The following is a 56,053-nucleotide window of genomic DNA, read 5'->3' as shown; positions in this document are numbered from 1 at the left end:
CCGGCTCGGCACGGTGCCGGCGCTGCGGGCGGTGCTGGCGGTGCAGACCGTCGCCCTGGCCGGCTTCGCGCTGGTCCGGCACCCGGTGGCGGGCGCGCTAGCACTGGCCGTCTTCGCCGCCGGCAGCACGGTGTGGAACAGCCTCTGGGCCGCGTACGGCCAGGGCCGGGTGCCGGCCGACCTGCTCGGTCGGGTGGGCGCCGCGCAGCGGGTCGTCGCCCTGCTGACCGCGCCGGTCGGCGCGGCGCTCGCCGGGCTGGCCGGCGCCGCGTACGGGGTGGCGCCGGTGGTCGGCGCGGCGGCGGCGGTCTTCGCGCTGGTCACGCTCGCGGCGTGGCGGGCGCCGAGGTCGGCGCGCGCCGCCCGCCCCACCGGGGCGGCCTAGCCGGGGCGGTGGTTCAGGCCGGAGAGCCGCAGGGCGAGCCGCTGCCGGGCCGGCGGCAGCACGGAGGCGGTGCGGAGCAGCACGTCGCGCAGGGGGCGGCCGGCCGGGGGCACGGTGGCGAGCCCGGTGATCCGGTCGGCGAAGCCGACGACCTCCTCGGCGAGCGGCCGGCGGGCGGCGGCCCAGTGGTCGAGGAGCGCGTTCGGTCCGCCGTCGCGCACGTCGGCGAGGGTGTGACCGAGGGCGACCGCCTCGCAGATGCCGAGGTTCATCCCCTGCCCGCCGGCGGGGCTGTGCACGTGCGCGGCGTCCCCGGCGAGGAGCACCGGCCCGGCCCGGAACGTCGCGGCGATCCGGTGGTGGACCCGGAACCGCGAGGCCCACAGCACCTCGGTCACCCGGTCCGGCCGGCGGGCCGGCCCCCGCTCGTCGAGCAGGGCCTGGAACCGCTCGGCGTCCGGCTCGCGCGGCGCGTCGGCCACGGCGGCGACCAGCCGGACCACACCGCCGGGCAGCGGCGCCCAGACCAGCGGCCCCGGCCGGGCCAGGAAGAGGGCGACCTGGTCGCGCGGGAGCGCGCTCTCCACCCGCACGTCGGCGAGCAGGAACGACTCGCCGGGGTCGGGGGAACCGCCGAACCCGATCCCGGCCAGCTCGCGCACCGTGCTGCGCATGCCGTCGGCGCCGACCACCCAGCGGGCCCGGACCCTGGCGCCGTCGGCGAAGCCGGCCGTCGCGCCGGCTTCGTCGCAGGTCAGGCCGGTCATCGTGGACGGCCGCAGCACCCGGCCGCCGAGCGCGGTGAGCCGCTCGGCGAGCACCGCCTCGGTCTCGGACTGGGAGACCATCAGCGCGAACGGGTAGCGGGACGGCAGCGTGCCGAAGGGGACGCTGAGCAGCACCCGGTCCCGGTCCCGCACGGTGAAGCGCGGCGCGGGCAGCCCCCGGGCCACCAGCGGCGCGGCGGCGCCGATCCGGTCCAGCTCCTCCAGGGTGTACGCGTGCACGACGGCCGCGCGGGAGGTGACCGGAGGCTGCGCCAGCCGGTCGACCACGGTCACGTCGACGCCGCGCCCGGCCAGGGTCGCGGCCACGGCCAGGCCGGTCGGTCCGGCCCCCACCACGAGGACGTCGGTGCGTTCGGGCAGCATGGCCCACCTCCATTGCCAACAAGTGTTTGCCAACGCTTGTTGGCAACGTTAGGCGCGGGGCGCCGTCGATGTCAACGCTTGTTGGCATACAGTCGTGGGCATGACCGACGCCACACCCCGCGCCCGCCGCTCCGACGCCACCCGCGCCGCGATCCTCCGCGCGGCCCGGGAACGGTTCGCCGCCGACGGCTACGACCGGGCCACCATCCGGGCCATCGCCGCCGACGCCCACATCGACCCGTCGATGGTGATGCGCTACTACGGCAGCAAGGAGGGGCTCTTCGCCGCGGCGGCCGAGTTCGACCTGCGCCTCCCCGACCTGGCCGGGGTGCCCTCCGGGCAGCTGGGCGAGGTGCTGGTCCGGCACTTCCTGGACCGGTGGGAGGGCGACGAGACGCTCGCCGCGCTGCTCCGGGCGGCCAGCACCAACCCGGGCGCGGCCGAGCGGATGCGCGGCATCTTCGCCGACCAGCTCGGCGCGGTCGTGGCCCGGTTCGGCACCGACCCGGCGACCACCGCCCGCCGGGCCGGCCTGGTGGCCAGCCAGATCCTCGGCCTGGCCTTCACCCGCTACATCGTCGGCCTGCCGCCGATGGTGGACGCGGAGCCGGCCGAGCTGGTCGGCTGGGTCGCCCCGACCCTCCAGCGCTACCTGACCGGTCCGGCCCCGGACCCGCGTACCCGCTGAGCAGCCGGCACCCGCGAACGCCGACGGCCGTGGCCACCCGGGGGTGACCACGGCCGTCGGCGGCGCTGGGAAGGTCAGCCGGCGAGACCGCCCGGCTGGTCGCCCTTCACGACGGGAGCCCGGACCAGGTTGCCCCACTCGGTCCACGAGCCGTCGTAGTTGCGCACCTGCGGGTAGCCCAGCAGGTGGTGCAGCACGAACCAGGTGTGGCTGGACCGCTCGCCGATCCGGCAGTACGCCACCACGTCGTCCGACGGGCTCAGCCCGAGCTGGTCGGCGTAGATCGCGCGCAGCTCGTCGGCGGACTTGAAGGTGCCGTCGTCGTTCGCGGCGGACTTCCACGGCTTGCTCACCGCGCCCGGGATGTGCCCGCCGCGCAGCGCGCCCTCCTGCGGGTAGTCCGGCATGTGCAGCATCTCGCCGGTGTACTCACCCGGCGAGCGCACGTCGACCAGCGGGCGACCGGCCGCGATGTGCGCCATCACCTGCTCGCGGAACGCCCGCAGCGGAGCGTCGTTCCGCTGCGGCACCGGGTACTCGGCGCGCGGGCGGGTCACCTTCTCCCGGGTCAGCTCCCGCCCCTCGGCGATCCACTTCTGCCGGCCGCCGTCGACCAGCCGCACGTCCGGGTGGCCGAAGAGGGAGAAGACCCAGAGGGCGTACGCGGCCCACCAGTTGAAGTTGTCGCCGTAGAAGACCACCGTGTCGTTCCGCCCGATGCCCTTCGCGGCGCAGAGCTCGGCGAACCTCTTCGCGTCCAGGTAGTCCCGGGTGATCTCGTCGTTCAGCTCGGTGTGCCAGTCGACCTTGACCGCACCCGGGATGTGACCGGTGTCGTAGAGCAGCACGTCCTCGTCGGACTCCACCACGACGAGGCCCTCGTCGCCCAGGTGCTCGGCCAGCCACTCGGTGGTGACCAGCCGCTGCGGGTCGGCGTACGACTGGAGGCGGGGATTCGGATCGCTCGGCACAGGCATGATGCCCAAGGTACGCCCGATCCCGGGCCGGCGGCCCGCCAACGGAAATCGGGTGCAGCGGATGTGGCGGGCCGCACGTGACGGTCCCGGAACCCGCCGACCAAAGGGGATCGCCATGACCGTACGGCAGCAGGCCGGGCCGCCCCGACCGACGGTCAGGCGCGGCGGTGCACCAGCCGGCCGGCCACCACCGTGGCGAGGCAGGTGCCGTCGTCGGCGAAGACGGCCAGGTCCGCCCGGCCGCTCGGGACCAGCGCCGCCGGTCGGAGGGCGTCCAGCACCGCGACGTCGCTGCGGACGGCCGCGGCGCGAAGCCCCGGGTCGGTCACGTGCGCGGCGAGCACCGCGGCGACCCCGAGCCGGAACAGGGCGTGCACCCGCTCGCGCAGGGTGGGGGCGGCAGGCAGCGGCCCGTCGTGCACCAGCGCCGGACCGAGGGTCCCGGGCCAGCGGCGCACCCGCGCCTGCGGGTACGCCCCGACCAGCTCGTCGAGCGGCCCGATCGCGGCGATCCGGGCCCCGTCGACCAGGACCGCCCCGTCGGCGGTCGGCTCCTCGTCGAGGGTGCGCCGCAGCAGCGGCGCCGTGTGCAGGGTGTGCACCGGTCAGTCGGTGAGCGGGCCGAGGATCGGCCGCTTCGCGGTGACGGTGTCGCCGGAGGAGCGGCCGGTCAGCCGCCGCTTGATCCAGGGCGCCAGGTGCTGGCCGGCCCAGCGCAGGTCGGCGGCGCGTGCGGCCAGCCACGGGGTCGGCGCCGGGTGCAACGGCACCATCAACCAGTCCTCGTCGCAGCCGACGCCGAGGGCGGTCAGCACCTGCCCGGCGACCCGCCGGTGCCCGGCCGCCGACAGGTGCAGCCGGTCGGTGCTCCAGAGCATCGGGTTGAGGTAGGTGTCGTCGGCGTACAGGTCGACCAGGATGGCGCCGTGCCGCTCCGCGACCTCACCCACCACCCGGTTGAGCAGGGTCACCCTGGGTGCCACGAGACGCTGGCCGGGTAGCCGGGCCATCACGTCGGCGAACCGGAAGAGGATCACGTCCGCCCCGCCGGAGCGCAGCTCGCCCACCACGTCGTCGAAGCGGGCGACGAACGAGTCCGGGTCGAACGTCCGACGCAGCACGTCGTTGCCGCCGGCGGCGAAGCTGATCAGGTCGGGCTTCATGGCCAGGGCGGCCGGCACCTGCTCGGCCACGACGCTGGGGAAGAGCCGACCCCGGATCGCCAGGTTGGCGTACCCGAAGTCCGGGCCGGCCTCGGCGGCGAGCCGGGTGGCGACCAGGTCCGCCCAACCGCGGTAGGTCCCGTCCGGATACGCGTCGTCCATGCCCTCGGTGAAGCTGTCGCCCACCGCCACGAAACTGCGCCAGCGCACCTGCTGCCCTCCGGTTCCCGGGTTCCCATCGGTGCCGGCCATTCTGGCACCGCAGGTGGTCGACGGGCACCGGCCGCGTACGGACGTGGCGTGGCCCACGCCGCCGACGGGTGTCACGGGGCAGAAAATCGGACGCTCGGGCGGAAATAATGACGCGCGATCCCAGTCGGGGATGGTCCGGAGTGGACGCAGCCCCCGATCCGCCGGACCCGAGCGAGGACGCACGCCATGACCGAGGGACCGCCCTCCGTTCCCCCACCGGGACTCCCCGGGCCGTACGGGCCGCCGCCCTATCCGCCACCGGGGCCGTACGCTCCGCCGCCAGCACCGGGCCGGCGGTCCCGGCGCGGCCTCTGGATCGGGCTCGGCGCGGCGGTGCTGGCCCTGTCCCTGTGCGCGGTGGGCTCGCTCGTCGGGCTGAGGTCGTACCTCGACGAGCGGAACGACGCCTCGGCCGCCGCGCTCGACGACACCTACAACCCGATCAGGCAGGAGAAGATCGAGGCGCTGCTGGCCGCGCACACCAGGGCGCTCACGGAACGGGACGAGAAGGCGTTCGTCGCGCCGTTCGATCCGACGGCGAAGGGCCTGGCCGCGGAGCAGACCAGCCTGTACCGGAACCTGAGCAAGCTGCCGCTGGCCGACGTCCGCTTCAAGTACCTCACCAAGGGCGACTTCCGCCCGGTGGGCGGCGGGCATGAGGTCGACGTGACGTTGGCGTTCGTGCACCGGTTCGACGGCTTCGACGTCGGCCCGGTCGAGGAGTGGTACCGGTGGACGATCGTCCAGGCCGACAAGGACGCCCCGCTGAAGGTCACCCGGGCCGGCGGCCTCCCGGAGGAGCGCAAGCGAAACGCGGTCACCCACTACCCGGCCCCCTGGGACAAGTGGCGGAACATCCACGTCGAGCGGACCCCGCACACCGTGCTGCTCGTCGATGAGTCGCTGCGAACGGAGGCGCAGCGGTACGCCCCGATCGCCGAGCAGGCCGCGGTGGACGACCTGGCCGCCTGGCAGGCCGGCGGGGTGAGCGCCCCGGCACCGTCGGGCTTCGTCATCTCCCTGGTCAAGGGTCGTGCTGAGCTGGGTTCCCTCTACCGGACCACGAAGGAGACGCCCACCGAGTCCGGGGTCGCGATCCCGGTGCCGCCAGAGGGTGTGCTCAACAGCGAGGAGAAGGGGCCGGTGGTCGGGGCCACCCGGGTGGTGATCGACGTCCGCGACGCGTACCACTTCACCAGGGGCACCCGGGAGCGGCAGCTGAACCTCTTCCGGCACGAGATCGGCCACGCGCTGGTCGGCAACCTCACCGCCCGTGCCCCCGGCTCGTATGTGCTCGGCGAGCGGGAGACATGGGTGGTCGAGGGGTTCGCGGAGTACCTGGGTCACGGCCGGAAGCCATGGCTGACCAGCGAGCGTACGGCCGACTCCCGGGCGGTGATTCGGGAGATCGGCCAGCCGCGCTCGCTACCGGGCAGCCTGACCTGGGACCAGGAGGGCCGGGTCGGCTACCACTACTGGCTGGGCCACTCGGCCATCGGCTACCTGGTCGAGCGGTACGGGGAGCAGAAGATGTTCCAGCTCGTGGCCGAGCACTACCGCAGCAGGAAGATCGGAGAGGTGACGCGGGACATCCTCGGGGTGTCGTACGAGGACTTCGAAAAGGCCTGGCTCGCCTATCTCAAGGCCAAGGTGCGCTGAGCGCGGGCAGAGCGCTGCGCTGATCCAAACAGCACCGCCTGAGCGGGGCGGACCACCGCCGGTGGTCCGCCCCCAGTCGTCAGGTCAACCGGCGACGTGCAGGATCTGCATGTCCCGGAACGCGGCCGGCTCCCGGGACTCGCTGATCTTGCGGCCGTCCGCGCTGATCAACACCAGGATGTTTCCGTCCAGGTCGCCAACCCGCGCAACCAGCGTGCCGTCCACCTGGAAGAACGCCTGCAGCAGGGTGCGCGCGCCGATCGGCAGGTCGAGCTGCTTCCCGGTGTGCGTGTCGAGCACGGCATCCACGTCCAGCCCCCGCGCCACATCCCCGGAGGTCTCGCCCGGGCCTCTGCGGAACAGCGCGATCCTGGAGCCGTCCGGGGAGAGGCTGGCCACGTCGAAGCAGTCGTACTTGGCGTTCCCGCCGAGCTTCGGAATGAACCACTGTCCCGCGCCGTCCGGAGTCGTCATGGTGACCTGACCGGTCGAGCCGTCCGGGAAGGCGAACACCTTCCCGTTGGCGGACCAGAGCGGGTGGCAGCCGAGGAGCTTGCCCACCTCGGTGAACGTGTTCGAGGCGAGGTTCAGTACGCCCCGCCGGCCCGCGCCCGGGTTGGCCGGGTCGACCAGCGCCAGCGCCAGCCGCTTCGAGTCGGGGGACCAGGTGGGGCCCCAGCAGTCGCCCTCCACCCCGGCGCGCACCTTGCGCCGGCCGGAACCGTTGACGTCCGCGACCCAGAGGTTGGCGTCCCGGTCCACCCAGGCCACCCGCTCGCCGTCCGGCGAGACGGCCGCGTTGGCCAACGCCGACGTGCGCGGGACGCTGAGCAGGTCCACCGGTACGCCGCCCGGCTTCCAGGAGCGCAGTCGCGCCGTGGTCGCAGACGAGGGGTCGGCTGCCGGGCCGTAGAAGACCCGGCCGATCGTCGCGGTCGCCGCCGGTTCCGAGGTGGTGGTCGCCGGGGGGCTCGCGGTCGGCGCCGGCGTCGGGGTCACCTCGACCGGCGGCCAGCTCGCGGTGAGGGAGGGGCCGGCGGGGGCGGGCGCGGGTGCCCCGCCGTCCGGGCGGATGGCGAACGCGGTGCCGGTGGCGGCGGCGACCAGCACCAGGGCGGTGGCCGAGGTGGCCACGGCCCGCTGGATGCCGAGCCGGCGGGAGGTACGCAGGGCCCGGTCCCGCAGGTCGACCGGGGTGACCTCCTCGGCCAGCCCGGCCAGGTCGAGCCGGAGGCGGTCGTGGTTCATCGGGCGCTTCCTTCCAGGACGTACAGCTCGGCGAGTTCCGGGGCGACGGTGCGCAGCTTCGCCAGTGCCTTCGAGGTCTGGCTCTTGACGGTGCCGATCGTGACGCCGAGCAGGTCGGCGGCCTCGGCCTCGGTGCGGTCCTCGAAGAACCGCAGGACCAGCACGGCCCGCTGCTTGGCGGAGAGCTTCGCCAGCGCGGCCCGCAGGGTCAGCCGGAGGGTGGTCTGCTGGGCGTGGTCGGGGGCCCAGTCGCCTCCGCGCGGCTCGGGCAGGTCGCCCGGCATCGACTCGGGAACCCGGCGCCGCCGCCACCAGGAGACCTGGAGGTGGTACATGATCTTGCGGGTGTACGCCTCGGCGTTGCCGCTGTCGTGCAGCCGGCTCCAGGACCGGTGGGTCCGGGCCAGCGCCGACTGGACGAGGTCCTCGGCCAGGTGCTGGTCGCCGGTGAGCAGGTAGGCCGAGCGCAGGAGCGCGGGGGTCCGGTGACGGACGAACGAGTCGAACTCACTCAGCAGAGGGTCCACACGAGCCGATCCTTGGGTTAGGGGGGACATCAGCGTGACACCTCCCCAGACGCCACCCCGGCCGGCCATGGTTGCTGTCTCTCCCGAAAGAGAATTTGGACCGGCCATTTGCGCTGTGTGCGTCGCTCGGGAAGGCCACGGTGCCGCCGGCCGCAGAGAGGGGGGCCGCTGTCGGCCGGCGCCGAGGGCGCCAGCGGCCGGACGAGCGGTTCGCGCTCGTCCGGCCGTTTGTTGGCTGCAGCTACTCGTAGCAGTCCTGCTGATCAAACTGCACGGTGATGGACCGCACCTTGCCGTTCTGGACCTCGATCCGGTACACCGCGTCCGGATTGCCGGGCACCGGAACGAGCCCGCGGCCCTCGTCGGTAGGGGGCGTCCCGTCGATCCCCCGCCAACTCGGGTACGCCTGACGAACGCTCGCGCGGGAGGAGCCGACGCCGATGCCCTCGGCCGTCTTGACGCCCGCCGGCGGCACGATCGCGGCGACGCCCAGGCGGGTTGACCACCAGACGGTGCCCCCTTCGCCCTTCATCTCGGCACGGGCGGGACAGCCCGGAAAGACCTGCTTGTCGAGGTTCGCGAAATCGCTGATCATGCCCGTGGCCTCTGCCTGCTTCTTCGACATGCCCAGCGTGAGGGCGCCGAGGCCGTCGGGGCCGAGCACCAAGGCCGGCTTGTCGGACGGTTCTGCGGTATTGGACGGCGTCGCCGTCGGGGAGCCGCTGGCGGTCGCGGTGTGGGCGGCTACGGGAACCGCGGTGTGGCTGGGCGCCGCCTTCCCGGCATTGCAGGCGGTCAGGCCGGCCATCGCCAGCACGACCAGCGGCAGGGCCAACGCCTGCCGGAGGGCGCGGCGACGGGCGGTACGAGTGACGGAGTCAGCGACGAAAGCCTTCACGGGAACGGGCCCTTCAGGTGGGGGTGTCATTGCTTTTGCACCCTCCCAGACGTCGGTTTTCCAGTGCGGGGTTGCCGCCGCCGAAACAATTTTTCGGCGGCACGAACGAAAGCGGACCACCCGGATCGGGGTGGTCCGCTCGACGGCTGTTCAATCAGCCGCATGACGTATTTCAGGTCGGTGTGGAGCAACGATGGTCCACACCGGGAAAGAATTCAGCCCCCGCTCGCCGTCAGCGTGTACCGCGCCCGGTCGTTGCTCTGGGTCCTTTTCGCCTGGCCGGTGAGGACCTCGACGACGCCAGGGGCAGGCTGCCCACTTCCGGTGAACCGCACGCTGAAGGTGATGGTCAACGACTTGCCCGAAACAGATGGGCATCGCGTTGCGGATGCGGGGAGAGGCTGGTCAGGTCGAAGCAGACGCCCCAGCGGCCGGACGAGCGGTTCGCGCTCGTCCGGCCGTTTGTTGGCTGCAGCTACTCGTAGCAGTCCTGCTGATCAAACTGCACGGTGATGGACCGCACCTTGCCGTTCTGGACCTCGATCCGGTACACCGCGTCCGGATTGCCGGGCACCGGAACGAGCCCGCGGCCCTCGTCGGTAGGGGGCGTCCCGTCGATCCCCCGCCAACTCGGGTACGCCTGACGAACGCTCGCGCGGGAGGAGCCGACGCCGATGCCCTCGGCCGTCTTGACGCCCGCCGGCGGCACGATCGCGGCGACGCCCAGGCGGGTTGACCACCAGACGGTGCCCCCTTCGCCCTTCATCTCGGCACGGGCGGGACAGCCCGGAAAGACCTGCTTGTCGAGGTTCGCGAAATCGCTGATCATGCCCGTGGCCTCTGCCTGCTTCTTCGACATGCCCAGCGTGAGGGCGCCGAGGCCGTCGGGGCCGAGCACCAAGGCCGGCTTGTCGGACGGTTCTGCGGTATTGGACGGCGTCGCCGTCGGGGAGCCGCTGGCGGTCGGGCTCGGAGAAGGCTCGCCTGACGGCGACGCGGTCACCGTCACCGACGAGGTGTCGGCGGGCATGGGGGCCTGGCCCTCGTTGCGGGGCATGAATGCGAAGGCGGTGCCGGTGGCCGCGCCAAGCATGACGACTGCGGCGGCGGAGGTGGCGATCGCGCGCTGGATGCCGAGCCGGCGGGAGGTACGCAGGGCCCGGTCCCGCAGGTCGACCGGGGTGACCTCCTCGGCCAGCCCGGCCAGGTCGAGCCGGAGGCGGTCGTGGTTCATCGGGCGCTTCCTTCCAGGACGTACAGCTCGGCGAGTTCCGGGGCGACGGTGCGCAGCTTCGCCAGTGCCTTCGAGGTCTGGCTCTTGACGGTGCCGATCGTGACGCCGAGCAGGTCGGCGGCCTCGGCCTCGGTGCGGTCCTCGAAGAACCGCAGGACCAGCACGGCCCGCTGCTTGGCGGAGAGCTTCGCCAGCGCGGCCCGCAGGGTCAGCCGGAGGGTGGTCTGCTGGGCGTGGTCGGGGGCCCAGTCGCCTCCGCGCGGCTCGGGCAGGTCGCCCGGCATCGACTCGGGAACCCGGCGCCGCCGCCACCAGGAGACCTGGAGGTGGTACATGATCTTGCGGGTGTACGCCTCGGCGTTGCCGCTGTCGTGCAGCCGGCTCCAGGACCGGTGGGTCCGGGCCAGCGCCGACTGGACGAGGTCCTCGGCCAGGTGCTGGTCGCCGGTGAGCAGGTAGGCCGAGCGCAGGAGCGCGGGGGTCCGGTGACGGACGAACGAGTCGAACTCACTCAGCAGAGGGTCCACACGAGCCGATCCTTGGGGTGAGGTGGTGCATCATCCTGACGCACCTCCAGACGTCGCCCTCAGCCGCGGTGGTTGCCGTGCCTCGATGAGAAGTTTCGGCCGATCATCGGTCGCCGGTCGGAGGGTCGACCAACCCCTTCCGGTACGGACCCCAGGCGACGAAGCGCTGGAACAGCTCGCGCGGGGTCGGGCCGTCGTGCGGGTTCAGCCGGAACAGGTCGTGGGCCGCCTCGTGGTAGAGCCCGGACAGGTAGATGGCCAGCTCGACGGGGCTGTTGTCGAACTCGACCCGGAGGAGCAGCCGGGCCTCGGCGCACGGCCACGGCAGCCCGCACGCCCGGCACACCCACAGCGGGCGGATCGGCAGGTGCGGCGGGTGGCCCGGCGGGTACGCCCGCGGCCGGTCCGGGTACGGCCCGAGGCGGGGCACCGGGAGCTGACCGGGGATCACCAGCGCCCTCCGTTGGCCCGCCATTCCTGCGCCCGGGTCAACCGGCCGGGGCACCCCGGCCGCATCATCGGGAAGACCCGGGTCGGCTCGCACATCCAGTTCGGCAGGTTGATGCCCCGGACCCGGCGGGGCAGGGGCGGTGGCGGCACGGCCGTCCGGCACCGGAACCAGCGGAGCGCGTTGCGCATCTCGACCTCCTTCAGCACGTACGGGCCGGGGCCGCCCCTGCATCGGGGGGATTCACGGGCGGCCCCGCAGCGGGCCGGGAGGCGGCCCGCTGCGTGACAGTCTGCTGAGGACGGAACTACTCTCGGAAGGCATCGACGCTGGCCGTGGCGAGGTCAGGTCGGCTGTTCCGTCGGCGCGGGCGAGCCGTGGAGACGCCGGGAGGATCGTGGAGGAAGCGTGGAAGGTGAGCCGACCGCGGAGCTGATCCGGGCACAGCTACGCCGGCTGCGGGTGAACGCCGAGCTGAGCCAGGAGGAGTTCGGGAGGCTGGTCCACTTTTCCGGCTCCCAGGTCTCCGCCGTCGAGCTGGGCCAACGGCCGCTCGACCGGTTCTTTCTCAAGCGGGCCGACGAGGTGCTGGGCACGGGCGGACTGTTGACGTCCCTGCTCAAGCTCGCCGAGCGGGACGGGCAGCCGAGCTGGTTCCGGCCCTGGCTGGAGGCGGAACGTCAGGCACACCAGCTGCGCTGCTACCAGCCCAGTCTGGTGCCCGGTCTGCTCCAGACCGAGAACTACGCCCGGGCGCTGATTCGCTGCGACGACACGATCAGCGATGACGAGGTGGAGCGACGACTGGCAGTCCGGATGGATCGGAAGTCCATCTTCCTTCAGCCCGACCCACCCAAGTTTGTAGCCGTAATAGAGGAGTCGGTTCTTCGCCGTGCCGATGAGGGATTCCGAGGACTGATGGTCCAGCAGATCGACCATCTGATCGAGTCCGCGGAACATCCGCACATCACGGTGCACGTCATCCCTACCGAGGTCAGCGTGCATGTCGGGCTGGTCGGACCCTTCGTCCTAGGCCGGAGCATCGACGGCGGATGGGTTGGTCATCTGGAGACCCAGCTCGGCGGCGTAGTGGTCGACAGAGACGAGGATCTAGCTATTCTGCTGTCGAGGTGGGAGAGCGTCCGCAGTGAGGCACTGTCTCGCCGGCAGTCGGTCGAGCTGATGAAGGAAGTGATGACGTCATGGAGCTGATCGGCGCTATCTGGCGCAAGTCCACCCGCAGCGGTACCCAGGGCGAGTGCGTCGAGGTGGCCGACAACCTGCCCGGCGTCGTCGGCGTCCGCGACAGCAAGGACCCGACCGGCCCGGTCCTCACCTTCGACCCGCAGGCCTGGCGCGCCTTCGTCGCCTTCGCCAAGCAGCACTGACCCGACCGTACGGCGATGGCCCCGGCACCGAGTGCCGGGGCCATCGTCTCAGCGCATCAGTTGACGGTCACGGGGATGGTCTTCGGCGGCTGCTGTAGCTGCCCGTAGTTGTCGACCGCTCTGATCGACACGGTGTAGGCGCCCGCCGGAATCACCGGCGACGTGTACGCGAAGTTCGACCCCGGCGAACCCGGGCTGGTGAGGAAGGCCGCGATCCAGGGGGAGCCGCCGAACACACCGGAGGAGTTCATCCCCTGACCCGCGCTGTTGACGATCTGGATCTCCACTCGAGCCATCCCGACGTCGTCCACGGCACGTCCGGTGACCACGATCCTCGAGTCGGTGTAGACCTGCCCGTCCTGCGGGGTGAGGCTCGGTTCCAGCCGTGGGTCGAGGTCGCCCGGGTACACGAGGTATCGGGCGGTCGCGCCGGAGGTCGACCCGTCCTGCTGGCCCGACGTGTCGACCGCCCACGCCTCGACGCTGTACTCACCCTTGGTCGGCAGGTCGATCGGCAGGGTGAACGTGGTGCTCGTCGCGCCGGGCGAGGCGAGCGTGGCGTTCACCGTGGCGAAGCTCGCCGCCATGGTGCCGTTCGGCTGCACGTAGCGACCGGTGTCCAGGTCGCGCAGCGCCACCCGCACGCCCTGCACGCCCTTGTCGTCGGTCGCCGTGCCGGCCAGGTTGAGATGCAGCTGCTCGACGTTCTGGTCAACCCCGGTGAAGCTCAACAGACCGTTCGGGAACGCGTCACCGGGCACCTGCGCGGTGACGCTGAGCCGGCCCTGGTTGGCGCTCGCCGTCGTCAGGCCCAGGTTGTCGGTGGCCCGTACCCGGAAGTCGTACACGCCGGGCGTGAGCGGCACGGTGGTGTAGGACCAGTTGTACGACGCGGCGCTGAGGTTCGTCGGTGAGATCCGGTGGTAGGCCGCGATCGAGTCGGCGCTCCACGTGCCGTCGGCGGCCAGCGCCTCGCGCGTGGTGTTGTTGCGCAGGTAGATCTCGACCGACTTCACGGTGTCGTCGTCGCTGGCGGTCCCCGAGAAGGTGATGGAACCGCCGGGCGCGACGGTGATCGGTGCGGCAGCGGTGGGCGGTGTCATCGGTGCGGGGCTGCTGATGGACACCGCCGGCGGGACACCGGTCGCCGAGATGGTCCAGTCCCGGGTGTCGCCGCGCAGGTCACTCTGACCGGCGGTGTCGATGGCGGTGGCGGTCATCTTCCAGTCGCCCTCGATCGGGAGGGTCACCTCGACCTGCCAGGTGGTCGACAGCGCGCCGATGACATCCGGCTCGCTGCGGAACGTGTTGTAGACCGAGGCGACGGTCCCGTCGTCCTGAAGGTACTGGTTGTTCGGGGTGCGGAACGAGTACGTCAGCGCGTTGACGCCCTTGTCGTCGCTGGCGGTGCCGGTGGCGATGAAGCTCTTGGTGGTGAGCAGGCCGCCGGTCGGCGCGGTGATCCTCGTCGAGGGCGGCAGGTCGTCGAAGCTGAAGGCCTCGATCTTCTTGACGGCCTTCGTGGCATCGCTCGAGCCGTCGCGCCCGAACGTCTTCGCCTGGACCTGGTATTCGCCGGAGGGCAGCGACACCGAGAGGGACCACGAGGTCGAGGGGGTGTTCACCGCGGCGAGTGCGGCGTTGATGCTGTTGGCGGCGCCCCACGTCGCGAGGTCGTCCTGGAGGTACTGCTTGGAGCTCCGGTTCTGGATCTCGACCTGGACTCTGCTGACGCCGGCCGGGGCGGTCGCCTTCCCGTCGATCACGAACGGTGCGTTGGCGGGCTTGACCGCTCCCTCGATGGGCGTCGCGATCGTCGTGTCGACCGCCGAGGGCGCCGGCTCCCGGGTGAGGTCGAAGAATCCGACCCGCCCGACCGTCTTGCCGCCCTTGGTGTTGCCGTCGCCACCGACGAAGAGACCGCGCGAGGTGGCCAGCATGGCCTTCTCCCCCTCGTACGAGTTGGAGCCCGGGTTCCACTCGAGCGCCGTGCCGGTCTTCGGATCGAGAGCGCCCAGGTGGTCGCGGCGGACCACCTGGTCGCCGAGGCCGTAACCGCTCAGGCCCTGGCCCGTGCCGTACCCGACGTTGTCCAGGCCCGGCCACGGGACGTTGGAGGTCGGCGATTCCTGCCAACTGAAGTGGCCGCCGACGTACACGGCCTTCTCGGTGATGGCGACCGAGTAGATGCTGTCGAAATGACGGGACACCCAGATCGGCTCGACGTTGTCGTTGCCGGTCACCGGGAACGCGATCGCGGTGTCGTTGATCGGCGGGCGGTCGCCGCCCGAGCCGCTGGTGACGACGAAGTACGAGTCGTCCGGCGCGATGTCACCGGCGAAGACCCGTTGGATGCCGCCGACGAAGGAGAGGTTGTCCTCCCACAGGCGCGTGCGCCAGGGCTGGAGAGCCTTGGTGGCGGTGTTGATCAGACCGACGCCGTAGCGGTCCTGGCCGGCGATCTGGCGACCGGTGTGGACGACCAGCAGCTTGCTGTCGTCGTGCGTCAGCTTGAGCTGCTGCACGGTGAGCAGGCCGCCGACGCCGATGCCGCCGGTCAGCGGCAGGTTGAATCCGCTGTCCACCGCGCCCGTGGTCGGGTTGAGCGCGGCCAGGCCGCGGCGACTCACGCCGTTCACCTTCGCGAACTGGCCACCCACGTACACCGCGGTGCTGCTCACGGCCAGCGCGGTCGCGCGGGCGTCCGCGGTCGCGGTGAACGCCGCGATCGGCGCACCGGTGAGTGGGTTGAGCTTGGCGATCTTGCGCTTGGTGACCCCACCGACGGTGTTGAACGACCCCGCGACGTAGAGCGACGTGCCGTCCGGCGAGGCCTCGACGGCCTCGACGGATCCGTCGAACGTCGGCCGGAAGCCTGTGTCGATCTTGCCGGTGTCGATGTTGTACGAAGCCAGCGACCGCTGCGCGATCGGCGTCGCGCCGACGTTGGCGATCGACGTGAAGGTGCCGGCGATGAAGACCCGGCTGCCGACCACCTCGATGTCCGTGATCTCACCGTTGGTGATCCTCGGTACGTCGGTGCGCGGCGTGCTCGGCACCAGCCGGGTGTGCCCCGGCACCGGTTGGGACGCGACCGCGACCGCGGCCGTGCGGGCGACAGCGCCCGTGGCGAGCGTGCCCGCCACCGTGCTCGCGGCCGCCGGTAGGCCGGTCAACACCACCGCCCCGGCAACCAGACCCGCTATGGCGCGGCTCCGAACGTGCATCGAGACAACCCCCAATAGACGCCGGAATCGCGCCACCGGGTCGGACCCCGGCAACGTCCACCCGCTGGCGTGCCGGAGTCACCGTAGGAGGGAGTGTCCGCCTGCGATAAGAAGGCCCGTCGGAAATCGACCGCTCGACATCAATTCCGGCCCCCGCGGCCGACCCCGCCACCTTCGGATCCACACCCCCTCCCCCAATCGGATCGATGCGCGACCGCCCAGCGGGGCGTCACCTGTCTGATCGACGTATCCAACTGGCCGCAGGTCGAGCGAGCGTCCGGGACGACGTCGCCGATGAGGCGCGGCGTGACCGCGACCGAATAGGATCGCGGCCTCCCGCACACCGGTCGTAAGCTGCGGCAATGCTGCTGCGCATGTCGACCCTGCTGCTCCGGACCCTGCGCGAGGACCCGGCGGACGCGGAGGTGCCGAGCCACCGCCTCCTGATCCGCGCCGGCTACGTCCGCCGCGCCGCGCCGGGCGGCTACACCTGGCTGCCGCTGGGCAAGCTGGTGCTGGACCGGGTGACCGAGATCGTCCGGTCGGAGATGACCGCCGTCGGTGACCAGGAGGTGCACTTCCCGGCGCTGCTGCCGGCGGAGCCGTACCGGACCAGCGGGCGGTGGACGGAGTACGGCGACGACATCTTCACCCTCGCGGACCGGAAGGGCGCCGAGCACCTGCTCGCCCCGACCCACGAGGAGATGGCCGCGCTGCTGGTCAAGGACCTCTTCTCCTCGTACCGGGACTTTCCGGTGACGCTCTTCCAGATCCAGACGAAGTTCCGGGACGAGGCCCGGCCCCGGGCCGGCCTGCTGCGCGGGCGCGAGTTCCTGATGAAGGACGCCTACTCGTTCGACCTGGACGAGGCCGGTCTGCAAGCGGCGTACGCCCGGCACCGCGAGGCCTACACAAGGGTCTTCGACCGGCTCGGGCTGGACTACACGGTGGTGCACGCGATGTCCGGGGCGATGGGCGGCTCGGCGTCGGAGGAGTTCCTGGCCGCCACGCCGGTCGGCGAGGACAGCTTCGTCGGCTGCACCGCCTGCGACTACGCGGCCAACACCGAGGCGGTGGTGACCCGCGCCCCGGCGGCCGGGGACCCGGACGCCCACCCGGCGCTGGAGGTGCACGACACCCCGGAGACCCCGACCATCGCCTCGCTGGTCGAGCTGGCGAACGCGCGCGGCCTCGGCGGCCGGCGCGACTGGACCGCGGCGGACACCCTGAAGAACGTGGTGCTGACCGTACGTCGGCCCGGCGCCGAGGAGTCCGAGCTGCTGGTGATCGGGGTGCCCGGGGACCGGGAGGTGGACCTCAAGCGGGTCGAGGCGGCGCTGCACCCGGCCGCGGTCGCGGTCTTCGACGACTGGCCGGCCCACCCCGAGCTGGTCCGCGGGTACATCGGGCCGCAGATCCTGGAGAAGCTCGGCGTCCGCTACCTGGTCGACCCCCGGGTGGTCACCGGCACCGCCTGGCTGACCGGGGCCAACGAGCCGGGTCGGCACGCGGTCGACGTGGTCTGCGGCCGGGACTTCACCCCGGCGGGCACGATCGAGGCGGCCGAGGTACGCGCGGGCGACCCGTGCCCGGCGTGCGAGGCCGGCGAGCTGACCATGCGGCGGGGCATCGAGGTCGGGCACATCTTCCAGCTCGGCCGGCGGTTCACCGACGCGTTCGCCGTCGACGTGCTCGGCCCGGCGGGCAAGCCGGTCCGGCCGACGATGGGCTGCTACGGCATCGGGGTGTCCCGGGCGGTGGCGGCGGTCGCCGAGCAGCACCACGACGAGCGGGGTCTGGTGTGGCCGGCGGCGGTCGCGCCGTGCGACGTACACCTGGTGGCGGCGGGGAAGGGGCCGCAGCTCGACGCGGCGCTGGACCTCGGCGGACGCCTCTCCGCCGCGGGCCTGCGGGTGCTGGTCGACGACCGCACGCACGTCTCGGCGGGGGTGAAGTTCACCGACGCGGAGCTGATCGGCATCCCGCGCGCCGTCGTGGTCGGTCGCCGGCTCGCCGACGGGTACGTCGAGCTGCGCGACCGGGCCGGCGGCGAGCGGATCGAGCTGCCGCTGGACGGTCTGGTCGAACGGCTGGCCGACGAGGTGCGCGCGGCGCGCCGCGACGGGGTGTAGCGAACGCGCCACGGGGTACCGCTGCGGCATCGACCGAGGTTTGCGGAGGCTCTCATGTACCGGGTCAGCGACGTGATGACGAAGCAGGTGGTCTACCTCCCTGCGGAGACCATGCTGGACGAGGCGGCCAGGGTGATGAAGGAGGCGGACATCGGCGACGTGGTGGTCACCGACGGCGCCACCCTCGCCGGCATGCTGACCGACCGCGACATCGTGGTGCGGGCGGTGGCCGACCGCGCGGACCCGGCCAGCACCACCATCGGCTCGATCATCACCCGCGAGGTGGTGATGATCGAACAGCACTCCACCGCGAGCGAGGCGGCCGCGCTGATGCGCGAGCGCAACATCCGGCGGGTGCTGGTCTGCGACAACGAGCGCAAGCTGGTCGGCATCGTCTCGCTGGGCGACCTGGCCATGCAGCTCGACCCGAACTCCGCGCTCGGCGACATCAGCGAGGCCGCCCCGAACATGTGACCCGGCCGACGCGGCGCCCTCCGCCCGACCCCGGTGGGCGCCGCCCGGACGGCGGTAGCCTGACGGGATGCCCGAGATGCCGACCAAGCTGGCCGAGATCGTCGACGAGTTCGCCGCCGCGCCCCGCGACCTGGTGCTGGAGATGCTCCTCGAGTACGCCGACGTCATCCCGCCGCTGCCCGCGGAGATCGACCGGGAGGGCATGGAGCAGGTGCCCGAGTGCCAGACGGCGTTCTTCCTGCGCGCCCAGGTCCAGCCGAACGGGACGGTGCTCACCTGGTTCGACTGCCCGCCGGAGGCGCCGACCACCCGCGCCTTCGCCGGCATCCTCGCCGAAGGGCTGGCCGGGGCGAACGCCGAGCAGGTGCTGGCCGTGCCGGACGACCTCTACCAGCGGATGGGGCTGGCCCAGGCGATCAGCCCGCTGCGGGTGCGCGGCGGGACCGCGATCCTGGCCCGGCTCAAGCGACAGGTGCGGGAACAAGCCGGCTGAGCTGGGCGTTCACCCCGTTCATGGAGATCGAAATCTACGCCGACGTGGTCTGCCCCTGGTGCTGGATCGGCAAGCGCCGGCTGGAGCAGGCCCTCGAGTCGTACGACGGTGAGGTGACCGTCCGGTACCGGCCGTTCCAGCTGGACCCGACGCCGGTCACCGAGCCGAAGCCGCTGGTCGAGGCGATGGGCGCGAAGTTCGGCGGCCGGCAGCGGGCCGAGGCGATGTTCGCCCAGGTGGCGCAGGTCGCGGCCGGCGTCGGCCTGGAGATGCGCTTCGACCGGGCGGTGCATTCGAACACCTTCGAGGCGCACCGGCTGATCCGGTTCGCCACCGAGCGGGGCCGGGCCACCGAGACCATCGACGCGCTCTACCGGGCGCACTTCACCGACGGGATCGACGTCGGCTCGAAGGACGCGCTGGTCAAGCTCGCCGCCGAGGTCGGGCTGGACGAGGCCGAGACCCGGGAGTACCTGGACTCGAACGTCGGTCGGCGCGAGGTCGCCGCCGACCTGGCCGCCGCCCATCAGCTCGGGGTGACCAGCGTGCCGACCTTCGTGCTGGCCGGTAAGTACGCCGTCACCGGCGCGCAGGAGCCGGAGACGCTGCTCGCCGCCCTCCGCGAGGTGGCGCAGCGGGAGTCGGCGGCCTGACAGCCGGGCGTCCCGGACACCATCGACGATCGTGATGTTTCACGTGCAACGGAATCGACGTCCGCGATGATCTAGGCCGGCCTGGCCAGCCCCTCCACCACCGTCGCGCCGGGCAGCGCGCCGAGCGCCGGCCCGGGCAGCGCGATCTTGCTGTGCCGTACGCCGGATCCGATGATCACGTGCGGCACGGCGATCACCCGCGAGTCGACCAGGACCAGCCACTGCTCCGGCAGACCGATCGGCGTGATGCCGCCGTACTCCATGCCGGTCAGCTCCACCGCGTCGGCCATCGGCGCGAAGCTGGCCTTGCGGACGTCGAGCGTCCGGCGGACCACGCCGTTCACGTCGGCCCGGGTGGTGGCGAGCACGATGCAGGCCGCGTACCGGATCTCGCCCTCCCGCTTGCCGGCGACCACCACGCAGTTGGCCGACACGTCGAGGCCCACCTCGTACGCCGCGCAGAAGGCGGCCGTGTCGGCCAGCTCGGCGTCGATCGGCGCGACCAGCACGTCGTCCACGTCGACCGGCGCCTCCGCCGGCCACTGCTCGATCGCGGCGGCCACCGGCCGCGCCAGCAGGTCCAGCCGGGCGCGGGCCGGCTCGGTCTTCAGCGTCCCCATCACGGGTGCGATCCTCGCACCCGCGCCCCGGATCCGCTCGGCGGGCCCGGCCGGCCCCACCCCGATCAGCTCCCGGTGAGGAAGGCGTTCTCGCGGGCGAAGGTGCGGTCCTGCAGGGCGGCGAGCTGCTCCGCGCGGGCCAACCGGGCCCGCTGCGCTTCCACGTCCTCCAGGCCGTGCCGGACACCCAGCCGGATCACGCCGTAGAGGAAGACGAAACCGAACATGTAGAGGATCACCGTGGTGACGAGAACCAGCATGCCGCCACGGTAGAGCGAAGGTGAATCGCAGACGCGTTCATCTCCGCCCGGTTCCCCCGTACGTGTCCGGCAGCACGACCCGGCCCGCGAGCAGCACGCCGAGCAGCCCGCAGCCGGCCGCCACCGCGAGGGTGGCCGCATACCCGGCCGGACCGGGTGCCGCACCCGCGGCGAGCACCGCGCCGGTCAGCGCGAGCACGGTGGCGGCGAACAACGAGTCGCCCAACTGCAGCGAGGAGCTGTTCAGGCCCTGCTCACCGGGGGCGGAGAGAGCCAGGGTGAGCACCGACAGGGACGGGTAGAGCAACCCCATGCCGAGCCCGGCGGTGGCCCAGCCGAGCACCGCGAAGGGCACCGGCACGGCCGGCACGACGGTCAGCGCCACCACGGCCGTACCGGCGGTGATGCAGCCCAGCCCGGCCCGGGGCAGCGTGGCGGCGGAGCGCGGGGCGCGCAGCCGCCCCTGCAGCCAGGAGCCGGCCGACCAGGAGACCGCGCCCACGGTCAGCACCAGACCCGCCGCGGTCGGGGCGAACCCCCGCTCCCGGGAGAGCATCAGCGGGATCACCACCTCCGCCCCGGCGAACGCCGCCGAGGCGAGACCACGCAGGCCGATCACCGTCGGCAGCCCCCGCCGGGCCCGCAGGAAACCCGCCGGCAGCAGCCGCGGCGCGCAGCCGAGCAGCCCCACCAGGGCCACCGCCACCAGCCCGACCGCGAGCACACCGCGCTGCTGCCCCCCGTAGTGCAGCAGTGCGGCGCTCGCCCCCGCCCCGCAGGCCCAGCCGATCCGGGCCCACGCGCCGGCCGACGGCCGGACCGACGCCGACGCGCCGAGCGCCCGCAGCCCCGGCTGGATCAGCAGCACCGCCGGCACCGCGACCGCCGGCACCGCCAGGAAGACCCACCGCCAGCCCAGGTGCTCGACGATCAGGCCGGCCACCGCAGGACCGACCAGCGACGGTACGACCCAGGCCGCCGCGAACGCGGCGAAGACCCGCCGCCGCAGCTCCTCCGGGTACGCCTGACCCACGATCACGTAGAGCGCCACCGAGAGCAGGCCCGAACCGAAGCCCTGCACCACCCGACCGACGACCAGCACCCCCATCGCCGGCGCGGCACCGGCGACGAGCACCCCCACCACGAACCAGCCGACCCCGTGCCACATCGGCCCCCGGGGTCCACGCGCGTCGCACCAGATGCCGGAGACCACCATCGCGACCACGCCGGAGGCGAACGGGCCACCGAAGGCGAGCGCATACAGGGCCAGCCCGTCCAGGCTGCGCGCGACCGTCGGCATGGCGGTGCCGACGGCCAGGGCCTCGAACGCCAGCAGGGACACCAGGGCGACGCTGCCCACCGTCATCGCCCGCAGGCGCGGGGCGTACAGATGCTCGGGCGGGGCGGCCGGAGCGGCGGTGGCGGTCACCGGCGGTCGGCGCGAGGTGTGATCGGCATGGCCTCAGCCTCGGCCCTCAACCCGGGTTGAGGTCAACCGTGAGCCCGGTCTCGTCACGCCGACTCCAGCGCCTCGCCCACCCCCTTCACCAGCCCGGACATGTGCTGGTCGGCCAGCAGGTGCCCGGCGGTGATCACCAGCGCCAACGGCCACTCGATGACCTGCAACGCGGCCAGCACCCCGAGCCCCGCGTAATAGGCGACCTTGTCCGGCGGCGGCACCGCCACCTCGCCGAGCATCGGGATCTCCACCCGCCGGCCGTACGTGCGGAGCGTCTCCTGCGCCCCACTGAGGTTTCGTGTCAGCGCGCTCATCCGGCCTCCCCCGGTTCAGCCGTCATCGGCGTCCGACCGGCATTCCACCGGCAACCCCGTCCATGCCCCTGGTCAGCCGGGAAACTTCCCCTGCTCGGGGGGCATAACGGACTCTCCGCCGGGAAGCCAGGCCGCCGGGACGAGGCGTGGGAGGCGAGATGGCGTACGGCGAGCGCGGCTGCGGCACCGGGGAGCAGGGCCGGCGACTCGGCCGTACCGCTCGATGACACCGCTGGGCCGGGTCGCCGGCCGGCTCCTACCGCCGGTCGGCGTGCCGGAGACCGTCGTGCACGCGGTCCGTACCGTCGCCGCCGCCTTGCCGGACGCGGCCCGCGGCGTCGCGTCCGCCCTGCCGGACGCGGCCCGGGCCGCCACCTCGGCGGTGCCCGCCGGTAAGGCCGTGCCGGAGGCGGTCGCCGGCACCGCACGCGGCGTCGGCGACGCCGCGGCCCGGCTGGCCCGGGTGGCCGGGCTGACCAGCCGCCGGGTCTCGTCCCGGGACGGCCGGCACCACATCGAGGTGCACGGCGTCTGCCAGGACGGCGGAGACCGGCTGGCCCGCCAGGTCGAGCAGGCGTTGGAGCAGATGTCCGGGGTGGCCTGGGCCCGGGTGAACGCCCCCTCCGGGCGGGTGGTGGTGGCCGTCGAGGAGCCGAAGCCGAAGCTGCGCGACCTGATCGCCACGATCGCCCGGACCGAGCGGGTCTGCCCGCACGAGCTCGACCCGGACGTTCCACCGCCGCAACCGCCCGAGGAGGGACCGCGTACCCCCCGCACCCTCGGCGCGCTGGCCTCCGACGCGCTCGGCCTGACCATCTCGGCGGCCACCCGGATCCTGCCGTTCACCCCGGTCCCCGGCGAGGTCGCCGGCTTCCTCACCGCGGTCGACCTGCACCCGAAACTGCACGCCCTCGCCGACCGGGGACTGCGCGCGGACCCCCGCGCCCAGCTGCTCTTCCCGCTCGCCGAGGCGGTCGCCCAGGGGCTCGCCGGCGGCTGGGCCGGGATCGTGCTGGACGGCGCGCAGCGGGTGGTGCAGTGGGGTGAGGCACGCGCCCAGCAAGCCGCCTGGTCGAAGGCCGAGCCGAGGCTGACCGGCGACCCGGAGCGGGCGGTCGCCCGGGTACCCGCCGGCGGACGCCCCTGTCCGGCGCCGCCGGGCCCGGCCGAACGGTACGTGAGCCGGTCGCTCGCGGCGGGCGCCGCCGCCGGCGCGGTCGCGGCGCCGGTGGCCGGCCCGAAGCGGGCCGCCGCGCTGGCGCTCTCCGCGCTGCCCAAGGCCCCGGGGAACGGCCGCGAAGGATATGCGGCCCAGCTCGGCCGGATGCTGGCCCGGCGCGGTGTGATCGTGATGGACCGGCGTGTGCTGCGCGAGCTCGACCGGATCGACACGGTGGTGCTGGACGCGGCGGTCCTCGGCTCGGACCGGGGCGTGCTGGCCGACCTGGCGCCGCTGCCCGGAGCGGACACCGGTCAGGTCGCCGCGCGGGCGTTCGCACTCTTCGACCCGGAGGCCCCCGACGAGGTGCGGGAGGCCGAAGGGTGGCGGCTCGGGCCACTGGACCGGATCGCCGCCGACGACCCCGGCGACACCCCCGACAGCCGCCGGCTCCGGGACGGCGGGGGCACCCTGCTCGGTCTCGCCGAGGGCGACACCCTCGCCGCGGTGCTGCGGGTGGAACCCGCACCGGCGCCCGGCGTCGACGCCCTCCCCACCGCCACCCGCCAGGCCGGACTGCGGCTGGTGGTGGCCGGTGACGACGACGGCCGGCACGACTTCGCCGACGCCGTGCTGCCCGGCGGCCCACGGCTCACCGAGTCGGTACGCGCCCTGCAGCGCGACGGCGCGGTGGTCATGCTGGTCTCCGGCGAACGCTCGGCGCTCGGTGCCGCCGACTGCGGGCTGGGCGTCGCCGACCCGGACGACCTCCCGCCATGGGGCGCCCACCTGCTGGTCGGTGCCGACCTGCGGATCCCCGCGCTGCTGATCGAGGCGACCGGGGTGGCGCGGCGGATGGTCGGGCAGAACATCCGGATCGGGATGGCCGGCAGCGGCCTCGGCGCGCTCAGCGCGTTCACCGCCGACCCGCAACTGCTCCCCGGCCGCACGATGGGCGCGGTGAACGGCGCCGCCGCGCTCGCCTTCGCGCACGGCGTGTGGCGGGCCCGGCGGCTGCCGGACCGGACCGGCCGGTCCGCACCGACGGTGTCCGCCTGGCACCTGATGCCGGTGGAAACCGTGCTGGGACAACTCGACACCGGCCCGGACGGGCTCAGCACGGCCGAGGCGGCCCGCCGGCGCGGAGCGGTCACCGGCGAGGCCGCCGGGCCGTCCGGGCTGCTCCGGGCGTTCGTCGACGAGCTGACCAACCCGCTCACCCCGGTGCTCGCCGCCGGGGCGGTGCTCTCCGCCACGTTCGGCTCGCTGGTCGACGCCGCCCTGGTCGGCGGGGTGGTGGGCGGGTCGGCGCTGATCGGCGCGGTGCACCAGCGCAACACCGAACGCTCCCTCGCCGAGCTGCTGACCCGCGCGGCGGTGACCGCGCGGGTCCTCCGCGACGGCGCGGAGCAGGTGGTCGCGGCGGAGGAGTTGGTGCCGGGAGACGTGGTCGCGGTCGGCCCCGGCGACGCGATCCCCGCCGACTGCCGGGTGCTCACCTCCGACGGGCTGGAGGCCGACGAGTCGTCGCTGACCGGGGAGTCGTTGCCGGTGGGCAAGACCGCGGACCCGGTGGTGGCCGCCGTCGTCGCCGACCGGCGGTCGATGCTGTACGAGGGCACCACCGTCGCCGCCGGGCACGGCACCGCCGTGGTGGTGGCGACCGGCGACGAGACCGAGGCGGGACGCAGCCTCGCGCTCGCCCGCGAGGCACCGCCGGCCAGCGGCGTGGAGGCGCGGCTGGGCTCGCTCACCAGTGCCGCGCTGCCGCTGGCCGCCGGCTCGGCGATCGCGGTGGCCGGGGCGGGGCTGCTCCGGGGCGTACCGCTGGCGGAGACGGCGGCGACCGCCGCGAACCTGGCCGTCGCCTCGGTGCCGGAGGGATTGCCATTCCTGGTCAGCGCCGCGCAGCTGGCGGCGGCCCGCCGGCTCGCCGAACACGGCGCCCTGGTCCGCAACCCGCGCACCATCGAGGCGCTGGGCCGGGTGGACGTGCTCTGCTTCGACAAGACCGGCACGCTGACCGAAGGGAAGCTGCTGCTCGCCGGGGTGGGCGACGGCGGCGGCCGGTACGCCCCGCCGGACCGGCTGGACGAGCCGCTGCGGCTGACCCTGGCCACGGCGCTGCGCGCCACCCCCGCCGCGGCCGACCCGGACGAGCTGCCCCAGCAGACCGACCGGGCGGTACGCCGCGGCGCGGGCACCGCTGGAGTGGACGAACGGACCGGCGCGGCGGGGTGGGAGGCGGTGGGCGGGCTGCCGTTCGAGCCGTCCCGGGGCTACCACGCCACGGTCGGGCGGACCGGGGGCCACCTGCTGCTGAGCGTGAAGGGCGCACCCGAGACGGTGCTGCCGCGCTGCACGGCCCGGCGTACCGCCGCGGGGGACGAGCCGTTGGACGAGGCGGGCCGGGCCGAGCTGCACGGGATGCTCGCCGAACGGGCCGGGGCCGGGCACCGGATCCTCGCCGTCGGCGAGTGCGCGGTCGGCGCGGAGACGGTGACCGACGAGCAGGTCGAGGGACTGGTCTTCGTCGGCTTCCTGGCGCTCGCCGACGGGGTCCGGGAGAGCGCCGCGCCCGCCGTGCGGCGGATCCGGCAGGCCGGCGTGCACACCATCATGATCACCGGGGATCACCCGGCCACCGCCGAGGCGATCGCGTCGATCATCAGCCCCGACCACGGCGAGCAGCGCGTGGTCACCGCGACCGAGCTGGACCGACTGAACGACGAGGCCCTGGCCGACCGGCTCACCAACACGGACGTGGTCGCCCGCTGCACCCCCGCCCACAAGGTACGCATCATCCAGGCGTTGCAGCGGCACGGCCGGACGGTGGCGATGACCGGGGACGGCGCCAACGACGCGCCGGCGATCCGGCTCGCCGACGTGGGCATCGCCCTCGGCCAGCGGGGCACACCGGCGGCCCGCGCCGCGGCCGACCTGGTGGTCACCGACGACCGCCTGGAAACGATCATCGCCACCCTGGTCGAGGGGCGGGCGATGTGGTCCTCGGTCCGCCACGCGCTGAGCATCCTGGTCGGCGGAAACCTCGGCGAGATCGGGTTCAGCGTGCTGACCGCGGCGGCGACCGGCCGGTCCGCGCTGACCGGCCGGCAACTGCTCCTGGTCAACCTGCTCACCGACCTTGCCCCGGCGCTGGCCATCGCGGTCCGGCCGCCCGCCGCCGACGGAGCCGAAGACCTGCTGCGGGAGGGGCCGGACACCTCGCTGGGCGAGACGATGACCCGGGAGATCGCGCTGCGGGCCGCCGCCACCACGCTGGGCGCGACGGCCGGCTGGACGTTGGCGCGGTACACCGGGCGACCGCAGCGGGCCGGCACGGTCGCCCTCGCCTCCCTGGTCGGCACCCAGCTCGGGCAGACGGTGCTGGCCGGCGGGACCAGCCCCACCGTGCTGGCGTCCGCCGTCGCGTCGATCGGCGTGCTGGTCGCCGTGGTGCAGACGCCCGGGGTCAGCCAGTTCTTCGGCTGCACCCCGCTCGGGCCGGTGGGCTGGTCCATCGCCGCCGGGTCGGCGCTCGGCGCCACCTTCGCCAACGGCGCGCTGACCCGGCTCGTCGACCGCCTCCCACAGCCCGGCGTCCGCCGCTGACCCCACCGGCCTGACGGCGCCGCCCGGCAGCGGATCGCCGCCCGCCCCGGCGTGGGCCGGAGGGGCGGCGACATGTGCGACCGGTCAGGAACGCTCGGAGATGGCCTCGATGAGGTCGCCCACCGGGCGCTCCGGCAGCGAGCGGGCCACGTCGGCGACGGCCACGATGCCGACGAGTTCGTGCCCGTCGATCACCGGCAGCCGGCGTACCTTGTGCTTGCCCATGGTCCGCAGGATCTCGGCCGCGTCGTCGTCCGCACCGATGGTCACCGCCTCACCCTGGGCCAGCTCGCCGGCGGTCACGCTGCCCGGGTCGCGGCCCTCGGCGAGCACCTTCACCACGATGTCCCGGTCGGTCAGCATGCCCTTGAGCCGGTTGTCGTCGCCGCAGATCGGCAGCGAACCGACGCCCAACTGGGCCATCCGCCGGGCCGCGGTCTTGAGATCGTCCTGTTCCCGGACACAGCTCACGTCGCTGGTCATGATGTCGCGTGCGGTCGGCATGGGCATCACACCTCACTTTCGGGGGGTTGTTACCTGTTTCCTACCCCCGCCGCCGGGATGCATGCCGGCACATGGACGGCGACCTGGCGGGAACGCAGGCCACGGAGGTGATCGGCATGGCGTTCGTCCAGGTCATCGAGTACGAATCGGACCGCCCCGCCGACGTGCGGGCACTGAGCGAGGAGTGGGGACAGCAGCAACTGTCGAACGCCCCGGCCCGGCTGACCGTCGCCGAGGACCGGGAGCGGCCCGGACACTTCGTGATGGTCGCCGAGTTCGACAACTACGAGCAGGCCATGGCGCACAGCGCCCAGCCCGAGACCGGCCGGTACGCCGACCGGATGCGCGGCCTGGCCAAGGGCGAACCGCGCTACGTCAACCTGGAGATCGTCCAACGGGAGGTCTGAGGACGGTGTGGTCCTCACGAGCATCTCGCCGGCCCCGAGCGGCACCTCGCGGCCGGCCTGACGCGTGGTGCTCGCCGGCCTGTCAGTGCCCCTCTGCGCACGGTGCGTTGACTAGCTTGTGGGGATGGTCCACGACGAGCAGGCCCTGACGACCCGTCCGAAGACCCCGATTCCGGCCGCCGCACCACCGGCCGCCCGGTGTAGCGGCGACCGCGGTTGGGAAACAGTGACGTGGTGCTGAGACGTCTGCTGAATGGCCGCTACCTGTCCGAGGAGCTGCTGGGCACCGGCGGCATGGGCGAGGTGTGGCGGGGGCGGGACCTGCGGCTGGACCGGCCGGTGGCGATCAAGGTGCTCACCGCGGCCGGCCTCGACGAGCCGATGGCCGCCGAACGCTTCGACCGCGAGGCCCGTGCGGCGGCCCGGCTGACCCACCCCCACATCGTCGCCGTGTACGACTTCGGCACCGAGGAGCACGACTCCTACCTGGTGATGGAGCTGGTGGAGGGGCGAACCGTCGCGGCGCTGATCGCCGACGGCCCGCTCCCTGTCGAGCAGGCGGTGTCGATCGCGATGCAGGCCTGCGACGGAATCGCCGCCGCGCACGCGGCCGGGGTGGTGCATCGGGACGTCAAGCCCGGCAACCTGATCGTGACTCCGTCCGGCACGGTGAAGATCTGCGACTTCGGCATCGCCCGGCTCCCGCAGGCGGTCGGGCAGAACACCCTCACCGGTCCGGCGACGAAGCTGGGGACCAGCTCTTACATGTCGCCGGAGCAGGCGCTCGGCCGGCCGGTCGACCCCCGTACCGACCTCTACAGTCTGGGCTGCACGCTCTACGCGATGCTCGCCGGCATCCCGCCGTTCTTCGGGGACCCGCTCAGCGTCCTGCACCAGCACGTCAACGAGCCGCCCCCGCCGCTGCGCACGCGCCGACCCGACGTGGCGGTCGACCTGGACGCCCTGGTGTCCGAGCTGCTCGCCAAGGACCCGGCCGACCGGCCGACCGACGCCGCTGCGGTCCGGGTCCGGCTCGCGGCGCTGCTGGCCTCGTCCGATGCCGCGACGGCGGCCGCCGCGCCGGTCGCGGTGGTGGCGGCCGGCGCGGCCGGTCTCGCCGGCGCCGACCCGATCCCCGGCGGTCCCGAGGTGGCAGGTCGGGGCCCGGACGCTCCGGGCGGGGACGTCGCCGGCGTACCCGCTCCGGCGGAACGCGGCCCCGGCAACCGGCGGGTTCCGACCCGGCGCTGGCGTCGCCTCCTGCTGGCGGCGGCCGCCGTGCTGGGTGTCGCGCTGCTCGCGCTCGCCACCGTCGCGCAGCTGACCCCGGACACCGACTCGTCCCTCGCCGAACCCACCGTGTCCCCCGCCTCCGTCCCCGCCACGACCACCGGCGCCCAGCCGAGCGGGCCAGCGGTCCCGGTCACCGTCGCGCCGACCAGGCCGTCGCTCGCCTCCGCGACCCGCACCCCGGCCAGCCGGACGCCCAGCCCGCGGGCCACCTCGCGTACGCCGAGCCCGACCCCGCCCGCGGACCCCATCGTCGCCATGCGCCTGTCGATCCAGGAGCAGGTGGAGGCCGGCCAGTTGAACCCGGACGCGGCCAAGGACCTGCACGCCAAGGTGGACGCGATCGCCAAGGAGATCACCGAGGGCGACGCGGACCAGGCGGAGGAGCAGATCAAGAAGCTGCGCGACAAGCTGTCCGAGCTGCTGCGGGGCGGCAAGCTGACCGCCGACGGGTACGACACCCTCAGCGCGGACGTCGACCGGATCGCGGCCGAGCTGCCGTAGGCGCGCGTCCGGCCCGGAATGAAACTGTCGAGCTGATCGCCGGAGCCCACGCGGCGACCAAGGTGGTCGGCGTCTGGACCTGTGGGCGTCAGTGCCAGGTGGCCGCGGCCCGCCGCAACCGGTCGTTGATCGCCCGTCCCACCCCGACGTCCGAGACCGGCTCGGCGACGATCTCGGTCACCCCGGCCGCGTCGAGCCGGTGCAGCGCCTCGAAGAGCCGCGCGGCCGCCGCGGTCAGGTCACCCTCCGGCGACAGCACCTCCACGGCAGCCCAGTCGCCCGCCACCGGCCGCTCCCGGAAGGCGAGGAAACCCCGCCGGCCACCGCCGCCGGCTGCCTGCTCCGCCGTCCCGATCCGCAACGGGGTACGCGGCGCGTAGTGCGCGGCCAGCGTCCCGGGCGCCACCGGCTGGCCGGAGCTGCCCGGCCGTACGGTGACCGGCCCGACCGCCTCGACCAGCGCCTCCACCGGCAGCGCGCCCAGCCGGAGCACCACCGGCCGGTCGCCCCGCGCGTCCACGATGGTCGACTCGATGCCGCATCGGGTCGGTCCGCCGTCCAGCACCACGTCCACCGCGTCGCCCAGCCCGGCCACCACGTGCTCGGCCCGGGTCGGGCTGAGCTGCCCGAACCGGTTGGCGCTGGGGGCGGCCACCGGCACCCCGGCGGCGGCGATCAGCGCCCGGGCGGACGGCTCGTCCGGCACCCGGACCGCCATGGTGTCCAGCCCGGACGTGACGATCGGCGGGATCGCCGCCGGCCGGTCCACGATGAGGGTGAGCGGGCCCGGCCAGAAGCGCTCGACCAGCGCGGCCACCGCCGGCGGCACCGCGCCGACCAGTGCCGGCAGGTCGGCCGCGTCGGCCAGGTGGGTGATCAGCGGGTCGAAGCTCGGCCGGGCCTTCGCCTCGAAGATCCGCGCCGCCGCCCGGGCATCCAGGGCGTTCGCGCCCAGCCCGTAGACCGTCTCGGTGGGGAAGGCGACCAGCCCTCCGGCACGGAGGACGGCGGCGGCTTCGGCGATGCCGCTGTCGGCCGGCAGGACGCGCGGGGATCCGGTGGTCACGCACCGACGCTAGCCTGCCGCCCTTCCCGCGGTACGACGGGTCGGCGGAGACGGTGGCCGTCGATCTATCCTTCGCCCCATGCGGACGCGTCTCCGGATCGCGCTCGGTCTGGCGCTGGCCGGAGCGCTCGACTGGGAGCTGAGCCAGCCGCGCCCGTCGCCCCCTCGCCCCGCAACCCGACTGACGATGCGCCGCTTCTGGTACGCGGTGGCGGGAGTCCTCGCGCTGGTCGGCTGCCTCGGCCTGACCACCACCGTCCCCGCGGTGCGGCGGGCGATCTCGCCGCGGGCCGAACCGGCGCCGCTCCCGCTGCAGGTCACCGGCTCCCGGTACGACCGGTTCACCGTCGACCTCGACCGGCCCGGCCGATACGCCGTCTGGGCCACCCGGCCCACCACCGCGCCGGACCGCGATCGCTGCGGGACGACCGGTCCGGACGGGCGGGCGGTGCCGACGACCGAACCGGGCCGGGTCGTCGAGTGGACCGAGGTCGCCACCGACGACACCCTCTGGTCCTGGCTGGCGAGCGTCGACGCCCGGCCGCCGGCAGGTACGCGTTCTCCTGCCGGCTGGACCCCGACTCGCCCGGCCAGCAGTACGCGGTGACGAGTGCGCCGGACGCCCGGCTCGGCGTCCGCCTCTGGCTGGAGCGACACCAGGGCCTGCTGGTGGCCGCCCTACCGGCCGGCGCGGTGATCCTGTTGATGACGGCGACCTGGCGGCGGCGGGACGGGAACGAGGGCCGGTTTCACAAGCGTCGGCGGGTATCCGGCGACCGTGACCGTCGGGACCTGCTCGCCCAGAAGCCGGCCGGCCCGCACTGATGCGTTCGCATCGCGGTCACCGGGGGCAACCTGCTGGGGGAAACTCGGTTGCTGGTGCGGAGACGGTGCGCCGAGGATGACCCGATGGGTGCCGTCAAGATGCACGCCGACGAGGTCGAGACCGACGTCGAGCTCGTACGTCGTCTGCTCGCCGGTCAGTTCCCGCACTGGGCCGACCTGCCGATCCAGCCGGTCGCCTCGTACGGGACCGACCATGACATCTACCGGGTTGGTGAGCGGCTTTCCGTTCGGCTGCCCCGGATCGGCTGGGCCACCGGACAGGCGGCGAAGGAAGCCGAGTGGCTGCCCCGGCTCGCGCCGCACCTCCCGCTCGCCCTTCCCGCCCCGCTGGCGATGGGCGGACCCGCCGAGGGCTACCCCTTCGCCTGGTCCGTGTACGAGTGGCTGGCCGGCGAGAACGCCAACGGCACCATCGACGACCTGGACCGGGCCGCCGTCGACCTCGCCGCGTTCATCACCGCGCTGCGACGGATCGACACCACCGGCGCGTTCCCCCGGGCACCCCGCGCCCGGGGCGGGGCGCTGGCCGAATTCGACGACGGCGTACGCCGGTCCGTCGAGCAGCTCGGCGACCGGATCGACGGTCCGGCCACCCTCCGCTCCTGGCAGGAGTCCCTGGACGCGCCGGCGTGGGACGGGCCGGAGGTCTGGGTGCACGGGGACCTGCTGCCGGGCAACCTGCTGGTATTGGACGGGCGCCTCTCCGCAGTCATCGACTTCGGTGGCTTGAACGTGGGCGATCCGGCGTGTGACCTGCAGCCGGCGTGGAACGTGTTCGCCGGGAGCAGCCGGCGGCGGTTCCGCACCGAACTGGACGTCGACGAGGCGTCCTGGCTGCGCGGCCGGGGCTGGGCGCTCTTGCAGGCGGTGATCGCCATGCCCTACTACTGGGAGACCAATCCCGGCATCATCCGCCAGGTGTCACACGCGCTCTCCCAGGTCCTCGCCGCCTCGTCCCGCTGACAGGAGTAAGCCTGTCGCACCCGCTCGGTAAGAAGAGGCACGTGAACGGGCAGCCAGGTGGAGCAACTTGGTATCGGGCGGCGCGGGTTCGTCTCGAGGCGTACGACCCAGGCTGGCCAGTGCGTTATGCCGAGGAAGCCGAGCTGTTGGTTCACACACTCCGGCACCACCTGGTTGCGGTCGAACACGTCGGAAGCACATCAATCCCTGGCCTGGCAGCGAAGCCGGTCATCGACATCCTGGCCGCGGTCCGCAACTTCGACGGCTTTCCGCAGGTCGTTGAGCGCCTACAAGGAATCGGCTACATCTACACACCCGAATCCGAGGCGGACGATCCGCGCCGCCGGGTCTTCCGGAAGGGTCCCGAAGACATCACGTGTCTCCGAACCCATCACCTCCACATCACCGAGCATGGCAGTCACTACTGGCGTCGCCTTGTCGCCTTCCGCGACCACCTCCGCTCGCATCCAGAAGACGCCGGCTCGTACCTCATCCTCAAACGCGACCTCGCCGCCCGGCACGCGGCCGATCCTGGCCGCTACACCAGCGACAAGCGCGAGTTTGTCAGCGAGATAGAGAAGAGGGCCGGCGTTCCAGCTGTATGAGGAAGCGACGGGGCTCGAACCCTGAACTGCCTGTGGCCGGCAGCCCGCCCGCAAACGGACCGAGCACAGCCGGCGCAGGGATCACCTGCTTGACCGGGGCAGAGCACTTCGGGACCATGCGCGGGACGAGGCGACCGGGGGAACCACATGCACATGCGCCGCACGTTCGAGGTGACCGACGACTCGGGCTTTCTCGCTCTGGTCGACCACCACGCTTACCAGGGCTTCGTCCACGCCGACTGGACGTACGACACGCTGTTGGACCACTTTCGCGCTGCGATAACAGAGCGATCTCTGCTGGTGTGGGGCACCGGCCGGGAAGACGTGTGGACCGTGGACGTCGTGGTCGACGGACTCGCGCCGCCAACGGGGTTTCGGCGAACGATCGGGCCGATCCACGTGACGGCCGGGCAGCTCCACCTGACCAACTACGAGTCTCTGACGATGGCCGCACAGTTCGGTCAGGTGCGCCTGCCCGAACCGCACCTTCCAGGACCTGGATTTCGAGCTACCTACCGGAACGTACGGCTGTCAGATCGTGCAGCTCGATGATCCGGATGGCGACCTCCCGGACGACGACGGGCGTACTGGGCCGGACTTCGTCCTCACCCTCACAACCGGCCGCAATGTCGAGCCGTGGCGAGAGCCAGCGTGGCACGAGGGTTAGCCCGTAGCCGCACCGCCAGTTTGGAAAACCGCTGCTCACCGGCCGTTGACGGGGCGCAACCTCTACCTCCGAGCGACCCGTTCCGCGCGCTTGCGATACAGGACGCACCGACGCAGTGGGCCCACTGCCACCTCTGGATCGTCGAAGTCCTCAGCCGAGTCCGTGGTCATGCCGATCCGGCGCATCACCGCCTGCGAGCGCAGGTTCATCCTCGTGGTGATCGCCAGAATCTCGGGCAACCTGAGGGTGTCGAAGCCGTACCGCAGCGCGGCGAGCGCCACTATCCGACCCGGTCGGGGAGGGTAAAGCACTATCCGAGGCCCGCCGGGGCCTCGGATCTTGCTGCTGACAGTCCGCGTCCATCCCCGTCCGGTTGGACCCGACGGTGTTGCAGTCAGGACCAGGACGCCTTCCATCGCTCGATGCGGCTGGGCCCTGAGGAGGTTTCCTGGCGCGCCCTCTACGTGCCGTGTGCCTCCAGGGCGTCGAGGTCTCGCTCGGCGTACAGCCGGTGCTCCCACTCTTCGTTGAGGATGATCAACAGGCACTCGCGCACCGGGTAGCTGCGGGGCTCCGGCCAGCCGGGCGCCTCGACCGGTTTGGTGTGGCCCTCCAGCGACTCGTCGGTCAAACCGTCGATGACCTGGCGCACGGTGGACATCCGGTCGTGGCGCAGCTCGAGCACCGCGTCGAGCGAGGGTCGTGCGTCACGGTCGCGCGGCACCCCCGGCGTGTCGGGCATCTCATCCCAGGGCAGGTCCAGGGGGTCCCACGGCGCCGAATCGCCGAGGATCGCCCGCCTGATCCAGGAGTCGGTGGCGAACACCAGATGACGCAGCGTCTCGATGAACGACCACTCGCCGTCGACCGACTCGTGCAGCAGCTCAGGTCGCAGGCGGCGGGCCCGCTCGACGGTCTCGCCCCAGAGCCGCTCCAGGATGTCCCACCCCTCGCGGAAGCCGGCTGGGTCTGTCGGGCGCATCTTGGCCCGGTCCGGGTATCGCCTGTTGAGCTCGGCGTTGACCAGGGGCCCGACGTCAACGCCATTGATCGTCAGGCTCTCGACCTCGCCGTGGATGTCCACGTCGACCAGCTCGACACCGCGCATCAGGACCCTGTGCAGATAGACACCGCGGAAACGGGCGTCGGTCAGGTCGACGGCGTGGAACTGCGCGCCGCTCAGGTCAACGCGACCGAACCGCGAGCCACGAAGATCGGCACGAATGAATTCAGCCATGCGACGACGCTATCGCCACCTGCTGACAGTCCGCCTGCCGCGAAATGGCCGGGTGGCCGGTACCGGCGGGGATCCTCGGGGACCTGGTCCTCACCGACGACGCGTCCGGTGCCGAGCGGCAGTATCGAGCGTCCGGGAGGCTTGCCGCTCGGCCTTGAAGCTCGAAACCATGGTCCTGCTTGTCAACGCGGGGCGGCGACGCGCCAACTCGGTTACTACGCTGCCGGGATGGCTACGGGTCACGACGGGACAGAGTCGGTGTCGGAGTTCCCGCCAACGCAGGCGGCTGGCCGGGGGCGTGCCTGGTACCGAGGTGACTGCCACGTCCATTCGGTCTACTCGAACGGCGGAGAGCTGACGCCGGAGCAGCTTGCGGCCGGTGCCCGCGAGGCGGGGCTGGACTTCCTCGCGACCACCGAGCACAACACCTCCGAGGCGCACAGCGCCTGGGGTTCCCACGCCAACGATCTGCTGGTGATCCTGGGCCAGGAGGTCACCACCCGGACCGGGCACTGGCTGGCGCTCGGCATCGACCCGGGACAGGTGATCGAATGGCGGTATGGCCTACGCGACGACGTGGTGGACCAGCATCTGAACCAGGTCTTTCAAGCCGGTGGTCTGTGCGTAGCGGCCCACCCGCACGCGCCGTACGCCTCCGGCGTGTTCATGTACCCATACCAGAGGTTCGACGTGGTTGAGGTGTGGAACGGGCTGTGGGCCTCCGGCCGGCCCTGGAACACCGACAACGAGGCGGCACTGGCCGAGTGGGGTCGCAGCCTGGCCGCCGACATCCAGGGTGGGCGGTGGCGGCCGGCGATGGGTAACAGCGACACTCATCTGGAGAACCAGATCGGCATACCGCACACCGTCGTGCTGGCCGAGGAGCTCAGTACTGACGCGATCCTCGCCGGCATCCGTGCCGGCCGGAGCTGGATCGCGGAGTCCGCTGCCGTCGAGCTGTCGCTGACTGTCTCCGCTCGGGATCGCAGCGCCGGAATTGGTGAACGGCTGAAGATGTCCGAGGAGCCGGCGGTGGTGAGGGTGGACGTGCGCGGTGTGCCATCCGGCATGGTCAGCTTCCACACCGACCGGGGCAAGGTGTACCGCGAATCGTTGCCTGACCACGGATCGGGCTCCGTGGAGTGGCACACAAGCGCGAATGAGTCGGCGTTCGTCCGCATCGAGGTACGCCATCCGGAAGGCAATGTGGCGGCGCTCACCAACCCGGTCATCCTGACCTGAACGCACCACCGCGCTGCCCGGCCGGCGAACCGTCACAGCGGTTCGACGACCTCGGACTCGTTGGGGACGCCCTGCTCGACCACGACCGGCGGCCCACCGGGTCGGCGCCACACCCGATACTCCCGGAATGACATGGGGAGGCCACGCGCGGTGAACGGATCCGCTGCATCCATGACCTGGATGTGCAGGTGCGGCTGAGTGGAGTTGCCCGAGTTGCCACAGGCGCCCAACTCCCGGCCGGCCGCGACCGACTCGCCCTCACCCACCCGGATCGAACCGGCGCGCAGGTGGGCGAGCACGACATACCCGCCACGATCCTCCAGCTCGAGAATCACATGGTTGCCCGCGATGGCGCCCGCGCCCCCGCGAACCCGGGCCGCCTGGGTCAGGGCGTAGGGCACCAGCGCGAGCTGCGACCGCCGCGCCACGTGGTCCGCCTCGCCGTCGTGGACCGACACCACTCTGCCGGCCGCGGGCGCGAGGATGGGCTGACCGAACGCGAAGAACCGCTCCACCGGCTCCGTGGACAACAGCGCGCGCCAGTCCCGCGTGGTCGCCGTGCGCCCTCCACTTACGGCGATGAAGTCCATGGCGTACGTCGTGGCAAACAGGTGGGTACCGTGGCTCGGCACGCCCCGCGCAGGGCTGTTTCGCCCGAGCCACGTGCCGCGAAACGGCAGCGCGAGTACGACGTGGTCGAGTGTGGACATCGCCGGCCCCCCGTGTCACCTATTCGTGACCAGCCACGAACTCTACCGGTGCATGTCCGCCTGATGCCGGGAGAGCGCGTTCGTCCGATCCCGGCGAAGGGCAGGAGAGCCCTGACGTTTCGGTGCGCGGCGGCCGGCAGCCCTTCATCGGTACTGCCGGCCGCCTTGGGTCAGACTCGGGCCCTGGTCAGATGCGGGCGCGACGGACGGCGACGCCCATGTCGACCAGCGTCCAGTGCCACATCGACCAACTGTCCAGCGCCACCAGGTCGCCCATGGCACGGCTGATGACGACATACAGGAAGGCAGGACCGAATGACATTGTGACCCGTTCATCCACGACCGACCAGACGATCGCGACGATCGCGAGCGTCTGCCACACGGCGCGGCTGCCGGTCTGGAACGAGGGGTCCTGCGTGATCGTTCCGTACGCGTTCGGCGCGACCGACACCACCGGCACGAGCAGCATCCGCCCGTATCCGACGGAACTGCAAACGGAGGGCCCGCAACCTCGTGGTCCGTAGGCTTGGCAGGGTCATCCGGAACGGTTCATCCGGCTCGGCCGCTGGTCGTACGCCTGTCGTCCGCACTCGTCCCCGCGGGTCCGATGGCGCTGCTAACGGACCGATCGCAGCTCCTGACCTCGGTCACGACGCTCAACCCATCTCCACGTTTCACAGCTCTTGCGGCGATCATCTGTACTGGCGTTGTACTAGTTGATCTCTCTTGGGGAGCCGACCGTGAGCGACAGTGACCTTGCGACCCTGGTGCGCTCGTACCTGGATGACGACGAGGTGATGTTGCTGCCCGACGACCCTGATCGCGAGTGTCGCGTGAACACCTGGTGCTACGGGGTGCCCGAGGGAGCAACCGACGTGCCGGCCGTGGTCGCAGCGCTTCAGCTCGTTCACCGCGAACTCGGGCAACGGTGGGCCAGTCCGGGCACCTTCTACGCCTGGTACGACGAACAGGCTGGCCAACTTCTGTGCTCGTTGACTTCGGCACCCTCCGACCGGCTTCCATTTGCGGCGCCGTATCGCTCGACTACCGATGCTGCGGAGGTCGTCGCCCTAGTCGCCGCTGACCCCAACCCTGGACTCGTTCCATGGGCAGAGCTAGCAACCGTCGAGTCCGCCGCGGCTTCTCTCACCGCTGAGGACGAGTTCCCGCCGCCGTTCCCCGTCTGGGTCGCGCCTCTTCCGTGAAGCCAGATCGGCCCTGCCTTGCAAAGATCAAGACTGTTGTCGGCCAGCGTCGACCATTGCGGCTGACCTGCTCGACTTGTCGGCGACGGTCGCTCGTCACCTGCGCCCGTCGGCCGGCTTGGCTGTACACCCACGCGGTTTAGGAATTGTCGATCAGTGGTGGGCGGCGGTCCGCCTACCTGCTCTCCTCGCGCCGTTCCGGACAGCATGGTCTTGGTCATCGAGCAGTGTCGCCACCACCGTTCGGAGGGCAGTGCGTTCAGGATTGGTTGCCTCAAGCACTGCGGTATCCGGCTGGTGGTGGGATGAACGCGGCGGCCCGGACGCGGAGGGAGGCGGTCCGGCAGCAGGCCGCCCTGACACTGTGGTCAGTTCCCTTTCACGCAGAACTCGTTGCCGTCGGGATCGGCCAGCACGACAGCGCCGTCCTCACCGACCTCGAGCCGAGCGGCCCCGAGGGAGACCAGCCGGTCGACCTCCGCTTGCTGGTCGCCACCGGCCGGGGCGAGGTCGAAGCGCTGCCGGTTCCTCACCTCTTTCGGGGCCACGGGCGGGCCTCCCCACGCGACCTTTGTGCCGCCGTGCGGTGACTGAATCGCCGTCTCCTGGTCCTGGTCCCACACCAGCGGCCAGCCCAGCGCCTCGCTCCAGAAGAGGCCGACCTCCCGGGTGCCGTCGCAGGCGAGCTCCCCGAGCAAGCCGCACCCGGCGAGGAAGGCGTTGCCCGGCTCGATCACGCAGAACTCGTTGCCCTCGGGGTCGGCCAGGACGACGTGCCCCTCCTCGGGGCGCTGCCCGACGTCGAGGTGGCCGGCGCCGAGCCCCAGCGCCGTCGCCACCGTGTGCTGCTGGTCGGCGCGGCTGGCGCTGGTCAGGTGAAGGTGCATGCGGTTCGGCCCCACCTTCTCCGCGCGGCTCGGGACGAACCGGAGGCTGAGCTGGGTGTCCTCGCCAGGCAGGAGCGCACCACCGGCGTCCTCGACGATTTCCCGGCCGAGCATGCCGGCCCAGAACTGCGCCAGGCGAGCCGCGTCGTGCGCATCGAAGGTCACCGTCAGCATTCGCGAGAGCATCACCGCACAGTACGGCATAACCCTCGACCCCGAACCGCCATGACGATGCAGACGTCAGCCCTTCAACCTCTGTAGTTCGCCGACGGGGAAGGTTCGCCGGGTTGAGCTCTGCGAGATGATCGCGTGATGAGTGAGATCGTCTTGATGTCGGATCCGAGGGTCGCCGCTATACCCGTTGCGGAATGCGGTGAACGTCTCGTGGACGTCCGCCGCGGCGGCTCGTTGCTGGTCGCTACACGCAAGCAGGACCCGGCAGGTGCCTTCGCGTACCTGCGGAAAGGTGTGCTGGAGCAGCTGCTCAGGGCCCAGGCGATGCTTCCACGGGGCTTGCGACTGCTGTACGTCGAGGTCTGCTCGGCTCGCCCGGGTCGATGACAGGCGGATGGCTCCCCTTCCGCAACCACCGCCGGACCCGGCGGCTGCCGACGGTCTTCGGCCATCCTGGAGCCGGAGCGCCCCCGCCGGAAGCGCAGTAACCGCAACCCCGCACGGGCCGCCAGCTCGCCGACGCGGCCGGCGTGCGCTCCCCCACGCCGCGTGGGTCCTGGCCGCGCGGGCCGGCCGGCTGCCGGCCCACCACCGCACCCTCAGGGGCCTGTCGTTCTGTGGCGGCCCTCCGGGCTTTCCGCTCTCCGCGCCTGCCGCCGGGCGTGTTGTGTGGCCGGAGCGGAGCGGCGGCGGAGAGCAGGCCGCGCGCCCTGGCGGCGGCGCGTGCGGTCCCATTGCGGGCCGCCTTGAAGACGTGCAGAAACTTTGAACAACACGCCGGCAGCCGGCAGCCGACACGCCGGCAGCGGGCCCGGTGATCAGGCGGCCGGAGCCTGCCGCAGGGCTTCCGCGAGCGCCTCGGCGTTCTTCTTGTCCACCCGGGGGAAGGTGAGAGCCACGCCGTCGCCCGGAGTACCAAACGCGAGGCGCAGCAGGCTCACGACGCCCATCTTTGCCTCGGCCAGCGAGACCTGTTCGCGGGGCACCTCACCGAGGACCTTTTTTCCGGGGCCCCCGAGAAACGTCTGCGGCAGGAAGATCAGTCGACGGTTGGTGAGCACGACGAACTGCTTACGGGTCGACGCCAGCGCCGCCCCCAACAACGCTCCGCCACCCTCAAGCCTGATCGCCTGGCTGACGACCGTCCCGAGTCGACCGGACGAGAACTTCCCGACCATGGCCCGCGTCGCCACGACCGGCTGCTCACCGGACTGCAGGATCGGCGTCACATGCTCGAACGCACGGGTCTGAAGCTTCTGCTGCACTGCGTCTCCGTTCCTTGGCCGCGAATCGTGCCGATGCTAATGACGCGGAGGCCGATCTAGATCCGACGATCGGTCCACATCAGGCGGGAGAAGTGGACATTCAGCCTTTGCGGATAAGGCTTCGGTCACCTTGTGTGCCCGGCACGCCGCAGCCGGCCGAATCGAACGCTGTGATGGGCCACGAGCAGGCATCGACCACGCTCAGCCGCTACACGCACACCCCGGCGGATTTCCACGAGTCGGTGCGCAGGGTCTTCGGCGGATGTGCTGACGATCTGCTGACTGCCATAGCTGATCCCTCAATTCGGAGGCAACCCGATCAAGGGGGAGGGTGGCCCGTGAACAGGCCATACGGTGTGGTGGAGCCCAGGAGACTTGAACCCCTAACCCCTGCCTTGCAAAGATCAGGCGCTCTGTCGGCCAGCGTCGCTCCTTGCCGCTGACCTGCACCGATTATCGGCCGGCGTCGCTCTCTCCCGTCGCTCGTCGGTGGGCTTGGCTGTACCGATGGCTGTACCTCACCCACACGTCGGCTACCTCATGCCTTCGCTCCGGTCGACCAGTTCCCGAAGCCGACGTACCTCATCGATGAGATCGCGGTCTGATGGCGGAGTGAGAATCGTCAGGCCGCTAGGGCCAGGTTGTGTCGGCCCCTTCAGTCGTAGCTCGTGCGCAATCGCTGCCCGCAACTGGTTCAGGCTGGCCTCGGCGTCTTCCACCCACACAGTCTATGGATCAACCGTTCCTGCACAGGTCGTCCGCGCATCGCCCTGCAAGCGCGCCGGCACCTCGAGTTTGGGTCAGCCTGGGGCGAGGAGGCAGAACTCGTTGCCTTCCGGGTCGGCGAGGACCGTCCACGGGACATCGCTCTGGCCTAGGTCGATGGCGGTGGCGCCGAGAGTCCGCAGTCCGGCCGCCTCGGCCTCTAGGTCGTCACCTGGGTATGGGCGGACGTCGAGATGGACGCGGTTCCACACGGTCTTCACGTCGGGTGTGCGGAGGAACTGCAGATATGGGCCGACACCCTTGGCGGAGCGCAGTACCGCGTTGTGGTCGGTCACCTTGTGCAGGGTCCAGTCCATGGCCTTGCCCCAGAAGCGGGCCATGGCTCGCGGATCCACGCAGTCGACCACTACCGCGGCGATCGGTCCGGTGTCTCGGATCGGGTCGTGCCAGTCCAGCACGCAGAACTCGTTGCCCTCTGGGTCGGCCATGACCGTCCATGGGACGTCGCCCTGGCCTACGTCGGCGGGTGTTGCGCCGAGATCCTTCAGGCGCGTGACCACCTCCGCCTGATGGGCCGCCGAGGTGGTGGCGAGGTCGACGTGCACGCGGTTCTTCACCGTCTTGGGTTCCGGGGAGGCGATGAGGTCGAGGCAGACGGCGACGGGATCGGGGTAGACGAAGCCCTCGGGTTCGAGGTTGGTCACGCCGGGTCCCTCGCTGGAGACTCCCCAGCCGAGCGCCTCCGCCCAGAAACCGCCCAGCGCGGAGTCGTCCCGAGCCTTCATGTTGATTTGAACAAGCCGCGTTGCCATGCCGACGATGCTAGAGGAAGTCGCAAAGTCGGGACTGGAATGGCGGGTCTCCTCGTCGGGCAGTCGTAGACCGTCCAGCCCTTGTGGTGCCCGGCGAGGTGATCCGCCTCGCCGGATCTCTGAGGAGGGCCGGGGTTCGGGGCGGAGCCCCGAGGTCTTTCAGGGTCTTGTCATCCCCAAGCGTGGCCGGTGCTGGGCGAGGAGGTCACGGCGTGACCGCTTGGCTGTACGAATGGCTGTACTCGGGACCGAGATCAACCGGAAAAGTGCTGTGGAGCCCAGGGGACTTGAACCCCTAACCCCTGCCTTGCAAAGGCAGTGCTCTGCCAGTTGAGCTAGGGCCCCGAGGGCGGGCGGAGCCGCCTGGTGCTGGCAGTCGGAGAGCGGAGGCTCAGCGCAGGTCGGGCGCGGTGGTCGCCTCGTGCCACAGGGCGCGCTCGTCGTTCGAGGCCTTGACCTTCTTGGCCACGACGGCGGCCACGCCGACGACGCCGACCAGGATCAGAAGCTTCTTGAACATGGGGCGACCCCTCGCGCTCGACTACCGTCGGACGGTGTGCGGTGGGGCTAGCTGGAATCGAACCAGCGACCTCAGAGTTATCAGCTCTGCGCTCTAACCGACTGAGCTATAGCCCCGCGTAGCGACGAGCAAGGTTAACCCATCGCCACGGCCGGCCCCAAATCGGGGTGCCCGTGGCGCGGCTCTCATCCGTGCCAGCTCGAACCTACCCGGATCCGCGATGCCGGGGCGACCGCTTTACGCGGCGCCCCGGCATCCCGGCCGGTTCAGTCCCGCTCGGCGAGCGTCAGCTCGATCCCGCCGACCAGGTCGGCGCAGACGTTGTAGACGAACGCGCCGAGCGTGGCGAGCGCGGTGAACAGCACGACGTTCACCAGGCCGATCAGCGCCGAGCTGAGGATCACACCCTTGGCGGTGATCTGGAAGCCGCCGGAGCTCTGTCCGCCGGCGTTGACCAGGTCGGTCAGGCTGTCGTTGACGCTCTGGAAGACGCCCATGGCGTCCAGGGCGAGGTACAGCACCGAGGTGGCGACGACCACCACGATGAACAGCACCACCGACACGGCGAAGGCGAACTTCATCACGGACCACGGGTCGATCCGCTTGAGGTTCAGCCGGGCCCGGCGCGGTCCGCGGGACGCGGCCGAGCTGACCGAGGTACGCGCCGCGCGTACCGCCTCACCCACGCGCGCGGCGCCGACGGCCGCCGCGCCGCTGATGCCCGGCGGCAGGCCGCCTCCATTGGCCGGACGGTTGGGCGTGCCCGGGCGGGCGCCGTCCCGGGACGGCCTGGTGGCGGTGCCGATGCCGGACCCGACCCGCGGCTGGGTGCCGGTGGCCCCGGTCGACGGCCGGGCCACCGCGACCGGCTGCGCCGCGGCCGGCTTCGCCGCGGGGGCCGCCGGGGCGGCTAGGCCGTCGGCGGAGGTCGGCGCGTCGACCTTGGCCTTCTCGGTCTTGTCGCTCGCCCCCGAGTCCTCCGAGGGCGTCTCCGGCGGCGGTGTCATACCGGGGGCCCGGGTGAATTTCGGGGCAGGCGCGTCGGCGGGGACGGTGGCCCGGCCCACGGCCGCGCGGCCGGTCGCTGGTGTGCCGCCCTTGGCGGCCTCCTCGTCGACCGGGTTGGCCGAGGTCCCCGTGTTCCCCGACTTCGCCTGTGTCTCCGTCATTCAACTAGTCCTGTTCGTCAGGCTCGTCGGCATTGCGAGCAATCGCCACGATAGTCACGCCGTCCGGGAGGTCCATCAGCTTGACCCCCATTGTGTTCCGGTCACGCGTACGGCGTACAGGCTTCACCGGAGTCCGGATGACACCACCGTTGCTGGTGATCGCGAACAGCTCGTCGTCCGGGTCGATCACCACCGCACCGACCAGACCACCGCGTCGTTCGGTGATCTTCGCAGTCAGCACGCCCTTACCTCCCCGGCCCTGGACCGGGTATTCCTCGATCGGGGTACGTTTCGCGTATCCCCCGTTCGTCGCGACCAGCACGTCCAGGCCCTCGCGGACGACCTCCATGGCCAGCAGGACGTCGTCCTCGCTGAACCGCATGCCGATCACTCCCGAGGTGGCCCGGCCCATCGGCCGCAACGCCTCGTCGCTGGCGTTGAAGCGAATCGCCTGCGCGTTCTTGGAGACCAGCAGCAGGTCGTCCTCCGGCGCGACCAGGGCAGCACCGACCAGCTCGTCCTCATCGCGCAGGTTGATCGCGATGATGCCGCCGGAACGGGGGGAGTCGAACTCCTCGAGCCGCGTCTTCTTCACCAGGCCGTTCTTCGTGGCCAGTACCAGGTAGGGAGCCACCTGGTAGTTCGGAATTTCGATGATCTGCGCGATCTGCTCGTCCGGTTGGAAGGCGAGCAGGTTGGCCACGTGCTGGCCCTTGGCCACCCTACTGGCTTCGGGAAGCTCGTACGCCTTGGCCCGGTAGACGCGGCCCTTGTTCGTGAAGAACAGGATCCAGTCGTGGGTGGAGCATACGAAGAAGTGGCTGACGATGTCGTCCTGCCGCAGCGTCGCGCCGCTGACACCCTTGCCACCGCGGCGCTGGGAGCGGTAGAGGTCGGCCTTGGTGCGCTTGGCGTACCCGGTGCGGGTGATCGTGACGACCACGTCCTCGCGGGCAATCAGGTCCTCCATCGAGACCTCGCCCTCGAACGGCATGATCTTCGTGCGCCGCTCGTCGCCCCACTTCGCGACGATCTCGCCGAGCTCCTCGGAGACGATCTTCCGCTGCCGCTCCGGCTTGGCGAGGATGTCCTTGAGGTCGGCGATCTCGATCTCGAGCTTGGTGAGGTCGTCCACGATCCGCTGCCGCTCCAGGGCGGCCAGGCGGCGCAGCTGCATGTCGAGGATCGCGGTGGCCTGGATCTCGTCGATCTCCAGCAACCGGATCAGGCCCTGCCGGGCGTCGTCGACGGTGGGCGAACGCCGGATCAGGGCGATCACCTCGTCGAGGGCGTCGAGGGCCTTGGCCAGGCCGCGCAGGATGTGCGCCCGCTCCTCGGCCTTGCGCAGCCGGAACGCGGTCCGCCGGCGGATCACGTCGATCTGGTGCTCGACGTAGTAGCGGAGGAACTGGGCCAGGTTGAGCGTGCGCGGCACCCCGTCGACCAGGGCCAGCATGTTGGCGCCGAAGGTCTCCTGGAGCTGGGTGTGCTTGTAGAGGTTGTTCAGCACCACCTTGGCGACCGCGTCGCGCTTGAGCACGAGCACGATCCGCATGCCGGTACGCCCGGAGGACTCGTCCCGGATGTCGGCGATGCCGGCGAGCTTGCCCTCCTTGATCAGCTCGGCGATCCGCTCGGCCAGGTTGTCCGGGTTGACCTGGTAGGGCAGCTCGCTGACCACCAGGCAGGGACGGCCGCGCTTGTCCTCCTCGACCTCCACCACGGCCCGCATCCGGATCGAACCGCGACCGGTGCGGTACGCGTCCTGGATGGCCTGGGTGCCGACGATCAGGCCGTGGGTCGGGAAGTCCGGGCCCTTGACGATCTCCAGCAGCGCGTCGAGGGTGGTGGCCTCGTCCTCCTCCGGGTGCTCCAGGCACCACTGCACCGCCGCGCCGATCTCGCGCAGGTTGTGCGGCGGGATCTTGGTGGCCATGCCGACCGCGATGCCCTCGGAGCCGTTCACCAGCAGGTTGGGGATCCGCGACGGCAGGATGGTGGGCTCCTTGGCCCGGCCGTCGTAGTTGTCCTGCAGGTCGACGGTGTCCTCGTCGATGTCCCGCAGCATCTCCATCGCCAGCGGGTCGAGCTTGCACTCGGTGTACCGCATGGCGGCGGCGGGGTCGTTGCCCGGCGAGCCGAAGTTGCCGTTGCCGTCGACCAGCGGGTAGCGCAGGGACCAGGGCTGGGCCATCCGGACCAGGGCGTCGTAGATCGCCGAGTCGCCGTGCGGGTGGAACTGACCCATCACGTCACCGACGACGCGGGAGCACTTCACGTAGCCGCGGTCCGGCCGGTAGCCGGAGTCGAACATGGCGTAGAGGATCTTGCGGTGGACCGGCTTGAGCCCGTCCCGGACGTCCGGCAGGGCCCGCCCCACGATGACGCTCATCGCGTAGTCGAGGTACGAGCGCTGCATCTCGACCTCGAGGCCGACCGGCTCGATCCGGTCGTGCGCCACGACGGCGGCGACTGTCTCCGGGATCTCCGGCTCGCTCGGGGTGGACTCGGGAGTATCGGTCACTGTTAACCCTTATCAGACTCAGAGTCGTTTTCGTGCTGTGGATAACGGCTGTGGAAACCGGCCAAGTTGTGGATAACCCTGTGGACCGTCGGGCCGGTCGGTGGATCTCCGGCCGGCCCGGCGCGGTCCGTCAGATGTCGAGGAACCGCACGTCCTTGGCGTTGCGCTGGATGAACGAGCGGCGCGCCTCGACGTCCTCACCCATCAGCACGCTGAACAGCTCGTCGGCGGTTGCGGCGTCGTCGAGCGTCACCTGACGCAGCGTACGGGTGGCCGGGTTCATCGTGGTTTCCCACAGCTCGGGGTAGTTCATCTCGCCGAGACCCTTGAACCGCTGGATGTCATCCGGCCGGGCGTTGGGCTTCTTCTGCTGGCGCAGCGCGATCAGCCCGTCCCGCTCCCGGTCCGAGTACGCGTACTGGGCGTCGTCGCCCTTCTTGTTCCACTTGATCTTGTAGAGCGGCGGGGCGGCCAGGTAGACGTGGCCCAGCTCGACCAGCGGCCGCATGAAGCGGAACAGCAGGGTGAGCAGCAGCGTCTGGATGTGCTGACCGTCGACGTCCGCGTCGGCCATCAGCACGACCTTGTGATAGCGCAGCTTCTCCATGTCGAAGTCGTCGTGGATACCGGTGCCCAGCGCGGTGATCAGCGCCTGGACCTCGTTGTTCTTGAGCACCCGGTCGATCCGGGCCTTCTCCACGTTGAGGATCTTGCCGCGGATCGGCAGGATCGCCTGGGTCCGCGGGTCCCGCCCCTGCTTGGCCGAGCCGCCGGCCGAGTCACCCTCGACGATGAAGACCTCGGACTCGCGCGGGTCGGTGGACTGGCAGTCGGCCAGCTTGCCCGGCATCGAGCCGGACTCCAGCAGCGACTTGCGCCGGGCCAGCTTGCGCGCCTGCTGCGCGGCGATCCGGGCCCGGGCCGCCTGCGAGGCCTTCTGGATGATCGTCTTGGCCTCGGCCGGGTTGCGGTCGAACCAGTCGACCAGCCACTCGTTGCAGACCCGCTGCACGAAGCTCTTCACCGGGGTGTTGCCGAGTTTGGTCTTGGTCTGGCCCTCGAACTGCGGGTTGGTCAGCTTGACCGAGATGATCGCGGCCAGGCCCTCGCGGATGTCCTCGCCGGAGAGCTTCTCGTCGCCCTTGAGCAGCTTCTTCTCCGTGCCGTACCGGTTGACGACGCTGGTCAGCGCAGCCCGGAAGCCCTCCTCGTGGGTGCCGCCCTCGTGCGTGTTGATCGTGTTGGCGAAGGTGTAGACCGACTCGCCGTACGACTCGTTCCACTGCATGGCGATCTCGACCGACATGCCCTCCTCCTCGGCGCCGAACTCGACCACCGTCTTGTGGATCGGGTTCTTGGAGGCGTTGAGGTGCCGGACGAAGTCGGCGATGCCGCCCTTGTAGCAGAAGGTGACCTCGCGCGGCTTGCCCTCCTCGCCGTCCGGGACCCGCTCGTCGACCAGGTGGATGGTGAGGCCGCGGTTGAGGAAGGCGTACTCCTGGATGCGCCGGTAGATGGTCTGGAAGTCGAAGTCGACCGTCTCGAAGACGTCCGGATCCGGCCAGAAGGCGACCGCCGAGCCGGTGCGGTTGGTGGTCTCGCCCTTCTCCAGCGGGCCCGGCTTGGAGTTGGTGTACTGCTGCCGCCACACGAAACCGGACTTGTGGATCTCCACTTCCATCTTCGTGGAGAGCGCGTTCACCACCGAGACGCCGACGCCGTGCAGACCGCCGGAGACGGCGTACGCCTTGCCGTCGAACTTGCCACCCGCGTGCAGCACGGTCAGCGCGACCTCGACACCCGGCTTCTTCAGCTTGGGGTGCAGGTCGACCGGGAAGCCACGGCCGTTGTCGGTGACCCGGACGCCGCCGTCGGCGAGCAGCACCACGTCGATGGTGTCGCAGTACCCGGCCAGCGCCTCGTCGACCGCGTTGTCCACGACCTCCCACACGAGGTGGTGCAGACCGCGTTCACCGGTGGACCCGATGTACATACCGGGCCGCTTCCGGACCGCCTCCAGCCCCTCGAGAACGGTGATCGACTCGGCGCCGTACTCCTGCTTGTCCTGCGCTGCCACCCTCGGCCACTTTCTCGCGCCGACCGCGCCAGGGCGCGGGGGCGCGGGTTCGGCGGACAGGACGCGACGTCGGCGCACAGACCGGCCCCGGGTTCTCCAGGTCACGGATCGCGTACGCCGGTCGCCGCGGTTGCCCGCGGATCGCGATCGGCTCGACCCGATCCGGGACAATGATCAAGGGCCCTCGGGGGCCCGTGTCCGTCGCTCCGGGTCGGGTCTTCGTCTCGCCGTCAATCTTACTGTGCGCACACGACTAAACCGCCACTCGGCACCCCTGCGGGGCGGCTGAGACCTCCGTAGCCGGCCGAACCGTGCTGTCTGCGACTCCCCCTACACGCCAGGCCCTGATCGGGGGCGCGACCGGCCACCGGATCGGTACTCGGGCGTAACCGCCCAGGGGTCGCGGCCGAACCGGACGTGCCGTACCTTTGCGGCGCCCGCCGCAGCGGTCTTGATCTTTCCCGGACGGAACCGGGACGATCGACCCGAGCGGTCCGACAACGTGCTTGTAAGAGGTGACGCCAGATGGGGCTGGACAATGTCGCGGTGCACTGGCCGCGGACCGGCCGCTTCTACGACCCGGTCGCGCCGGCCGAGTTCGTCGACTTCGGCGAGATCGTGGACATGCCCCGGATCTCCGCCCCGACCGCGGCGCTCGCCGAGCTGATCGCCAAGACCGGCACGGTGCGGGCGACCGCGTACACCGAGCTGGTCGACCTGATCCTCGGGCTGGAAAATGTGCTCTACGCCACTGAGAACGCCGCCGAGGACGAGGATCCGGTGATCGACCCCGACGGGTGCTCGTGGATCGCCGGCGGGGTGGAGAAGTTCGTCGCCCAGCACCGGCCGTTCGGCGAGGCGGTGACGTTCGAGTCGGTCAGCGAGGTGCTCCGTTCGTTCATGGCCGACGGTCGCCTCGCCGAGCAGCAGCTGCGCTGGCTCGACACCCGCCTCGACGGCCTGCGCGACGAGAACGGCGACCCGCCGCAGTGGAACTTCACCTGCGCCGAGCTGAGCGTGCTCGCCGCCTTCTACCGCCGCTGCGCCGACCGCGGCTTCGCCGTCTACGCCGACGCCTGACCGCCGGTCGCCGACGGTCTGCAGCCGGTCGCGGTCTCCTGCGCACGGGAAGCCGCGACCTGCCGCCTGTCGGTGGATCAGCCGTAGGTGTCGCGCGGGCCACGGCCGCGGACGCGGCGGGGGCCCCGGGCCCAGGACGGCGCGGCCGGGCCGTGGATGTGCAGCTTGCGCACCACGTTGTGGCCGACCTCGCTGGCGATCTGCTTGATCAGCGAGCCGGCGAGCAGCCGCAGCTGGGTCGCCCACGCGGTGGAGCGGGCCTCCACGGTCAGCTCGCCGTTCTCCAGCTTCACCGGGCGGCTGTGCTGGGCCACCTCCGGCCCGACCACCCGCTCCCAGGCGCCGAAGACCGTCGCCTCGGCCGCCGGCTGCTGCCAGCCACGCGCCTTCACCAGCCGGTCCAGCACCGCGCCGAGCGGTTGCGGGTCACGCGGGTCCGGCCCGGGCCCGGAGTAGCCGCGCAGCCGGCGCTCGCCACCACCGCCGTCGCCGCCCGCCGCGCTCCCGCGCGGCCTGCCCGCCGCCTGCCGGCGGGCCTTCGCCGCGTCCAGCACCGCCCGGGCCAGATCCGGCCCGGCCGCACCGTCGGTCGCGCCCGTCGACGCCGGCCCGCCGTCCGACGCGGCCTCCGCACGGGCCGACGCCGCGCCGCGCTCCGCGGCCGCGTCGTCGGCACGCCCGTCCGCCGGACGCGCGCCACGCCCACGCCCGGCCCGCTCGTCCGCTCCGCTTCCGGGGGTACGACCACCGCGCGCCGGCCCCAGCCGGGCCGGTGGGAGTTGCGGCTCATCCGACACGGCGTACCGTCCCTTCGCCCACCTCGTACCGGGTGCCGCGCAGGGCCGCCGGCACGTCGTCGTCCACCGCGCAGGTCACCAGGAGCTGGCTCGCCCCGCCGACCAGCTCGGCCAGCCGCTCCCGGCGGCCGGCGTCCAGCTCGGCGAAGACGTCGTCGAGCACCAGCACCGGCTCGATGCCGTCCGCGCGCAGCAGGTCGTACCCGGCCAGCCGCAGGGCCAGCGCGTACGACCAGGACTCGCCGTGGCTGGCGTACCCCTTCGCGGGCAGCGGCCCCAGGGTCAGCGCCAGGTCGTCCCGGTGCGGCCCGACCAGCGTGGTGCCCCGTTCGATCTCCGCCGACCGCGACTCGGCCAGCGCAACGGTCAGCGCCTCGGCGAGCGCGGCCCGGTCCGCGGTCGGGTCGGGCAGCTCCAGCGACGGCCGGTACGCGATCCCGGCCGCCCCCTTGCCCGCCGCCACCGCGTCGTACGCCTTGGTCACATGCGGCGCGAGCGCGGCGACCAGCTCCAGCCGACCGGCGAGCAGCTCCGCGCCGTGCTGCGCCAGGTGGGTGTCCCACACCGCGAGGGTGGAGAGGTCCCCGCCCCGCGAGCCGCCCGTCTTGCGGGCCAGGTACGCCGTCCGGAGCAGGGCGTTGCGCTGCTTGACCACCCGCTCGTAGTCGGCGCGCACCCCGGCGTACCGAGGCTGCCGGGTGACCAGCAGGTCGTCCAGGTAGCGGCGGCGCTCGGCCGGGTCGCCCCGGACGAGTTCCAGGTCCTCCGGGGCGAAGAGCACCAGCCGCAGCGCGCCGAGCACGTCCCGGGCGCGGCGGGCCGGCGAACGGCCGAGCCGGGCCCGGTTGGCCTTGCCGGGCACGATCTCCAGCTCGATCAGGAGTTCCCGCCCGTCGTGCACCACCGCACAGCGGATCACCGCAGAGGAGGCGCCCATCCGGACCAGGGGGGCGTCCGTCGCGACCCGGTGCGAGTCCAGGGTCGCCACGTAGCCCAACGCCTCGACCAGGTTGGTCTTGCCGACGCCGTTCGCGCCGATCAGCACGTTCGGGCCGGGCTCCAGGTCGACGCCGACCCGCTCGTACGAGCGGAAGTCGACCAGTTCGAGCCGGCGGACGTACACAGGCTGTGGATACCGGTCAGCTCTTGCGGACGACCGCGTGGCCGCCGAACTGCTGGCGCAGCGCGGCCACGGCCTTCATCGCGGGCGAGTCCTCCTGCCGGGAGGCGAACCGGGCGAAGAGCGAGGCGGTGATGACATTCAGCGGCACGGCGAGCCGGACCGCCTCGTCGACGGTCCACCGGCCCTCGCCGGTGTCCTCGGTGTAGCCGCTCAGCTCGGCCAGCTCCGGGTCCTCGTCCAGCGCGCGGTCGAGCAGGTCGAGCAGCCAGGACCGGACCACCGTGCCCTCGCGCCAGGACTTGAAGACGCCCGGCACGTTGGTCACCAGCTCGGAGGCGGCGAGCAGCTCGTAGCCCTCGGCGTAGGCGTGCATGAGGCCGTACTCGATGCCGTTGTGCACCATCTTGGCGTAGTGCCCGGCGCCGACCGGCCCGGCGTGCACGAACCCGAAGTCGCCCTCCGGCTTGAGCGACTCGAAGATCGGCATCAGCCGCTCGACGTGCTCCTGGGCGCCGCCGACCATCAGCGCGTACCCGTTCTGCTTGCCCCAGACGCCGCCGGAGACGCCGACGTCGACGTAGCCGATACCCTGCTCGTTCAGCCGCTCGGCGCGCGGGGCGTCGTCGCTGAAGCGCGAGTTGCCGCCGTCGATGATGATGTCGCCCTCGCCGAGCACGCCGGCGATCTGGTCGATGGTGGCGTCGGTGACGCCGGCCGGGACCATCACCCACACCGCGCGGGGCGACTCCAGCTTCTCGGCCAGCTCCGCCAGGCTCGCGACGTCGCTCAGCTCCGCGTTGCGGTCGAAGCCGACCACCTCGTGACCGGCGGCGCGCAACCGCTCGCGCATGTTGCCGCCCATCCGGCCGAGTCCTACCAGGCCGAGCTGCATCTGCTCCTACCTCCGTGCGTCTGGGGTCTGCTGGGGCGCGATCAGCGGGACACGCGGATCGGCATGATGAGGTACCGGTACCCCGGGATGACCTCGCCATCCTCGCCGGCGGGGGAAATCACCGCCGGCTTGAAGGCGTCGACGAACGAGAGCAGGGCGTGTTGGGCACCCAGGTTGGCCAGGCCGTCGATCAGGTACTGCGGGTTGAAGCCGATCGTCAGCGGGTCGCCGGTGAAGGTGGCGTCCATCGCCTCGCTGGCCCGGGCCTCCTCGGTGCCACCGGCCTCGACGACCAGACCGTCGGCGCTGAAGCTCAGCAGCACCGGCGTGGTCCGCTCGGCGACCAGGGCGACCCGCTTGACCACCTCGATCAGGGTGCTCACCGGAACCCGCGCCTCGGCGTTGTGGCTGGCCGGGAAGAGCGAGCGGACCGGCGGGTAGTTGGCGCCGTCGAGCAGCCGGCTGGTGGTCCGGCGGGTGCCGCCGGAGAAGCCGATCATGCCCTCGCCGGCGCCGCCCTTGGAGAGCGCCATGTTGACCTGGCCGCCGAGCGGGCCGAGCGCCTTCGCCGTGTCGTTCAGGGTCCGGGCTGGCACCAGGGCGTTGATGCTCACCTCGGGGTCGTCCGGGTTCCACTCCATCTCGCGCAGCGCGAGCCGGTAGCGGTCGGTGGCGAGCATGGCGAGCGTGCCGCCGGAGAGCTCGATGCGTACGCCGGTCATCATCGGCAGCGTCTCGTCGCGGCCGGCGGCGACGGCGACCTGGGCGACGGCGGCCGCGAACGCGGCGGCGTCGACGGTGCCGGCGCTCTCCGGCATCTCCGGCAGGGCCGGGTAGTCCTCCACCGGCATGGTCGGCAGCGTGAAACGGGCGCTGCCGCAGACCAATTCCAGGTGGGCGCCGACCGCGGCGATGTCCACCGGCTTGGCGGGCAGGGCCTTGGTGATCTCGGCGAGGAGGCGGCCGGAGACGAGGGCGGCGCCGTCGGCGTCTCCCTGCACCTCGACGGTGACCTGGCTGGAGACCTCGTAGTCGAAGCCGGAGACCTGGAGGTTGCCGTCGGTGACCCGGAGCATCACCCCGGCCAGCACCGGTACGGAAGGTCGGTTGGGCAGGCTCTTGGCGGTCCACGCGACCGCCTCGGCGAGCGCGTCGCGCTCCACTCGGAACTTCATCAATGCCTCCGCGTCGACGTCAGCGACAACTCTCTCATGCCGACCGCTGCCCACCGTCCCGCCCGACCGTGCGGGTACCCATCGCACCTTAGGGCGCGTGGGCATCGGCTGTGCGTCCGACCCCGTGGATCCAGGTGCCCGGGCGACTGCCGATGGCAGCGCTCCGGCCCGATCCACAGGAAGTCCAACGGTGATGATTGGTTTTTGTTGTTTAGAAGAGATAACTCATCGTCTTCATCGCACCTGTGCAAACTGTGGAGAACCGACGTCTGCCCAGGTCAGACAGGTTATCCACCGGTGATTTGGCTGTGGAGAACCGGGGGCGAAACCCGTGTCCGGATCCACAGGCGCCGTCGACCCCCAGGTTGTCCACGGTTGTCCACCGGTTGTCCACCGGTAATCCACGGGGTTTCTCCCCAACGTTGTGGACAGGCCGGACGGCGTTGATCGACGTCGTCCCCAGAACCTTCAACAGGCCGTCCACAGGTCGACCGTCGTCGGTGGACAACTCGACCGTCGTCCCCAGGCGTCCACAGCCTCGTCCCCAGGAGTTGTCCACAGTCTGTGGGTAACCGTCCCGGGACGGAGCGTGGTTATCCACCGTCTGTGGAACAGGGGATGTGGACAACCGGGCGGTCCTGTGGACGAACATGACAGCGATCCTGGGCCCTGAAGCCGGTGCAGGGTCAACCCCGGGGCGTCCACAGACGCGAAGAACGCCCGGCCGAGGCTCGACCGGGCGTTCCTGGTGCCAGCTCCGGCGGGGGCCGGTGTGGCGTACGACTCAGGTGCTCTGCTTGATCCGGTTGGTCAGCTCGGCGATCTGGTTGTAGAGCGAGCGCCGCTCGGCCATCTGCTGGCGGATCTTCCGGTCGGCGTGCATGACGGTGGTGTGGTCCCGGCCGCCGAAGGCCTGGCCGATCCGGGGCAGCGACAACTCGGTCAACTCCCGGCACAGGTACATGGCCACCTGGCGGGCGTTGACCAGCACCCGGGAGCGGGACTGGCCGCGCAGGTCCTCCAGGCTCACCCCGAAGTAGTCCGCGGTGGAGACCATGATCTGGTCGGCGGTGATCTCCGGCCCGGCGCCGTCCGGGATGAAGTCCCGCAGCACCTCCTCGGCCAGCGACAGCTCCACGTTCGACCGGGTGAGGCTGGCGAACGCGGTGACCCGGATCAGCGCGCCCTCGAGTTCCCGGATCGAGTTCGACACCCGGGAGGCGATGAACTCCAGCACGTCCGGCGGGGCGTAGAGCCGCTCCTGTGCCGCCTTCTTCTGCAGGATCGCGATCCGGGTCTCCAGGTCCGGCGGCTGGATGTCGGCGAGCAGGCCCCACTCGAACCGGGTGCGCAGCCGGTCCTCCAGCGTCGCCAGCTGCTTGGGCGAGCGGTCGGAGGTGATGACGATCTGCTTGTTGGCGTTGTGCAGGGTGTTGAAGGTGTGGAAGAACTCCTCCTGGGTCCGCTCCCGGTTCTCCAGGAACTGGATGTCGTCGATCAGGAGGATGTCGACGTCGCGGTAGCGGCGCTGGAACGCGCTGGTCTTGTCGTCCCGGAGCGAGTTGATGAAGTCATTGGTGAACTCCTCGGTCGAGACGTACCGGACCGAGCGGGCGTTGCCCAGCGTCGTGGCGTAGTGCCCGATGGCGTGCAGCAGGTGGGTCTTGCCCAGCCCGGAGCTGCCGTAGATGAAGAGCGGGTTGTACGCCTTTGCCGGCGACTCGGCCACTGCGACGCTCGCCGCGTGGGCGAATCGGTTCGACGAGCCGATGACGAACGTCTCGAACATGTACTTCGGGTTGAGCCGGTTGCCGCTCTCCGCGCCGCCGGGGCGGCGGTCGTCCCGGCCGCCCGGCCGACGATCCACGCCACCGCGACCCGGCCCGCTGTCGGTGCCGCCGTCCCGGGGCAGTCCGCGCAGCGGCTGCTGGTCGGCGGCGTTCTCCCGGTACCGGGGCTCGTACCCGCGGGTGTCGGCGGCCGGCGGCTCGACCCGGGCGGCCCGTTCGTCGAAGCCCCGCCGCTCGGCGGGCCGAGCGGCGCGCAGCGGCTCGGCGAAGGCCGCGCCGAACAGGGTGTCCTGGCCGTCCCGGCTGGCCGGGATGAGCTGCGGCCGGCCGCTGTCGGCGGTGCGCTGCCGGGGCGCCGGCTCCTCGGCCTGCGGCTCCGGGCGCTCCTCCGGGTAACCGGGTTCGTCGCCCCGGGAGGGGTAGCCGGGTTCGTCGGGCCGCGACGGGTAGCCGAGCCCGGGGAAGGCGGTGCCGTCCGGGGCGGGGCCGGTCTGGTCGAAGCCGGCAAGCAGGTCCTGGGGTGGTTCGAGGTCGGCCGGTTCGGGGCTGGCCCGGTAGACGGTGCCCGCGGGCCGGGCAGCCTGGTCCTCGGCGACGCGCACGGTGACGGCGACCTGGATGGACCGGCCGAGCCGCCGGCTGAGCGCCTCGGTGATGGCCGGGCGGAGCCGCGACTCGATCACGTCCCGGGTGAAGGCGTCCGGCACGGAGAGCAGGGCGGTGTCCTCGACTATCGCCCGCAGCCGGGTGAGGCGCAGGTATGCCCGTTGCTGCGCGGAGATGATCTCGTCGGCGAGTTCGTCGGTCGTTGCAGCCCACACCGCGGCGAGGTCGGTCGCTCCGGTCAC

56 protein-coding genes and 2 tRNA genes (1 of these 58 cut by a window edge) are annotated in these 56,053 nt (G+C 71.8%); 21 read left to right on the top strand and 37 right to left on the bottom strand.

What is annotated here, in order from left to right:
- Positions 1-385, top strand: the 3' end of a protein-coding gene (locus ACTWO6_RS00290; protein WP_446217628.1) for an MFS transporter. 887 nt of this gene lie to the left of the window's left edge; the window shows 385 of its 1,272 coding nt (coding positions 888-1,272); the start codon falls outside the window, past its left edge; its stop codon occupies positions 383-385.
- Here ACTWO6_RS00290 and ACTWO6_RS00285 read toward each other — a convergent pair.
- Positions 382-1,536: an FAD-dependent oxidoreductase gene (locus ACTWO6_RS00285; RefSeq protein ID WP_446217627.1), complete on the bottom strand. Its 1,155-nt coding sequence runs from the start codon at positions 1,534-1,536 to the stop codon at positions 382-384. The genes ACTWO6_RS00290 and ACTWO6_RS00285 overlap by 4 nt on opposite strands.
- A gap of 100 nt (positions 1,537-1,636) precedes the next feature.
- On the opposite strand from ACTWO6_RS00285, the gene ACTWO6_RS00280 reads away from it, so the two are divergent.
- Positions 1,637-2,224 (top strand): TetR/AcrR family transcriptional regulator, encoded by a 588-nt coding sequence (locus ACTWO6_RS00280; RefSeq protein ID WP_446217626.1) that lies wholly within the window; start codon positions 1,637-1,639, stop codon positions 2,222-2,224.
- A 74-nt stretch (positions 2,225-2,298) separates the two neighbouring features.
- On the opposite strand, the gene ACTWO6_RS00275 is transcribed toward ACTWO6_RS00280, so the two are convergent.
- The 3 genes from ACTWO6_RS00275 to ACTWO6_RS00265 form a co-directional block, all read right to left on the bottom strand.
- Complete coding sequence (locus ACTWO6_RS00275; protein ID WP_446217625.1) at positions 2,299-3,201, bottom strand: sulfurtransferase; 903 nt, start codon at positions 3,199-3,201, stop codon at positions 2,299-2,301.
- Positions 3,202-3,356: 155 nt separating this feature from the next.
- Positions 3,357-3,803 (bottom strand): imidazolonepropionase-like domain-containing protein, encoded by a 447-nt coding sequence (locus ACTWO6_RS00270; protein WP_446217624.1) that lies wholly within the window; start codon positions 3,801-3,803, stop codon positions 3,357-3,359.
- A 3-nt stretch (positions 3,804-3,806) separates the two neighbouring features.
- On the bottom strand, positions 3,807-4,574 hold the full coding sequence (locus ACTWO6_RS00265) for an SGNH/GDSL hydrolase family protein (RefSeq protein ID WP_446220861.1): 768 nt from the start codon (positions 4,572-4,574) through the stop codon (positions 3,807-3,809).
- Between the two features lie 228 nt (positions 4,575-4,802).
- Here ACTWO6_RS00265 and ACTWO6_RS00260 point away from each other — a divergent pair, with 228 nt between their 5' ends.
- A complete protein-coding gene (locus ACTWO6_RS00260) occupies positions 4,803-6,275 on the top strand; it encodes a hypothetical protein (protein WP_446217623.1) in 1,473 nt (490 codons plus the stop codon).
- 84 nt (positions 6,276-6,359) lie between these two features.
- Here the strand turns inward: ACTWO6_RS00260 and ACTWO6_RS00255 are convergent, their stop codons facing one another.
- From ACTWO6_RS00255 to ACTWO6_RS00225, 7 genes are all read right to left on the bottom strand, one after another.
- Positions 6,360-7,523, bottom strand: coding sequence for a hypothetical protein (locus tag ACTWO6_RS00255; RefSeq protein WP_446217622.1), 1,164 nt, complete (start codon positions 7,521-7,523; stop codon positions 6,360-6,362).
- On the bottom strand, positions 7,520-8,050 hold the full coding sequence (locus ACTWO6_RS00250; protein WP_446217619.1) for a SigE family RNA polymerase sigma factor: 531 nt from the start codon (positions 8,048-8,050) through the stop codon (positions 7,520-7,522). Before ACTWO6_RS00250 ends, ACTWO6_RS00255 begins: the two co-directional genes overlap by 4 nt.
- 241 nt (positions 8,051-8,291) lie before the next feature.
- Positions 8,292-8,948, bottom strand: a complete 657-nt coding sequence (locus tag ACTWO6_RS00245) for a hypothetical protein (RefSeq protein WP_446217621.1) — start codon at positions 8,946-8,948, stop codon at positions 8,292-8,294.
- A 475-nt stretch (positions 8,949-9,423) separates the two neighbouring features.
- The gene (locus ACTWO6_RS00240; RefSeq protein WP_446217620.1) at positions 9,424-10,182 is read right to left on the bottom strand and encodes a hypothetical protein; all 759 of its coding nucleotides are present in this window, start codon (positions 10,180-10,182) and stop codon (positions 9,424-9,426) included.
- Entirely contained in the window at positions 10,179-10,709 is a 531-nt protein-coding gene (locus tag ACTWO6_RS00235) for a SigE family RNA polymerase sigma factor (RefSeq protein ID WP_446217619.1), read from the bottom strand. The genes ACTWO6_RS00240 and ACTWO6_RS00235 overlap by 4 nt, the downstream gene beginning before the upstream one ends.
- A gap of 103 nt (positions 10,710-10,812) precedes the next feature.
- Positions 10,813-11,160, bottom strand: a complete 348-nt coding sequence (locus tag ACTWO6_RS00230) for a hypothetical protein (protein WP_446217618.1) — start codon at positions 11,158-11,160, stop codon at positions 10,813-10,815.
- Positions 11,157-11,348 carry a hypothetical protein gene (locus ACTWO6_RS00225; protein ID WP_446217617.1) on the bottom strand — a complete coding sequence of 64 codons (192 nt, stop codon included), beginning with the start codon at positions 11,346-11,348 and terminating at the stop codon, positions 11,157-11,159. Before ACTWO6_RS00225 ends, ACTWO6_RS00230 begins: the two co-directional genes overlap by 4 nt.
- A gap of 217 nt (positions 11,349-11,565) precedes the next feature.
- Here ACTWO6_RS00225 and ACTWO6_RS00220 point away from each other — a divergent pair, with 217 nt between their 5' ends.
- Together ACTWO6_RS00220 and ACTWO6_RS00215 are read left to right on the top strand one after the other, a co-directional pair.
- Complete coding sequence (locus tag ACTWO6_RS00220) at positions 11,566-12,369, top strand: helix-turn-helix domain-containing protein (protein WP_446217616.1); 804 nt, start codon at positions 11,566-11,568, stop codon at positions 12,367-12,369.
- Complete coding sequence (locus ACTWO6_RS00215) at positions 12,360-12,545, top strand: DUF397 domain-containing protein (RefSeq protein ID WP_446217615.1); 186 nt, start codon at positions 12,360-12,362, stop codon at positions 12,543-12,545. Before ACTWO6_RS00220 ends, ACTWO6_RS00215 begins: the two co-directional genes overlap by 10 nt.
- Before the next feature lie 56 nt (positions 12,546-12,601).
- On the opposite strand, the gene ACTWO6_RS00210 is transcribed toward ACTWO6_RS00215, so the two are convergent.
- Positions 12,602-15,772: an Ig-like domain-containing protein gene (locus ACTWO6_RS00210; protein ID WP_446217614.1), complete on the bottom strand. Its 3,171-nt coding sequence runs from the start codon at positions 15,770-15,772 to the stop codon at positions 12,602-12,604.
- 362 nt (positions 15,773-16,134) lie between these two features.
- On the opposite strand from ACTWO6_RS00210, the gene ACTWO6_RS00205 reads away from it, so the two are divergent.
- From ACTWO6_RS00205 to ACTWO6_RS00190, 4 genes are all read left to right on the top strand, one after another.
- Positions 16,135-17,904 (top strand): proline--tRNA ligase, encoded by a 1,770-nt coding sequence (locus tag ACTWO6_RS00205; RefSeq protein ID WP_446217613.1) that lies wholly within the window; start codon positions 16,135-16,137, stop codon positions 17,902-17,904.
- A gap of 54 nt (positions 17,905-17,958) precedes the next feature.
- Positions 17,959-18,378 (top strand): CBS domain-containing protein, encoded by a 420-nt coding sequence (locus tag ACTWO6_RS00200; RefSeq protein WP_446217612.1) that lies wholly within the window; start codon positions 17,959-17,961, stop codon positions 18,376-18,378.
- A 67-nt stretch (positions 18,379-18,445) separates the two neighbouring features.
- Positions 18,446-18,871: a SufE family protein gene (locus tag ACTWO6_RS00195; RefSeq protein ID WP_446217611.1), complete on the top strand. Its 426-nt coding sequence runs from the start codon at positions 18,446-18,448 to the stop codon at positions 18,869-18,871.
- Between the two features lie 20 nt (positions 18,872-18,891).
- Positions 18,892-19,524 carry a DsbA family oxidoreductase gene (locus ACTWO6_RS00190; RefSeq protein WP_446217610.1) on the top strand — a complete coding sequence of 211 codons (633 nt, stop codon included), beginning with the start codon at positions 18,892-18,894 and terminating at the stop codon, positions 19,522-19,524.
- Between the two features lie 71 nt (positions 19,525-19,595).
- On the opposite strand, the gene ACTWO6_RS00185 is transcribed toward ACTWO6_RS00190, so the two are convergent.
- From ACTWO6_RS00185 to ACTWO6_RS00170, 4 genes are all read right to left on the bottom strand, one after another.
- The gene (locus ACTWO6_RS00185; RefSeq protein WP_446220860.1) at positions 19,596-20,144 is read right to left on the bottom strand and encodes a YbaK/EbsC family protein; all 549 of its coding nucleotides are present in this window, start codon (positions 20,142-20,144) and stop codon (positions 19,596-19,598) included.
- Between the two features lie 65 nt (positions 20,145-20,209).
- On the bottom strand, positions 20,210-20,404 hold the full coding sequence (locus tag ACTWO6_RS00180; RefSeq protein WP_446217609.1) for a hypothetical protein: 195 nt from the start codon (positions 20,402-20,404) through the stop codon (positions 20,210-20,212).
- A 37-nt stretch (positions 20,405-20,441) separates the two neighbouring features.
- A complete protein-coding gene (locus ACTWO6_RS00175; protein ID WP_446217608.1) occupies positions 20,442-21,833 on the bottom strand; it encodes an MFS transporter in 1,392 nt (463 codons plus the stop codon).
- 83 nt (positions 21,834-21,916) lie between these two features.
- The gene (locus ACTWO6_RS00170; RefSeq protein WP_446217607.1) at positions 21,917-22,177 is read right to left on the bottom strand and encodes a hypothetical protein; all 261 of its coding nucleotides are present in this window, start codon (positions 22,175-22,177) and stop codon (positions 21,917-21,919) included.
- 349 nt (positions 22,178-22,526) lie between these two features.
- Between ACTWO6_RS00170 and ACTWO6_RS00165 the strand changes: the two genes are divergently transcribed.
- Entirely contained in the window at positions 22,527-26,948 is a 4,422-nt protein-coding gene (locus ACTWO6_RS00165) for an HAD-IC family P-type ATPase (protein ID WP_446220859.1), read from the top strand.
- 84 nt (positions 26,949-27,032) lie between these two features.
- Here the strand turns inward: ACTWO6_RS00165 and ACTWO6_RS00160 are convergent, their stop codons facing one another.
- The gene (locus ACTWO6_RS00160) at positions 27,033-27,452 is read right to left on the bottom strand and encodes a CBS domain-containing protein (RefSeq protein WP_446217606.1); all 420 of its coding nucleotides are present in this window, start codon (positions 27,450-27,452) and stop codon (positions 27,033-27,035) included.
- 71 nt (positions 27,453-27,523) lie between these two features.
- Between ACTWO6_RS00160 and ACTWO6_RS00155 the strand changes: the two genes are divergently transcribed.
- Together ACTWO6_RS00155 and ACTWO6_RS00150 are read left to right on the top strand one after the other, a co-directional pair.
- Positions 27,524-27,859, top strand: a complete 336-nt coding sequence (locus ACTWO6_RS00155; RefSeq protein WP_446217605.1) for a hypothetical protein — start codon at positions 27,524-27,526, stop codon at positions 27,857-27,859.
- A gap of 234 nt (positions 27,860-28,093) precedes the next feature.
- A complete protein-coding gene (locus ACTWO6_RS00150) occupies positions 28,094-29,653 on the top strand; it encodes a protein kinase domain-containing protein (protein ID WP_446217604.1) in 1,560 nt (519 codons plus the stop codon).
- A gap of 88 nt (positions 29,654-29,741) precedes the next feature.
- Here the strand turns inward: ACTWO6_RS00150 and ACTWO6_RS00145 are convergent, their stop codons facing one another.
- On the bottom strand, positions 29,742-30,695 hold the full coding sequence (locus tag ACTWO6_RS00145) for an L-threonylcarbamoyladenylate synthase (protein ID WP_446220858.1): 954 nt from the start codon (positions 30,693-30,695) through the stop codon (positions 29,742-29,744).
- Between the two features lie 103 nt (positions 30,696-30,798).
- Between ACTWO6_RS00145 and ACTWO6_RS00140 the strand changes: the two genes are divergently transcribed.
- The 5 genes from ACTWO6_RS00140 (at position 30,799) to ACTWO6_RS00120 (ending at position 33,685) form a co-directional block, all read left to right on the top strand.
- Positions 30,799-31,326, top strand: coding sequence for a hypothetical protein (locus ACTWO6_RS00140; protein ID WP_446217603.1), 528 nt, complete (start codon positions 30,799-30,801; stop codon positions 31,324-31,326).
- On the top strand, positions 31,323-31,544 hold the full coding sequence (locus ACTWO6_RS00135; RefSeq protein WP_446217602.1) for a hypothetical protein: 222 nt from the start codon (positions 31,323-31,325) through the stop codon (positions 31,542-31,544). Before ACTWO6_RS00140 ends, ACTWO6_RS00135 begins: the two co-directional genes overlap by 4 nt.
- Positions 31,545-31,628: 84 nt before the next feature.
- Positions 31,629-32,528 carry an aminoglycoside phosphotransferase family protein gene (locus ACTWO6_RS00130; protein ID WP_446217601.1) on the top strand — a complete coding sequence of 300 codons (900 nt, stop codon included), beginning with the start codon at positions 31,629-31,631 and terminating at the stop codon, positions 32,526-32,528.
- Positions 32,529-32,647: 119 nt separating this feature from the next.
- Positions 32,648-33,133: a GrpB family protein gene (locus ACTWO6_RS00125; protein WP_446217600.1), complete on the top strand. Its 486-nt coding sequence runs from the start codon at positions 32,648-32,650 to the stop codon at positions 33,131-33,133.
- 153 nt (positions 33,134-33,286) lie between these two features.
- Positions 33,287-33,685: a hypothetical protein gene (locus ACTWO6_RS00120; protein WP_446217599.1), complete on the top strand. Its 399-nt coding sequence runs from the start codon at positions 33,287-33,289 to the stop codon at positions 33,683-33,685.
- 177 nt (positions 33,686-33,862) lie between these two features.
- On the opposite strand, the gene ACTWO6_RS00115 is transcribed toward ACTWO6_RS00120, so the two are convergent.
- Complete coding sequence (locus ACTWO6_RS00115) at positions 33,863-34,081, bottom strand: GNAT family N-acetyltransferase (protein WP_446217598.1); 219 nt, start codon at positions 34,079-34,081, stop codon at positions 33,863-33,865.
- A gap of 179 nt (positions 34,082-34,260) precedes the next feature.
- Positions 34,261-35,037, bottom strand: a complete 777-nt coding sequence (locus ACTWO6_RS00110) for a DinB family protein (RefSeq protein ID WP_446217597.1) — start codon at positions 35,035-35,037, stop codon at positions 34,261-34,263.
- A gap of 228 nt (positions 35,038-35,265) precedes the next feature.
- Between ACTWO6_RS00110 and ACTWO6_RS00105 the strand changes: the two genes are divergently transcribed.
- Positions 35,266-36,279 carry a CehA/McbA family metallohydrolase gene (locus tag ACTWO6_RS00105; protein ID WP_446220857.1) on the top strand — a complete coding sequence of 338 codons (1,014 nt, stop codon included), beginning with the start codon at positions 35,266-35,268 and terminating at the stop codon, positions 36,277-36,279.
- Between the two features lie 32 nt (positions 36,280-36,311).
- Here ACTWO6_RS00105 and ACTWO6_RS00100 read toward each other — a convergent pair whose 3' ends face one another.
- Positions 36,312-36,989: a M23 family metallopeptidase gene (locus ACTWO6_RS00100; protein ID WP_446217596.1), complete on the bottom strand. Its 678-nt coding sequence runs from the start codon at positions 36,987-36,989 to the stop codon at positions 36,312-36,314.
- Between the two features lie 187 nt (positions 36,990-37,176).
- Positions 37,177-37,458, bottom strand: coding sequence for a hypothetical protein (locus ACTWO6_RS00095; protein WP_446217595.1), 282 nt, complete (start codon positions 37,456-37,458; stop codon positions 37,177-37,179).
- A 271-nt stretch (positions 37,459-37,729) separates the two neighbouring features.
- Here ACTWO6_RS00095 and ACTWO6_RS00090 point away from each other — a divergent pair, with 271 nt between their 5' ends.
- Positions 37,730-38,194, top strand: a complete 465-nt coding sequence (locus ACTWO6_RS00090; protein ID WP_446217594.1) for a hypothetical protein — start codon at positions 37,730-37,732, stop codon at positions 38,192-38,194.
- 368 nt (positions 38,195-38,562) lie between these two features.
- Here ACTWO6_RS00090 and ACTWO6_RS00085 read toward each other — a convergent pair whose 3' ends face one another.
- Positions 38,563-39,267: a VOC family protein gene (locus ACTWO6_RS00085; RefSeq protein ID WP_446217593.1), complete on the bottom strand. Its 705-nt coding sequence runs from the start codon at positions 39,265-39,267 to the stop codon at positions 38,563-38,565.
- 126 nt (positions 39,268-39,393) lie between these two features.
- Between ACTWO6_RS00085 and ACTWO6_RS00080 the strand changes: the two genes are divergently transcribed.
- A complete protein-coding gene (locus ACTWO6_RS00080) occupies positions 39,394-39,642 on the top strand; it encodes a hypothetical protein (protein ID WP_446217592.1) in 249 nt (82 codons plus the stop codon).
- Between the two features lie 431 nt (positions 39,643-40,073).
- Here the strand turns inward: ACTWO6_RS00080 and ACTWO6_RS00075 are convergent, their stop codons facing one another.
- From ACTWO6_RS00075 to gyrB, 9 genes are all read right to left on the bottom strand, one after another.
- On the bottom strand, positions 40,074-40,520 hold the full coding sequence (locus ACTWO6_RS00075; protein ID WP_446217591.1) for a hypothetical protein: 447 nt from the start codon (positions 40,518-40,520) through the stop codon (positions 40,074-40,076).
- Positions 40,521-41,053: 533 nt separating this feature from the next.
- Positions 41,054-41,239, bottom strand: coding sequence for a hypothetical protein (locus tag ACTWO6_RS00070; RefSeq protein WP_446217590.1), 186 nt, complete (start codon positions 41,237-41,239; stop codon positions 41,054-41,056).
- A gap of 81 nt (positions 41,240-41,320) precedes the next feature.
- On the bottom strand, positions 41,321-42,058 hold the full coding sequence (locus ACTWO6_RS00065) for a VOC family protein (RefSeq protein ID WP_446217589.1): 738 nt from the start codon (positions 42,056-42,058) through the stop codon (positions 41,321-41,323).
- 272 nt (positions 42,059-42,330) lie between these two features.
- Positions 42,331-42,403 (bottom strand) — tRNA-Ala (locus ACTWO6_RS00060).
- Between the two features lie 46 nt (positions 42,404-42,449).
- Positions 42,450-42,578, bottom strand: coding sequence for a DLW-39 family protein (locus ACTWO6_RS00055; RefSeq protein ID WP_240943722.1), 129 nt, complete (start codon positions 42,576-42,578; stop codon positions 42,450-42,452).
- Between the two features lie 42 nt (positions 42,579-42,620).
- Positions 42,621-42,694: transfer RNA gene (locus ACTWO6_RS00050), tRNA-Ile, on the bottom strand.
- A gap of 150 nt (positions 42,695-42,844) precedes the next feature.
- Positions 42,845-43,747, bottom strand: coding sequence for a DUF3566 domain-containing protein (locus ACTWO6_RS00045; protein WP_446217588.1), 903 nt, complete (start codon positions 43,745-43,747; stop codon positions 42,845-42,847).
- 4 nt (positions 43,748-43,751) lie between these two features.
- Positions 43,752-46,271: a DNA gyrase subunit A gene (gene gyrA / locus ACTWO6_RS00040; protein WP_446217587.1), complete on the bottom strand. Its 2,520-nt coding sequence runs from the start codon at positions 46,269-46,271 to the stop codon at positions 43,752-43,754.
- A gap of 130 nt (positions 46,272-46,401) precedes the next feature.
- A complete protein-coding gene (gene gyrB, locus ACTWO6_RS00035) occupies positions 46,402-48,348 on the bottom strand; it encodes a DNA topoisomerase (ATP-hydrolyzing) subunit B (protein WP_446217586.1) in 1,947 nt (648 codons plus the stop codon).
- Between the two features lie 525 nt (positions 48,349-48,873).
- On the opposite strand from gyrB, the gene ACTWO6_RS00030 reads away from it, so the two are divergent.
- Entirely contained in the window at positions 48,874-49,428 is a 555-nt protein-coding gene (locus ACTWO6_RS00030; protein ID WP_446217585.1) for a hypothetical protein, read from the top strand.
- Positions 49,429-49,505: 77 nt separating this feature from the next.
- On the opposite strand, the gene ACTWO6_RS00025 is transcribed toward ACTWO6_RS00030, so the two are convergent.
- From ACTWO6_RS00025 to dnaA, 5 genes are all read right to left on the bottom strand, one after another.
- The gene (locus ACTWO6_RS00025; RefSeq protein WP_446217584.1) at positions 49,506-50,225 is read right to left on the bottom strand and encodes a DUF721 domain-containing protein; all 720 of its coding nucleotides are present in this window, start codon (positions 50,223-50,225) and stop codon (positions 49,506-49,508) included.
- Positions 50,215-51,348: a DNA replication/repair protein RecF gene (gene recF / locus ACTWO6_RS00020; RefSeq protein WP_446217583.1), complete on the bottom strand. Its 1,134-nt coding sequence runs from the start codon at positions 51,346-51,348 to the stop codon at positions 50,215-50,217. The genes ACTWO6_RS00025 and recF overlap by 11 nt, the downstream gene beginning before the upstream one ends.
- A gap of 16 nt (positions 51,349-51,364) precedes the next feature.
- Positions 51,365-52,240, bottom strand: a complete 876-nt coding sequence (gnd, locus tag ACTWO6_RS00015) for a phosphogluconate dehydrogenase (NAD(+)-dependent, decarboxylating) (RefSeq protein WP_446217582.1) — start codon at positions 52,238-52,240, stop codon at positions 51,365-51,367.
- Positions 52,241-52,281: 41 nt separating this feature from the next.
- Entirely contained in the window at positions 52,282-53,415 is a 1,134-nt protein-coding gene (dnaN, locus tag ACTWO6_RS00010; protein WP_446217581.1) for a DNA polymerase III subunit beta, read from the bottom strand.
- A gap of 784 nt (positions 53,416-54,199) precedes the next feature.
- Positions 54,200-56,053 (bottom strand): chromosomal replication initiator protein DnaA, encoded by a 1,854-nt coding sequence (dnaA, locus tag ACTWO6_RS00005; protein ID WP_446217580.1) that lies wholly within the window; start codon positions 56,051-56,053, stop codon positions 54,200-54,202.

This window comes from Micromonospora sp. IBHARD004, assembly GCF_052814115.1.
This window is presented reverse-complemented; position numbering and strand designations above follow the sequence as displayed.

Excerpts from the sequence above, each read along its gene's own strand:
- ACTWO6_RS00285 (WP_446217627.1), bottom strand. The coding sequence starts at position 1,536 with ATGCTGCCCGAACGCACCGACGTCCTCGTGGTGGGGGCCGGACCGACC.
- ACTWO6_RS00280 (WP_446217626.1), top strand. The coding sequence starts at position 1,637 with ATGACCGACGCCACACCCCGCGCCCGCCGCTCCGACGCCACCCGCGCC.
- ACTWO6_RS00275 (WP_446217625.1), bottom strand. The coding sequence starts at position 3,201 with ATGCCTGTGCCGAGCGATCCGAATCCCCGCCTCCAGTCGTACGCCGAC.
- ACTWO6_RS00260 (WP_446217623.1), top strand. The coding sequence starts at position 4,803 with ATGACCGAGGGACCGCCCTCCGTTCCCCCACCGGGACTCCCCGGGCCG.
- ACTWO6_RS00255 (WP_446217622.1), bottom strand. The coding sequence starts at position 7,523 with ATGAACCACGACCGCCTCCGGCTCGACCTGGCCGGGCTGGCCGAGGAG.
- ACTWO6_RS00240 (WP_446217620.1), bottom strand. The coding sequence starts at position 10,182 with ATGAACCACGACCGCCTCCGGCTCGACCTGGCCGGGCTGGCCGAGGAG.
- ACTWO6_RS00225 (WP_446217617.1), bottom strand. The coding sequence starts at position 11,348 with ATGCGCAACGCGCTCCGCTGGTTCCGGTGCCGGACGGCCGTGCCGCCA.
- ACTWO6_RS00215 (WP_446217615.1), top strand. The coding sequence starts at position 12,360 with ATGGAGCTGATCGGCGCTATCTGGCGCAAGTCCACCCGCAGCGGTACC.
- ACTWO6_RS00210 (WP_446217614.1), bottom strand. The coding sequence starts at position 15,772 with ATGCACGTTCGGAGCCGCGCCATAGCGGGTCTGGTTGCCGGGGCGGTG.
- ACTWO6_RS00205 (WP_446217613.1), top strand. The coding sequence starts at position 16,135 with ATGCTGCTGCGCATGTCGACCCTGCTGCTCCGGACCCTGCGCGAGGAC.
- ACTWO6_RS00200 (WP_446217612.1), top strand. The coding sequence starts at position 17,959 with ATGTACCGGGTCAGCGACGTGATGACGAAGCAGGTGGTCTACCTCCCT.
- ACTWO6_RS00195 (WP_446217611.1), top strand. The coding sequence starts at position 18,446 with ATGCCCGAGATGCCGACCAAGCTGGCCGAGATCGTCGACGAGTTCGCC.
- ACTWO6_RS00190 (WP_446217610.1), top strand. The coding sequence starts at position 18,892 with ATGGAGATCGAAATCTACGCCGACGTGGTCTGCCCCTGGTGCTGGATC.
- ACTWO6_RS00185 (WP_446220860.1), bottom strand. The coding sequence starts at position 20,144 with ATGGGGACGCTGAAGACCGAGCCGGCCCGCGCCCGGCTGGACCTGCTG.
- ACTWO6_RS00180 (WP_446217609.1), bottom strand. The coding sequence starts at position 20,404 with ATGCTGGTTCTCGTCACCACGGTGATCCTCTACATGTTCGGTTTCGTC.
- ACTWO6_RS00170 (WP_446217607.1), bottom strand. The coding sequence starts at position 22,177 with ATGAGCGCGCTGACACGAAACCTCAGTGGGGCGCAGGAGACGCTCCGC.
- ACTWO6_RS00160 (WP_446217606.1), bottom strand. The coding sequence starts at position 27,452 with ATGCCGACCGCACGCGACATCATGACCAGCGACGTGAGCTGTGTCCGG.
- ACTWO6_RS00155 (WP_446217605.1), top strand. The coding sequence starts at position 27,524 with ATGGACGGCGACCTGGCGGGAACGCAGGCCACGGAGGTGATCGGCATG.
- ACTWO6_RS00140 (WP_446217603.1), top strand. The coding sequence starts at position 30,799 with ATGCGGACGCGTCTCCGGATCGCGCTCGGTCTGGCGCTGGCCGGAGCG.
- ACTWO6_RS00130 (WP_446217601.1), top strand. The coding sequence starts at position 31,629 with ATGGGTGCCGTCAAGATGCACGCCGACGAGGTCGAGACCGACGTCGAG.
- ACTWO6_RS00120 (WP_446217599.1), top strand. The coding sequence starts at position 33,287 with ATGCGCCGCACGTTCGAGGTGACCGACGACTCGGGCTTTCTCGCTCTG.
- ACTWO6_RS00110 (WP_446217597.1), bottom strand. The coding sequence starts at position 35,037 with ATGGCTGAATTCATTCGTGCCGATCTTCGTGGCTCGCGGTTCGGTCGC.
- ACTWO6_RS00105 (WP_446220857.1), top strand. The coding sequence starts at position 35,266 with ATGGCTACGGGTCACGACGGGACAGAGTCGGTGTCGGAGTTCCCGCCA.
- ACTWO6_RS00100 (WP_446217596.1), bottom strand. The coding sequence starts at position 36,989 with ATGTCCACACTCGACCACGTCGTACTCGCGCTGCCGTTTCGCGGCACG.
- ACTWO6_RS00095 (WP_446217595.1), bottom strand. The coding sequence starts at position 37,458 with ATGCTGCTCGTGCCGGTGGTGTCGGTCGCGCCGAACGCGTACGGAACG.
- ACTWO6_RS00085 (WP_446217593.1), bottom strand. The coding sequence starts at position 39,267 with ATGCTCTCGCGAATGCTGACGGTGACCTTCGATGCGCACGACGCGGCT.
- ACTWO6_RS00080 (WP_446217592.1), top strand. The coding sequence starts at position 39,394 with ATGAGTGAGATCGTCTTGATGTCGGATCCGAGGGTCGCCGCTATACCC.
- ACTWO6_RS00065 (WP_446217589.1), bottom strand. The coding sequence starts at position 42,058 with ATGGCAACGCGGCTTGTTCAAATCAACATGAAGGCTCGGGACGACTCC.
- ACTWO6_RS00055 (WP_240943722.1), bottom strand. The coding sequence starts at position 42,578 with ATGTTCAAGAAGCTTCTGATCCTGGTCGGCGTCGTCGGCGTGGCCGCC.
- ACTWO6_RS00045 (WP_446217588.1), bottom strand. The coding sequence starts at position 43,747 with ATGACGGAGACACAGGCGAAGTCGGGGAACACGGGGACCTCGGCCAAC.
- ACTWO6_RS00030 (WP_446217585.1), top strand. The coding sequence starts at position 48,874 with ATGGGGCTGGACAATGTCGCGGTGCACTGGCCGCGGACCGGCCGCTTC.
- gnd (WP_446217582.1), bottom strand. The coding sequence starts at position 52,240 with ATGCAGCTCGGCCTGGTAGGACTCGGCCGGATGGGCGGCAACATGCGC.
- dnaN (WP_446217581.1), bottom strand. The coding sequence starts at position 53,415 with ATGAAGTTCCGAGTGGAGCGCGACGCGCTCGCCGAGGCGGTCGCGTGG.